Annotated in this window: 60 protein-coding genes and 1 pseudogene (1 of these 61 only partly in view); 44 read left to right on the forward strand and 17 right to left on the reverse strand. The window is 36.4% G+C overall.

What is annotated here, in order from left to right; all coding sequences use genetic code 11:
• Positions 1 to 144 precede the first annotated feature (144 nt).
• From D0T85_RS12545 to D0T85_RS12600, 12 genes are all read left to right on the forward strand, one after another.
• A complete protein-coding gene (locus D0T85_RS12545) occupies positions 145 to 387 on the forward strand; it encodes a hypothetical protein (RefSeq protein WP_203558473.1) in 243 nt (80 codons plus the stop codon).
• A 4-nt stretch (positions 388 to 391) separates the two neighbouring features.
• Positions 392 to 655, forward strand: coding sequence for a hypothetical protein (locus D0T85_RS12550; RefSeq protein WP_163213726.1), 264 nt, complete (start codon positions 392 to 394; stop codon positions 653 to 655).
• A gap of 222 nt (positions 656 to 877) precedes the next feature.
• Positions 878 to 1,480: a hypothetical protein gene (locus D0T85_RS12555; RefSeq protein ID WP_163213728.1), complete on the forward strand. Its 603-nt coding sequence runs from the start codon at positions 878 to 880 to the stop codon at positions 1,478 to 1,480.
• Between the two features lie 136 nt (positions 1,481 to 1,616).
• On the forward strand, positions 1,617 to 1,961 hold the full coding sequence (locus tag D0T85_RS12560; RefSeq protein ID WP_163213730.1) for a DUF1493 family protein: 345 nt from the start codon (positions 1,617 to 1,619) through the stop codon (positions 1,959 to 1,961).
• A gap of 44 nt (positions 1,962 to 2,005) precedes the next feature.
• On the forward strand, positions 2,006 to 2,512 hold the full coding sequence (locus D0T85_RS12565) for a hypothetical protein (RefSeq protein WP_163213732.1): 507 nt from the start codon (positions 2,006 to 2,008) through the stop codon (positions 2,510 to 2,512).
• A 21-nt stretch (positions 2,513 to 2,533) separates the two neighbouring features.
• Positions 2,534 to 2,776, forward strand: coding sequence for a hypothetical protein (locus D0T85_RS12570; protein WP_163213734.1), 243 nt, complete (start codon positions 2,534 to 2,536; stop codon positions 2,774 to 2,776).
• Positions 2,777 to 3,039: 263 nt separating this feature from the next.
• Positions 3,040 to 3,933 carry a hypothetical protein gene (locus D0T85_RS12575; protein WP_163213736.1) on the forward strand — a complete coding sequence of 298 codons (894 nt, stop codon included), beginning with the start codon at positions 3,040 to 3,042 and terminating at the stop codon, positions 3,931 to 3,933.
• Positions 3,934 to 4,065: 132 nt separating this feature from the next.
• Positions 4,066 to 4,833 (forward strand): hypothetical protein, encoded by a 768-nt coding sequence (locus tag D0T85_RS12580; protein ID WP_163213738.1) that lies wholly within the window; start codon positions 4,066 to 4,068, stop codon positions 4,831 to 4,833.
• The gene (locus tag D0T85_RS12585; protein WP_163213740.1) at positions 4,784 to 5,455 is read left to right on the forward strand and encodes a hypothetical protein; all 672 of its coding nucleotides are present in this window, start codon (positions 4,784 to 4,786) and stop codon (positions 5,453 to 5,455) included. The genes D0T85_RS12580 and D0T85_RS12585 overlap by 50 nt, the downstream gene beginning before the upstream one ends.
• Before the next feature lie 74 nt (positions 5,456 to 5,529).
• The gene (locus tag D0T85_RS12590) at positions 5,530 to 6,294 is read left to right on the forward strand and encodes a hypothetical protein (RefSeq protein WP_163213742.1); all 765 of its coding nucleotides are present in this window, start codon (positions 5,530 to 5,532) and stop codon (positions 6,292 to 6,294) included.
• Between the two features lie 32 nt (positions 6,295 to 6,326).
• A complete protein-coding gene (locus D0T85_RS12595) occupies positions 6,327 to 6,872 on the forward strand; it encodes a hypothetical protein (protein WP_163213744.1) in 546 nt (181 codons plus the stop codon).
• 602 nt (positions 6,873 to 7,474) lie between these two features.
• Complete coding sequence (locus D0T85_RS12600) at positions 7,475 to 7,915, forward strand: DUF5958 family protein (RefSeq protein WP_163213746.1); 441 nt, start codon at positions 7,475 to 7,477, stop codon at positions 7,913 to 7,915.
• Positions 7,916 to 7,966: 51 nt separating this feature from the next.
• On the opposite strand, the gene D0T85_RS12605 is transcribed toward D0T85_RS12600, so the two are convergent.
• Complete coding sequence (locus tag D0T85_RS12605) at positions 7,967 to 9,415, reverse strand: sodium:solute symporter (protein WP_163213748.1); 1,449 nt, start codon at positions 9,413 to 9,415, stop codon at positions 7,967 to 7,969.
• Positions 9,416 to 9,507: 92 nt separating this feature from the next.
• Here D0T85_RS12605 and D0T85_RS12610 point away from each other — a divergent pair, with 92 nt between their 5' ends.
• The 3 genes from D0T85_RS12610 (at position 9,508) to nagB (ending at position 12,617) form a co-directional block, all read left to right on the forward strand.
• On the forward strand, positions 9,508 to 10,431 hold the full coding sequence (locus D0T85_RS12610; RefSeq protein WP_163213750.1) for a TIGR01212 family radical SAM protein: 924 nt from the start codon (positions 9,508 to 9,510) through the stop codon (positions 10,429 to 10,431).
• 86 nt (positions 10,432 to 10,517) lie between these two features.
• Positions 10,518 to 11,702 carry an FprA family A-type flavoprotein gene (locus D0T85_RS12615; protein WP_163213752.1) on the forward strand — a complete coding sequence of 395 codons (1,185 nt, stop codon included), beginning with the start codon at positions 10,518 to 10,520 and terminating at the stop codon, positions 11,700 to 11,702.
• A 102-nt stretch (positions 11,703 to 11,804) separates the two neighbouring features.
• On the forward strand, positions 11,805 to 12,617 hold the full coding sequence (nagB, locus tag D0T85_RS12620; protein WP_163213754.1) for a glucosamine-6-phosphate deaminase: 813 nt from the start codon (positions 11,805 to 11,807) through the stop codon (positions 12,615 to 12,617).
• A 101-nt stretch (positions 12,618 to 12,718) separates the two neighbouring features.
• Here the strand turns inward: nagB and D0T85_RS12625 are convergent, their stop codons facing one another.
• Positions 12,719 to 14,551, reverse strand: a complete 1,833-nt coding sequence (locus tag D0T85_RS12625; protein ID WP_163213756.1) for a VWA domain-containing protein — start codon at positions 14,549 to 14,551, stop codon at positions 12,719 to 12,721.
• A 97-nt stretch (positions 14,552 to 14,648) separates the two neighbouring features.
• Between D0T85_RS12625 and D0T85_RS12630 the strand changes: the two genes are divergently transcribed.
• A complete protein-coding gene (locus D0T85_RS12630) occupies positions 14,649 to 15,224 on the forward strand; it encodes an RNA polymerase sigma factor (protein WP_163213758.1) in 576 nt (191 codons plus the stop codon).
• The gene (locus D0T85_RS12635; protein ID WP_163213760.1) at positions 15,221 to 16,165 is read left to right on the forward strand and encodes an energy transducer TonB; all 945 of its coding nucleotides are present in this window, start codon (positions 15,221 to 15,223) and stop codon (positions 16,163 to 16,165) included. Before D0T85_RS12630 ends, D0T85_RS12635 begins: the two co-directional genes overlap by 4 nt.
• Here D0T85_RS12635 and D0T85_RS12640 read toward each other — a convergent pair.
• The 6 genes from D0T85_RS12640 to D0T85_RS12665 all read right to left on the reverse strand — a co-directional run bounded on the left by D0T85_RS12640 (position 16,162) and on the right by D0T85_RS12665 (position 23,780).
• Positions 16,162 to 16,773: an L-threonylcarbamoyladenylate synthase gene (locus tag D0T85_RS12640; RefSeq protein WP_163214052.1), complete on the reverse strand. Its 612-nt coding sequence runs from the start codon at positions 16,771 to 16,773 to the stop codon at positions 16,162 to 16,164. The two genes, D0T85_RS12635 and D0T85_RS12640, sit on opposite strands and share 4 nt — an antisense overlap.
• Positions 16,774 to 17,093: 320 nt before the next feature.
• Entirely contained in the window at positions 17,094 to 19,607 is a 2,514-nt protein-coding gene (locus D0T85_RS12645; protein ID WP_163213762.1) for an AsmA-like C-terminal region-containing protein, read from the reverse strand.
• 134 nt (positions 19,608 to 19,741) lie between these two features.
• Positions 19,742 to 20,131, reverse strand: a complete 390-nt coding sequence (locus tag D0T85_RS12650) for an endonuclease domain-containing protein (RefSeq protein WP_163213764.1) — start codon at positions 20,129 to 20,131, stop codon at positions 19,742 to 19,744.
• 148 nt (positions 20,132 to 20,279) lie between these two features.
• Complete coding sequence (locus D0T85_RS12655) at positions 20,280 to 22,286, reverse strand: AAA family ATPase (RefSeq protein ID WP_163213766.1); 2,007 nt, start codon at positions 22,284 to 22,286, stop codon at positions 20,280 to 20,282.
• Between the two features lie 122 nt (positions 22,287 to 22,408).
• Positions 22,409 to 22,969: an ORF6N domain-containing protein gene (locus D0T85_RS12660; protein ID WP_163213768.1), complete on the reverse strand. Its 561-nt coding sequence runs from the start codon at positions 22,967 to 22,969 to the stop codon at positions 22,409 to 22,411.
• 31 nt (positions 22,970 to 23,000) lie between these two features.
• The gene (locus D0T85_RS12665; RefSeq protein WP_163213770.1) at positions 23,001 to 23,780 is read right to left on the reverse strand and encodes a Cof-type HAD-IIB family hydrolase; all 780 of its coding nucleotides are present in this window, start codon (positions 23,778 to 23,780) and stop codon (positions 23,001 to 23,003) included.
• Between the two features lie 400 nt (positions 23,781 to 24,180).
• Here D0T85_RS12665 and D0T85_RS12670 point away from each other — a divergent pair, with 400 nt between their 5' ends.
• The 20 genes and pseudogenes from D0T85_RS12670 (at position 24,181) to D0T85_RS12765 (ending at position 45,195) form a co-directional block, all read left to right on the forward strand.
• Positions 24,181 to 24,648: a DNA-binding protein gene (locus D0T85_RS12670; protein WP_163213772.1), complete on the forward strand. Its 468-nt coding sequence runs from the start codon at positions 24,181 to 24,183 to the stop codon at positions 24,646 to 24,648.
• Between the two features lie 562 nt (positions 24,649 to 25,210).
• Positions 25,211 to 25,723, forward strand: a complete 513-nt coding sequence (locus D0T85_RS12675) for a UpxY family transcription antiterminator (protein ID WP_163213774.1) — start codon at positions 25,211 to 25,213, stop codon at positions 25,721 to 25,723.
• 26 nt (positions 25,724 to 25,749) lie between these two features.
• Positions 25,750 to 26,208, forward strand: a complete 459-nt coding sequence (locus tag D0T85_RS12680; RefSeq protein ID WP_163213776.1) for a UpxZ family transcription anti-terminator antagonist — start codon at positions 25,750 to 25,752, stop codon at positions 26,206 to 26,208.
• 17 nt (positions 26,209 to 26,225) lie between these two features.
• Positions 26,226 to 27,017, forward strand: a pseudogene (gene rfbA, locus D0T85_RS12685) (glucose-1-phosphate thymidylyltransferase RfbA); the annotation flags it as partial.
• A gap of 39 nt (positions 27,018 to 27,056) precedes the next feature.
• Entirely contained in the window at positions 27,057 to 28,181 is a 1,125-nt protein-coding gene (locus D0T85_RS12690) for a DegT/DnrJ/EryC1/StrS aminotransferase family protein (RefSeq protein WP_163213778.1), read from the forward strand.
• Positions 28,182 to 28,183: 2 nt separating this feature from the next.
• Entirely contained in the window at positions 28,184 to 28,756 is a 573-nt protein-coding gene (locus D0T85_RS12695) for an acyltransferase (protein ID WP_163213780.1), read from the forward strand.
• 12 nt (positions 28,757 to 28,768) lie between these two features.
• A complete protein-coding gene (locus D0T85_RS12700; RefSeq protein WP_163213789.1) occupies positions 28,769 to 30,058 on the forward strand; it encodes a nucleotide sugar dehydrogenase in 1,290 nt (429 codons plus the stop codon).
• Positions 30,059 to 30,082: 24 nt separating this feature from the next.
• Positions 30,083 to 31,525 carry a lipopolysaccharide biosynthesis protein gene (locus D0T85_RS12705; protein WP_163213791.1) on the forward strand — a complete coding sequence of 481 codons (1,443 nt, stop codon included), beginning with the start codon at positions 30,083 to 30,085 and terminating at the stop codon, positions 31,523 to 31,525.
• 7 nt (positions 31,526 to 31,532) lie between these two features.
• Complete coding sequence (locus D0T85_RS12710; RefSeq protein WP_163213793.1) at positions 31,533 to 32,126, forward strand: acyltransferase; 594 nt, start codon at positions 31,533 to 31,535, stop codon at positions 32,124 to 32,126.
• A gap of 22 nt (positions 32,127 to 32,148) precedes the next feature.
• Complete coding sequence (locus D0T85_RS12715; protein WP_163213795.1) at positions 32,149 to 33,357, forward strand: O-antigen ligase; 1,209 nt, start codon at positions 32,149 to 32,151, stop codon at positions 33,355 to 33,357.
• Between the two features lie 64 nt (positions 33,358 to 33,421).
• Entirely contained in the window at positions 33,422 to 34,498 is a 1,077-nt protein-coding gene (locus D0T85_RS12720; protein ID WP_239060719.1) for a glycosyltransferase family 4 protein, read from the forward strand.
• Entirely contained in the window at positions 34,495 to 35,778 is a 1,284-nt protein-coding gene (locus tag D0T85_RS12725; RefSeq protein ID WP_163213799.1) for a glycosyltransferase, read from the forward strand. The genes D0T85_RS12720 and D0T85_RS12725 overlap by 4 nt, the downstream gene beginning before the upstream one ends.
• 16 nt (positions 35,779 to 35,794) lie before the next feature.
• Positions 35,795 to 36,868, forward strand: a complete 1,074-nt coding sequence (gene wecB, locus D0T85_RS12730; protein WP_163213801.1) for a non-hydrolyzing UDP-N-acetylglucosamine 2-epimerase — start codon at positions 35,795 to 35,797, stop codon at positions 36,866 to 36,868.
• 7 nt (positions 36,869 to 36,875) lie between these two features.
• Positions 36,876 to 37,841, forward strand: coding sequence for a Gfo/Idh/MocA family protein (locus D0T85_RS12735; RefSeq protein ID WP_163213803.1), 966 nt, complete (start codon positions 36,876 to 36,878; stop codon positions 37,839 to 37,841).
• Between the two features lie 6 nt (positions 37,842 to 37,847).
• Complete coding sequence (locus D0T85_RS12740) at positions 37,848 to 40,766, forward strand: FAD-binding and (Fe-S)-binding domain-containing protein (protein WP_163213805.1); 2,919 nt, start codon at positions 37,848 to 37,850, stop codon at positions 40,764 to 40,766.
• Positions 40,763 to 41,764, forward strand: a complete 1,002-nt coding sequence (locus D0T85_RS12745) for a glycosyltransferase family 2 protein (protein WP_163213807.1) — start codon at positions 40,763 to 40,765, stop codon at positions 41,762 to 41,764. Before D0T85_RS12740 ends, D0T85_RS12745 begins: the two co-directional genes overlap by 4 nt.
• Positions 41,761 to 42,351: a sugar transferase gene (locus D0T85_RS12750; RefSeq protein ID WP_163213809.1), complete on the forward strand. Its 591-nt coding sequence runs from the start codon at positions 41,761 to 41,763 to the stop codon at positions 42,349 to 42,351. Before D0T85_RS12745 ends, D0T85_RS12750 begins: the two co-directional genes overlap by 4 nt.
• A gap of 254 nt (positions 42,352 to 42,605) precedes the next feature.
• On the forward strand, positions 42,606 to 42,812 hold the full coding sequence (locus D0T85_RS12755; RefSeq protein WP_163213811.1) for a hypothetical protein: 207 nt from the start codon (positions 42,606 to 42,608) through the stop codon (positions 42,810 to 42,812).
• Entirely contained in the window at positions 42,809 to 44,056 is a 1,248-nt protein-coding gene (locus D0T85_RS12760; protein WP_163213813.1) for a hypothetical protein, read from the forward strand. Before D0T85_RS12755 ends, D0T85_RS12760 begins: the two co-directional genes overlap by 4 nt.
• Positions 44,053 to 45,195 carry a DegT/DnrJ/EryC1/StrS aminotransferase family protein gene (locus D0T85_RS12765; RefSeq protein ID WP_163213815.1) on the forward strand — a complete coding sequence of 381 codons (1,143 nt, stop codon included), beginning with the start codon at positions 44,053 to 44,055 and terminating at the stop codon, positions 45,193 to 45,195. The genes D0T85_RS12760 and D0T85_RS12765 overlap by 4 nt, the downstream gene beginning before the upstream one ends.
• 187 nt (positions 45,196 to 45,382) lie before the next feature.
• Here the strand turns inward: D0T85_RS12765 and D0T85_RS23205 are convergent, their stop codons facing one another.
• Positions 45,383 to 45,724 carry a hypothetical protein gene (locus tag D0T85_RS23205; RefSeq protein ID WP_370459959.1) on the reverse strand — a complete coding sequence of 114 codons (342 nt, stop codon included), beginning with the start codon at positions 45,722 to 45,724 and terminating at the stop codon, positions 45,383 to 45,385.
• A gap of 352 nt (positions 45,725 to 46,076) precedes the next feature.
• Here D0T85_RS23205 and D0T85_RS12775 point away from each other — a divergent pair, with 352 nt between their 5' ends.
• The 3 genes from D0T85_RS12775 (at position 46,077) to D0T85_RS12785 (ending at position 48,413) form a co-directional block, all read left to right on the forward strand.
• Positions 46,077 to 46,676, forward strand: a complete 600-nt coding sequence (locus D0T85_RS12775) for a porin family protein (RefSeq protein ID WP_163213819.1) — start codon at positions 46,077 to 46,079, stop codon at positions 46,674 to 46,676.
• A gap of 174 nt (positions 46,677 to 46,850) precedes the next feature.
• Entirely contained in the window at positions 46,851 to 46,988 is a 138-nt protein-coding gene (locus D0T85_RS12780) for a hypothetical protein (protein WP_163213822.1), read from the forward strand.
• Positions 46,989 to 47,012: 24 nt separating this feature from the next.
• Entirely contained in the window at positions 47,013 to 48,413 is a 1,401-nt protein-coding gene (locus tag D0T85_RS12785) for a C1 family peptidase (protein ID WP_163213824.1), read from the forward strand.
• A gap of 106 nt (positions 48,414 to 48,519) precedes the next feature.
• Here D0T85_RS12785 and nadD read toward each other — a convergent pair whose 3' ends face one another.
• The 3 genes from nadD to D0T85_RS12800 form a co-directional block, all read right to left on the reverse strand.
• Positions 48,520 to 49,119, reverse strand: a complete 600-nt coding sequence (gene nadD, locus D0T85_RS12790; RefSeq protein WP_163213826.1) for a nicotinate (nicotinamide) nucleotide adenylyltransferase — start codon at positions 49,117 to 49,119, stop codon at positions 48,520 to 48,522.
• A gap of 84 nt (positions 49,120 to 49,203) precedes the next feature.
• Positions 49,204 to 49,761 carry a guanylate kinase gene (gene gmk, locus D0T85_RS12795; RefSeq protein ID WP_163213828.1) on the reverse strand — a complete coding sequence of 186 codons (558 nt, stop codon included), beginning with the start codon at positions 49,759 to 49,761 and terminating at the stop codon, positions 49,204 to 49,206.
• 12 nt (positions 49,762 to 49,773) lie between these two features.
• Complete coding sequence (locus D0T85_RS12800) at positions 49,774 to 50,655, reverse strand: YicC/YloC family endoribonuclease (RefSeq protein ID WP_163213830.1); 882 nt, start codon at positions 50,653 to 50,655, stop codon at positions 49,774 to 49,776.
• 75 nt (positions 50,656 to 50,730) lie between these two features.
• Here D0T85_RS12800 and tsaB point away from each other — a divergent pair, with 75 nt between their 5' ends.
• The 4 genes from tsaB (at position 50,731) to rimM (ending at position 54,098) form a co-directional block, all read left to right on the forward strand.
• On the forward strand, positions 50,731 to 51,420 hold the full coding sequence (gene tsaB, locus D0T85_RS12805; protein WP_163213832.1) for a tRNA (adenosine(37)-N6)-threonylcarbamoyltransferase complex dimerization subunit type 1 TsaB: 690 nt from the start codon (positions 50,731 to 50,733) through the stop codon (positions 51,418 to 51,420).
• Between the two features lie 85 nt (positions 51,421 to 51,505).
• A complete protein-coding gene (locus D0T85_RS12810) occupies positions 51,506 to 52,117 on the forward strand; it encodes a DUF4290 domain-containing protein (protein WP_163213834.1) in 612 nt (203 codons plus the stop codon).
• A gap of 152 nt (positions 52,118 to 52,269) precedes the next feature.
• The gene (murA, locus tag D0T85_RS12815) at positions 52,270 to 53,574 is read left to right on the forward strand and encodes a UDP-N-acetylglucosamine 1-carboxyvinyltransferase (protein WP_163213836.1); all 1,305 of its coding nucleotides are present in this window, start codon (positions 52,270 to 52,272) and stop codon (positions 53,572 to 53,574) included.
• Entirely contained in the window at positions 53,571 to 54,098 is a 528-nt protein-coding gene (gene rimM / locus D0T85_RS12820; RefSeq protein WP_163213838.1) for a ribosome maturation factor RimM, read from the forward strand. Before murA ends, rimM begins: the two co-directional genes overlap by 4 nt.
• Here rimM and D0T85_RS12825 read toward each other — a convergent pair.
• The 5 genes from D0T85_RS12825 to D0T85_RS12845 all read right to left on the reverse strand — a co-directional run.
• A complete protein-coding gene (locus D0T85_RS12825; protein ID WP_163213840.1) occupies positions 54,095 to 54,412 on the reverse strand; it encodes a hypothetical protein in 318 nt (105 codons plus the stop codon). The genes rimM and D0T85_RS12825 overlap by 4 nt on opposite strands.
• Positions 54,413 to 54,448: 36 nt before the next feature.
• Positions 54,449 to 55,390 (reverse strand): alpha/beta hydrolase, encoded by a 942-nt coding sequence (locus D0T85_RS12830; RefSeq protein WP_163213842.1) that lies wholly within the window; start codon positions 55,388 to 55,390, stop codon positions 54,449 to 54,451.
• Between the two features lie 3 nt (positions 55,391 to 55,393).
• Positions 55,394 to 56,137 (reverse strand): shikimate dehydrogenase, encoded by a 744-nt coding sequence (locus tag D0T85_RS12835; RefSeq protein WP_163213844.1) that lies wholly within the window; start codon positions 56,135 to 56,137, stop codon positions 55,394 to 55,396.
• 90 nt (positions 56,138 to 56,227) lie between these two features.
• Complete coding sequence (gene ubiE, locus D0T85_RS12840; protein ID WP_163213846.1) at positions 56,228 to 56,971, reverse strand: bifunctional demethylmenaquinone methyltransferase/2-methoxy-6-polyprenyl-1,4-benzoquinol methylase UbiE; 744 nt, start codon at positions 56,969 to 56,971, stop codon at positions 56,228 to 56,230.
• 11 nt (positions 56,972 to 56,982) lie between these two features.
• On the reverse strand, positions 56,983 to 57,671 hold the 3' portion of the coding sequence (locus tag D0T85_RS12845) for a phosphoribosylaminoimidazolesuccinocarboxamide synthase (protein ID WP_163213848.1). Its footprint extends 247 nt past the window's final position; only the last 689 of its 936 coding nucleotides appear in the window; the start codon falls outside the window, past its right edge; its stop codon occupies positions 56,983 to 56,985.

A 57,671-nucleotide genomic window follows, 5' to 3' on the forward strand; every position in this document is an offset into this window, starting at 1 on the left:
TAAGTATAAGTATTGAAGATATCATATTAGATGGAATGAAATTTTCATTGTTATCCAAACAAGGAATATTAGAATTCGTTAGAAATTACCATTATCAATATGGATATGATTATTTATATGAATATGGACAACTCAAAAGATAGTATGAAAGAAAGGAATGGATTTTATGTTTTAGATTTTGTCTTTGATGTGGATGATGATAATTATGTTTGTATAGAACGTTATGCTTTTATTGGTATCTTCTCCACTAAAGAGAATGCAAATAATGCTATTGATGATTTAATTAATAAACCGGGATTTAAAGATCATCCGCGTGAATGTTTCTATATCCGCTTTTATGGATTGAATGAACTTAAAGAATGGATGACAGGATTTGTAAAATTATAGAATTATGGAAGAGTTGAAAAGTTATACATTAAAGCATAGGTATCTAGTGGATGAAATTTATATAGAAAGTAAATTTATTGGCGTTTTTTCATCATGGGAAGAAGCAGATAAAGCTATAGATATTTTTTTTGTTCTCCCTGGATTTAAAGACTATCCTCGTGATTGTTTTATCATAAAAGAATATATCGTCAATGATTATGATAAATGGAAAGATGGATTTAAAGAAGAACAATTAGATTTACTATATTGGCTTTGTGTCTTACCATAATATAGATTGACTATTTAACATCCTGACAGATAACAACCTGTCGGGATGTTTTTACAATTCATTAAAACCTACATTTCAATGACTCACTTCACCATCCCGGAACTCTGTCGCAGCGACACGGCCCGGAAATACAAAATAAACAACGAATGTTCCCTCGACCACATTCAAAAACTAACCAGTTTAGTTAAAGAAGAATATCACATACTAATAAAACAAAGTGTTATGAAAGTAAATTTATTTGCATATTCATTGCTTCTTTTACTAGTTCTTATCAGTTGTACATCCAAATCTTTAAAACAGGGAGAAAAGGAAACAACAATTAATAATGCCATTTCTGATTTTTTAGAAACAGAAAAAGATTTCTTGAGAGACAAAGTATTTGGAGTGTTTTATTATGATACAATAGGGCGTATTGCTTATGAAAAAGTAGATAGTATGCACTACCGGCCTTATAGAACAGTAACTTACGAGGATAAAGTTGCAGTTACTATTTATCCAACCTATTATCAATATCCACAATTACCAACCGATAGTTTTCCTGAGGCGGGTGCACCCACTCGTTATTATATAAAAGATAATAAACTGTTTTATTGGTATGATGAGGATTATCCTTTAACAAAAGAAATGGTAGATGTTTTAAAAAGTTATAATCTGATATACTATATTACTGAAACAATACCAGATTCATTAACTATAGTTGTGCCTTACAATGATAATGGGGTAGACTATTTTTTCTGTAGGAAGAATTTGTCTAAATTCACAAAAATTACCACAGACAAAGCAGTGGGATATTATGATATTCCACTGCTTAACTGTGATGATTAGCTCTGTTGGGATGCTACTAACCAAGCTTATGGAATGGTTTCCTTTATCTAGTGGCCAAACAACGCCTAATCGAGGGATTTTCTAAGAACTGGATATTTTTGAGTAGCGTATACGTATGATAAATAAAATGAGTAGAATGGGAACAGAATTATCTAAAATAACAGCGTTTATTATTAACTTTAATCCTTTGTATCAATCATATCAAATAGATTTGGAAACAAAAATTGAAGAAGATTTAGGTATAACTGGAGATGATGCATACGAACTAATTGTAACGTATGGGGAATATTTCAATATTGACGTTTCTCATTTCAATTTATCAGATTATTTTAAAGATGAGGGCTATGATATTATATCACCTATATTGGAGCTTTTCAAATTAAAGAAAACTAAAATAAAGAAAGTTCTTACAATAAGAGGTTTAATTAAAGGAATAAAACATGGCCGCTTAAATGATGAAATCATTTCTATGAAAGACTGACACTCTATGTTATAGAAAGGAGAGCTCGTTATAAACAATAAAAAATGAACAAAAAAGGATTATTCTATACTTTTAGAATTAAGGGTAGAAAAAGAAGTGAATCAGGAATATTTATTGATGAAGGAACTGATTGGATATTAATCAGATCTTTATTTTCTGATTATTTAATTGATGGATATAAAATAATAAATAAAAATTATATTGTATCAGTTAGTAGAAACGAAGAAGATATATTCACCGAAAAAGTTCTCAAAGCAAATAATAAGGACAACTATTCTGTGGAAAAAATTCCCTTAGAAACAAATAGTCTTTTTAATTATTTGAAAGAACAACAAATCGTTTTCGATATCTCTATTCATCTTGAAAATTCTACTTATGTAGGAAAAATTAAAAAAATACTAACCCATTCTTTTTATTTATACTTATTGAGTCCAAAAGGAGAATGGCTGGATGAAATTGATTTATTCAAAAAGAAATCAATACGACTAATATCCTTTAATACGGATTATATACAATCTTTATTAAATTATAATCGCACATTAAATAGTTAACATTGATAATTTAAAAATGACATGAAAGATAGTAATGGATTTTACATAGTTGATTATGTCTATGAAACCGAAGATGAAAATTACACAGATGTAGAATGCTATGCTTTTATTGGTATATTTTCATCAAAAGAGAAAGCTAACAATGCTATTGATCATTTGATGTCTCAAATTGGATTCAAAGATCATTCTAGAGAATGCTTTTATATTAGCTTTCTTGAGTTGGATAAAACATTAGAATGGAAAAGTGGATTTACACGCGAATAAATTATGAATAAATTAAATATATATACCATATAGTTGAGGAAATATATAAAGAAACAAAGTTTATTGCAATTTTCTCATCATGGGACAAGGCAAATGAAGCAATAGATGATTTCATTATATTGCCAGGTTTTAAAGATCATCCTCGTGATTGTTTTATCATAAAAGAACATATTGTTGATGACTATGATAAATGGAAAGATGGATTCCAAGAAGAACAATTAGATTTGCTCTATTGACTTTGTGGTCAGAAAATTTCATCCGATATGAAAGCACATTCAATTCAGAGGAGTATCATGAAAGCATCTCTATTAGATAAGTTATGTTGGAATAAATTAATGCGTATAAAAATATATTTCTTTTTCTGTAGTATTCTGTTTTTTTTATCATGCTCCAATACTCTCATGGAAGGATCAGGGGCGGTAATTGATAGAAATAATACACCAATATCAAATGCAGAAGTAACAATCCTCTGTTGGAAAGATTTGGGGTTAATCAGAGATGAAGTAAATTACTCCAAGAAGATATATTATACAGATTCCAAAGGGAAATTTAGTTTTAAATTTGATAAAGGTTATAAATTAAGTATTGGTATACGGGCATATAGTTACGATATTGAAGTTATGGAAATAAAATCGGATGAAAACATTAAAGATTTTAATATTGTTTTGAATAATAATTCCAAAAACAATACAATTTATTATCGTAACAGATCTTTAATAAGAGAATACAAGTGCCAAGAAAAGGATTGTCTAGAAATTATAGAAGAAGGATTAGATATCGTTGAAGGTAAGAATGGCAGTGATGCAGATATATGGATAACTCAAGGAAAAACAATATCTACTAAACCTGCAGGTGGAATAATACCGATATTAAAAGAAGGTCAAAAAAACTTGATAACTAACTACTTAGAAGCACCATCAGAGGGGTATGTTCAAGAGTATAAGATAACGGGAAAAGAAGTTGGTTATTTTATTAAAACGAACGAACACACATATGCGAAAGTTATATTATCGGCTTTGTATGAAAAGAATTTTAATGAAGGGAATTGTTTGGAGAAAGGATATGTTACTCAAATAATTTACCAACCAGATTCAACTCGCAGATTGTCTATCCCCCATTTTATTGATATGGAACAATTATTATTAATGATTTATTAATTGGGATAATTCGTTATCTTTGCCTAAGTTGCTTGTAATTAATGAAGTAGCAGCAGTAATTTATCCAAGTTTTAACCCCGGTTCATCAACAAGAAATTTAAAATAATTATGCTATACTTTAACAAAAAGCCAATGGGTAAATATTTAATGTTGATTATATTGAACATAACTATTTGTGACAAGGCTCATTCACAAGATGTATCTATACATCTTGAGTTAGTTTCACTTGCCACCAGTAATTTCAAAATGGGTTGTCAATCCGAAGGTGATTTTTATATTGAATCGTTGAATTTTGAATTTATTGTTGAAAATAAATCTAAAAAGAATATATTGATTGGGAGTAACACACGAGATTACTATAGAGGATATGAGGATTTAGATTATGATGGGATAATAGGCAAATTTTTGGTAGTTAATGGAAATGACACTATAATGCTATTTACTGATCCTCGTATTTTAGTATTGAGTAGAGAAGTGAATGACGCCAGTTATTGGGGTGCAATTCGTTCTGATGCAAGTTCTGTTTTTAACAACTTTCTTTGTAGATTTCCTACAGAAAAAATTTCATGTCTGGATGAAGTATATACTTATTTAAGTAAATGTACATTCTGGTATGTGCCTGTAATGGATGATTATGAAAAACTGATAAAAAAGAAATCACTTCAACCATTAAATAATCAAGAAATAACGTATCCTTGTGAACCTATAGAGATCAAAGTGAAGGAAGATCTAGTTCTCATATTTGGCGATTTTGAAAATGCTCCTCAGAGTTATGGCTTATATAGAGGGAGTAAAGACTCAATAGTTTATAAGAATAGTGTAGCGAAATATGAAATAACACATGCTATAAATGAAGAAAGAATTTTTAATCTTAATTTTAATTTCGATTATTACCTGTGATTTGTTTTCACAGGTAATAATAAAAAAAGAATCCTATGTGATATTATCTTTTGAAAGACAACAAAAAGGAATGGATAAAGAATATTATTATTGGATTGTGTTAATAGACTCATTAAAGGGAAATTTAAACTTTGAAGTTTTTCCTATTTGTTTGAGTACTAATTTAAATTATAATCTAAAAAGATGCGCTAATGCAGATTCAATTAGTTTTTGGGATAATTTTATAGATAATCCTAAAAGCTATATTGGGAAAATAGACTCAATACCAATACTAGACTCTTTCTTTAGCATAACAGAAAACAAGAAAATTAAATTAAAAACTATTTCAATCAAGTGGAAGAAAGAAAAAAATAGGAGAAATGAAACAGTGGATATTTATGCAACACCTGTAATAGGTGGCTTATGCAAAGCTTTTGGAGAGTATAGTTTTGGTGAATCTGGTTTTATTGAATTCTGTGGAAATACATTTTTACCAACCTCAGAAATTACTTTCATTGAAGATTTTTGGGAAACAATAAATGGCAGAATAATAAAATATGCAGATTACAGTATAGTTGATTTTACTAAATATACCCCTTCTATTTATCAAGATCGCAAAAGAGTCCAAGTGGTTGCTAAGTAAATAGATTATTTCACTTTTCAACAGCTACCTTCTATGAATGCTAATAATCCTCAACTAGAATCAATGTGAAAAAAATGAAGTGGATTATACTATCAATATTCTTAACTTTTAATAGTAAATGTAACATGAGTTATACAACTGATGATGTATTAAATGAATTGGATAGCATTTTTATTGCATCTGTCAATTCTTTAAACTTAAATAAAAAGAAATACGATTATACTTTCTTTCTAAATTTGGAGCACGGCTATTCATTTAATGCAGCAAGTAAAATTCACTTATATGGTGATAGTAGAAATTGGGCTGTCGTTTTTGAAACATTTACTTACCAAAATCGTGGAGGATACTTTGCAACAGAGTTAGTCTATATAGGTAATTGTATAACCCCAATAATAGAAACGTTTGCTGAAGAATCAACAACTTCAAATATGAAAGTTGTAATAATGGTTGAGAGTAGTGAACTGGAAAGAATAAGTGTGGAAAATTCGGAAACTGTTGATCCCAATGCCGAATACATTTTAGTTAATGGTGTTAAGGTTTCTTTGAAAAACTCAGATGTTCAAGGATATGAAGATCTAATTTGTTATATCCATGCAATGAATCCTTCTTTAACCTGGACAACTGAGAATGAAATAAGAACTCAGTTACCTTTAGATATACCTAAATTAATGGAGATTAATCAATTTCATTATATAAGCAACTATGATTCTATTCTTCCGAGCAAACAGGAGTTATATAAGCTAATCTCTGAGATATTAGTTCAAGGAAAACCGAGTTTATGGAATCCGGTACAAAAGCCAAATAATGATTCGAATAATTGGGAATCAGGTTTTCTATAAATTGAATTCATTTGGCTCATTAAAACAATAATATGAGAACTATATATGTTATATCTATAATGATTTTATGCACTTGCACAACTTCAAAAGAGACACAAAAAAAGCGTTCTTTTGATTCAGTTTTGATTCAGTTACCAGTTAATTCTTCTGTTTTAAAAAGTAACGATAAGGTGATATTGCATGCGATGTTTTATGCATTAAATGATAATTCTCAGTTTTTACGCATATATGAAACTATATGCACGCTTCCAACAGAAATAAGAGGGTTTTATGAACTGGATAAATTTATAATTATATATGAGGGTATTGAAGACAGCCTTTCTATGAAATATATAAATATTGAAAAAAGTGATTGGCAAAAATTTGCAAGCAGATACAAAGTATCGCCACCATGTATGGAATGTGAGAGTGAACCTAATAAAATGATTATAAATGAATACCATTATAGAATAATTGATGGTAGATTTGAGTTATTTATTCCTGATGAAAAGCATATGAGAGAATATGAAAAAAAACTCATATTAGAAGGAATTATTAAATTACCACCTTTACCTCCCAGAACTGGAAGCATTGAATAAACAATTGAATATTTCGTTTGAGCTTATACAATTCGTCATCTTTATTTAATTTTCTTACAATTAATAAATGAAAGCTTAGTATTAAAAAGCGATAATAAAGAATTCTTAGAAGATTCATTGCTATTTGGCTAAATAATGGTATTTTTGGCTAAACAATAGTTTATATGAATGTTTTTTTTGAACAGTTTTTTTGTCCATATAATCAATATTATTCTCTTGTTATTGAAGATAATGGGATAACAGCTTATGCTTTCTATGTAAAGGTAAGGACATAATTGGAGATGTCTGGTTATATAATGTGGGAATACAAAATGATATCAGTTGGGACTGTCGGAATAGCTTACCATTCCCCAATAAGCTTGATTATATATATGAAAATATTGAGCCAATATTAAACTCAAATGAAGTTTTAGTGAAATGGACAAAAGACTTTCAAGTATATATTTATATACGCGAAGTACTTATTGCAACAATTAGAACAGACAATAGGTTGGTCAACTTGTGTGAAAAAAGATGGGCCTCTAGCTATGAAATTGCTAACTAGCACAGATTGAATTTCGCTTGACACCAGTAAATAGGGAATACCTTTGTCGCTTGTGATTATGAATATTATAGATGAAATTTTATTAAACCAGTATGCACAAGGTGTAGTAACAGTAGAACCTGTTCTTGAACGGTTTAATTTGTTGTCATTAGATGCTAAAAAGCATTATTTGGCTATTTTTATTGGCTATTTTATTATACAGGCTAAACCTGTGGATAATGATATTGAGCAGGCTATATCTGATAGTAAACTCAAACCCACTTATACCCCTTGTGTGCTATTGAGAAAAGGAGTTGCTACTCATCATTTATTAAAGATAGCAAACTTACCTGAGTATGAATTAAATAAGGTTATGAGGCTTTTTCTTGCTCTATTTAGAATAGCATATCTTCGCCGTTATACAATAGAAAAGGGAAATCCTAATGACACATCTAAATGGTGGTATTGGGACTTGTCAAAACAAGAAAATATTGATATTATATTAAAACAACATCAATAAAAAAGCAACTTTCAATATAAGTCCATATTAAACGTCCGCAACAGCACCTACTTATCGGTTTGTTTTTACCGATACCAACCACAATCCCAGACCCGTTAGCAGTCCATTCAGCAACAGTATTTCGTTACCTACTGCATACTCAAACTGACTTTTCAACAACACCTCAACTCCAAAACATAGAAATGGCGGAAGAATACAAACTATAGGCACAAACTTATCTTGTGGTTTCAATTTAGTAAACAAACCAAAGAAGAACAACCCCAGTAGAGGTCCGTATGTGTACGAAGCAATCTTATAGATAGTATTCAGAATACCATCCTGTCCCCAATAATTAATCAGGATAACAACCAGAAAGAACACAACGCTCATAATAATATGAATTCTTCTGCGGATGCTGACAGCTTTCAATGCTTTTTCTTTTTTTATATCAAACAAATCTACACAAATGGTGGTTGTAATTGAAGTCAGAGCCGAGTCGGCGCTCGAAAAAGCAGCAGCAATAATCCCAATAGAAAAGAAAATCAGTACAGGAAGCCCCAGGTAATTGGTGGCCAGTGCGGGCAATATCTCGTCGGATCTATCCGGTAAAGCAATCTGGAACTGACTGGCAAAGATAAGTAGTAAGATGCCCAACGCCAGAAACAGTAAATTAACCGGAATATATATAAAACCAAACGTAATCAGATTCTTCTTTGCATCCTTCAACTTTTTGATAGATAGACTTTTCTGCATCATGTCCTGATCCAGTCCGTTCATAACAATGGCAATAAGTACCCCACTAAGAAACTGCTTGAAGAAATTCTGTGTGCTGCTCCATTCAAAATTAAAAATTCTGGAATGAGAGTTATCTCTTACAGCCTGAATGGCCTCAGTGAAATTAAGATCAAGTTTTGAAATAACTTGTACAGTAATGAAGATAAGTGCAAGAAGCAAACAACAGGTTTGGAGTGTATCGGTCCAGATGATGGATTTGATACCACTACGGAAAGTATAGAGCCAGATCAGTAAAATAGTTCCCAGCGCTACCAAGTAGAAAGGAATTCCCCAATCGGCAAATACCAGACGGTGCAGAATGAATATAACCAGAAACAACCTTGCTCCCGCACCAATGGTTTTAGAAAGAATAAAGAAACTCGCTCCCGTTTTATACGAAAAAGAACCGAATCGTTTCTCCAGATACCCGTAAATGGTGGTAAGGTTTAGCCTGTAGTACAGCGGAAGCAACACATAAGCAATAATAATATATCCCAGGCAAAATCCCAGAACCATTTGCATATACGTCATATCCTGTCCTCTCACCATACCCGGAACAGATACAAAGCTGACTCCCGAAATGGAAGAACCAATCATGCCAAAGGCTACAACATACCAGGGCGACTTCTTATTGCCAAGAAAAAAAGCATCATTATCACTGCCTTTTCGCCCAGCCAGATAAGAAATAAGAAACAATAAGCCGAAATAAACAGCAATGATTAAAAGGATAGTGAAACCTGTGTTCATAGTAGTGTTGTTTTAGTTGATGTAGGATGACCAAATATACGGTTTTATTTTAAAATAAAGCCGTATATTTGATGCTTTCAACCCCAAAAAGCATGAATCAGAACTTTCTTTATAACGAATTTCCTACATTCCTCAAGAAGTACTTTCCTTTCAAAGTACAAAAGATATCATTGAATGCAGGATTTACCTGTCCTAACCGGGATGGTACCAAAGGATTGGGAGGATGCACATATTGTAACAATCAAACTTTTAATCCAGCCTATTGCAAAACAGAAAAAAGTATTACCCAGCAGTTGGAAGAAGGCAAGGTGTTCTTTTCGCACAAATATCCGGAGATGAAGTATCTGGCATATTTTCAGGCATATACCAATACATACGGCGAGCTCGAAAACCTGAAAAGAAAATACGAAGAAGCATTAAATACCAGCGATGTAGTAGGGCTTGTTATTGGTACCCGTCCCGATTGTATGCCCGATTCTTTACTCGACTATCTGGAACAAATAAGTAAACAAACCTTTGTTTTGGTAGAGTACGGTATTGAAAGTACCAGCAATGAAACTTTGAAACGGATAAACCGTGGCCATACCTTTGCCGATACAACCAGCGCAGTACAAAGAACTGCCGCTCGCGGATTGCTAACCGGCGGACATGTTATTCTCGGTTTGCCGGGCGAAACGCATAGCGGAATGGTAGAACAGGCCGGAGTGCTATCTCAACTGCCTTTAACCACACTAAAAATACATCAGCTGCAATTAATACGCGGAACCAAAATGGCCCGGGAGTACGAAGAACATCCCGAACAGTTTCAACTCTTTGATATTGAAAAGTATATAGATGTGGTAATTGAATACATTGAACACTTAAGGCCCGATATTGTATTGGAAAGATTCATATCCCAGTCGCCCAAAGAGTTACTGATAGCGCCCGACTGGGGATTGAAAAATTATGAGTTCACTGCTCGTATACAAAAGAAAATGAAAGAAAAAGGAACATGGCAGGGAAAACGTTTCAGCTAGTTACAAGTTTGTTGTTACTATTTTTTCTTGTAACTTTGCGACTCGTGACTTGTAACTCGTAACTTGTAACTCGTAACTAAAAAAACATGAAAACTGTAGTGAAAGGAAACATACATTATGTGGGGGTAAATGATCGTCAGAAACATCTTTTCGAAAATATGTGGCCTCTCCCTAACGGTGTTTCTTACAACTCTTACCTTATTAATGATGATAAAATAGCACTGGTCGATACTGTAGATGCTTGCTATTTTGAAACATTCCTCTATAAAATTAAAAGAGTAATTGGTGATCGCCCTATCGATTACCTGATTATTAACCATATGGAACCCGATCACTCTGGTTCAATAAGCTTATTAAAACACTATTATCCCAATATAACCATTGTAGGCAATCGGCAGACTTTTGGAATGATAGAAGGCTATTATGGTGTAACCGGCGAACAGCTTGTGGTTAAAGATGGCGATACGCTGGAACTGGGGCGTCATAAACTCACATTCTACCTTACACCAATGGTACACTGGCCCGAAACAATGATGACTTTCGAAGAAACCGAAGGTGTATTATTCTCGGGTGATGCTTTTGGATGCTTTGGGGCATTGAATGGTGGATTTATCGACAGTAAAATCAACTTGGATATCTACTGGGACGAAATGGTACGCTATTACTCCAACATTGTTGGTAAATATGGTTCGCCTGTACAAAAAGCCCTCGAAAAGTTAGGTAGTTTGCCTATTCAGGCGATATGCTCAACACACGGACCTGTATGGGTAGAGAATATAGCTAAGGTGGTTGGCATATACGATAAGCTAAGCCGGTATGAAGCAGAACCCGGAGTTGTAATTGTGTACGGAAGCATGTACGGGCATACCGAACAACTGGCCGAGGTAATTGCAGAAGAACTATCTAATCAGGGAGTTAAGAATGTGGTGATGCACAATGTTAGCAAGAGCCACGCATCTTATATACTAGCAGATATCTTTAAGTATAAGGGATTAATTATGGGATGCCCAACTTATAACGGTCAACTTTATCCGGCAATAGAAGCTATAGTGAATAACATACTTCACAGGGATATGAAAAACCGTTGTCTGGGTTACTTCGGAAGCTTTACATGGGCTGGGACAGCAGTAAAGCGTTTAGCCGATTTTGCAGAGAAAAGTAAATTTGAGGTAGTAAACAATCCTGTAGAATTTAAGCACTCTATGAAGGAGGCCGATATTGCGAATGCAGAAGCACTGGCAAAAGAGATGGCAATAGTAGTTAGTAGATAGTAGTTAGTAGCTAGTAGACCATACGGCATCGCTACTATCTACTAACTACTATCTACTATCTACTAACTACTATCTAATTATTAACAATAAAAACAATCAATCATGAGATTAATTATTCAGCCGGATTATCAAACCATATCCAAGTGGGCGGCCAATTATGTTGCAGCAAAAATTAATAAAGCGCAACCTACAGCCAACAAACCTTTTGTTTTGGGATTGCCAACAGGTTCTTCACCATTGGGCATGTACAAAGAATTGATTGACCTGAACAAGAAAGGCATTGTTTCTTTTAAACATGTGGTAACTTTCAACATGGACGAGTATGTGGGCTTGCCACAGGAACACTCGGAAAGTTATTATTCATTTATGTGGAACAACTTCTTTAGTCATGTAGATGTAGATCGTGAAAATGTAAATATCCTGAATGGTAACGCTGCCGATCTGGAAGCTGAATGTGCACGCTACGAAGCAAAAATTGTTTCTTATGGTGGTATTGATTTATTCCTGGGAGGTATTGGTCCCGACGGACATATCGCATTCAACGAACCGGGCTCATCACTGGCATCGCGTACCCGTATTAAAACATTAACTACCGATACTATAATTGCTAACTCTCGTTTCTTTGATAACGATGTGAATAAGGTTCCTAAAACAGCATTGACTGTAGGTGTAGGTACTGTACTTGCTGCAAAAGAAGTACTTATCATTGTTAATGGTCATAACAAGGCACGTGCATTGTATCACGCTGTAGAAGGTTCAATCAACCAGATGTGGACTATCAGCGCATTGCAGTTACACGAAAAAGGAATCATTGTTTGCGATGATGCTGCTACTTACGAATTGAAGGTGGGTACTTACCGTTACTTCAAGGATATTGAGGCAGATAATCTGGATCCGCAAACTTTGCTTAAATAGTTAGACACGGATTACGCGAGATTACACGGATTTAATAACACGGATTATTTTTTATTAGTATATTAATTAAATCCGTGCAATCCGCGTAATCCGTGTCTAAATTATATCATTCCTTTCGCCATCTCCACCAACCGAATAAACTCCCTGCGGTATCCATTTTCATCATTATCCAATCCTGTTTTAGCCAGCTTTATCACCTTATCATAACTGGCATCCCCTTTAAACTCCGAGTCACGAAGCAGTTGTCCGAACATTGCCACTGATGCAGCAAAACGGAAATCGGCCGAAACATTATTGTTCTTGTTATCAATAACAGGTAATTCTATCTTTTTACTAGTGTCACCATCCGGTTGCTTATAGCGTAGTTTGATGGTTAATAACTCAGGAGACTTATTTAGTGTAGGTTTCTTTTCCAATTTCTTTTGATATTTCAATTCATCAATTGCGCCTATAAATTTACTATTCACACCAACAGGAATTACCTCATAAAAAGCAGTAACTGTGTGGCCGGCACCCATTTCGCCTGCATCTTTGCTATCATTGTTAAAATCTTCGTTGTTTAATAAGCGGCTTTCGTATCCAATTAAACGGTATGCCTGTACGTGTGCAGGATTAAACTCAATCTGTAACTTAACATCTTTTGCAACCGTATAAATAGTTCCGCCGAATTCCTGTACCAATACCTTATTGGCCTCCTGAAGGTTATCGATATAAGCATGATTACCATTTCCTTTTTCGGCTAAAATCTGCATGCGGTTATCTTTATGATTACCCATTCCATAACCCAGTACAGTTAAGAATACACCTGATCTCCGTTCCTGTTCAATAAGACTTTCCAGTCCGCCAACCGAAGAAACACCTACATTAAAATCGCCATCGCTACAAAGAAGAATGCGGTTGTTACCACCCTCAATAAAATTGTTACGTGCAATTTTATATGCAAGCTGAATACCTGCACCACCTGCTGTAGAACCTCCTGCGGTTAATTTATCCAATGCTTCGCGAATCTTTTGCTTATCACTTCCGGGAGTTGAAGGAAGTACCTCGCCTGCATTACCCGAGTAAACCACAATTGCTACACGGTCTTTTTCGCGGAGGTTATTTATTAAAAGCTTCAAAGATGATTTTACCAACTCTAACCGGGTTGGGCCATACATAGAACCCGATACATCAATAAGAAATACAAGGTTAGAGGCAGGTAGATTCTCATCCGCAATTTCTTTAGCCTTCAAACCGATTTTAACCAAACGGTGTTTCTCATTCCATGGGCAAGCACCGATTTCGGAAGTAATCTTAACTGGATCATTGCCTGTAGGTTTCTGATAGTTGTACGAAAAATAATTTATCAGTTCCTCTGTACGGATGGCATCGGCAAGAGGATTTTTTCCCTGATTAAGATGTCTGCGCATTATACTGTACGAAGCAGCATCCACATCGATAGAAAAAGTTGATAACGGATCTTTAATAGCCGACTTGAAACGGTTTTCGGATATACTACTGTACTCCTCGGTATTGGACATGTCGTATCTACTTGGTGCTGACGCTGAAATATATGCAATGGAGCCTGTTACAGAACGAGACCTCTGTATACCATGACCTATTATTACAATCTCATCCAACTCTTGACTTTCTTGTTGCATTTTTACATTTAAGGTGGTAGCATTCTTAACGTTGATATTTTGCGTAACATAACCTATATAAGAGAAACTAAGGGTTGCACCCTTGGAAACAGTGATAGTGTACTTACCATCTACATCTGTTAATACTCCGTTAGATGTTCCCATTTCTACTATATTGAGTCCCGGCATGGGATTACCATCACTAGCATCCGATACAATACCTGTTACTGTGATTTTTTGGGCCATTACACTGTTCATTGCCATCAATAATATGGCTACTGCAATCATACTTACTCTACACAAAATCGTTTTCATAATTTATTTTTTTTGGTTTATTGTTTAGCCCATAGATATGATTTTGTGCAGTATTCCATAAACCCAATCTATTTTTTTTTAATTTTGTTGGCTAAACATGTGGTTTCAACGAAAAAAGAACATATCAACCCTTACAGACGACGAATTATTGCAGAAGCATAAAGAGTCTGCAGACGCCGAATCCTTTAGCGAACTATTCAGCAGGTATGTACCGTTGATGTATGGTGTTTGTCTGGATTATCTGCGCGATGAAGACAAAGCACACGATGCCGTAATGCAGCTATTCGAAGACCTGTTACACAAAGTATCCCGATACGAGATTGGAGTGTTCCGCACATGGGTATATAGCGTAACCAAAAACCACTGTCTGCAAATACTGAATAAAGAAAAAAAGGAAATTCTGATAGATTTTGAACTTAACGTTATGGAATCTGAGGAAATATTGAATCTATTTAGCGAAGACAATGTTCAGGAAGAACAAATAGATGCTCTGAATCATTGTTTAGAGAAGCTGCCGGATAATCAGCGGGTAAGTATAAAACATTTTTTTATGGACGAAATGTCGTATGCCGATATTGTTGACGAAACCGGATACCCACTGAGCAAGGTTAAAAGCTATATTCAGAATGCAAAACGTAACTTAAAAAACTGTATCGATAAACAACTGACATGAAACTTTGGCGTTACATACAAGGAATCCGCAAAGGGAAAGATGCCCATCAGCTTGAAAAAGAGGCGATGAGTGATCCTTTTCTTGCACATGCGCTTCGTGGGTACGACAAGGTGAAAGGCAATCATGCCGAGAGAATAGAAGAACTACAGAAAGAAATACGTCGGCATGGTGCAAAACAGCCTAACTATATACTTGCAGCAGGTATTGCCGCAAGTGTATTGCTACTGATTGGTATTGGCAGTTATCTATTTATTGATAAGGTTGATTACTCGGAAGAAATACAACTGGCAGCACAGTACGAACTGAAACCGGATACCGCTGTTCCGGTAGCGCCGCTTCCGCCTGTTATGGAAATGGAGAATATTGCAATGGCCGAGTTAAAGTTTAACAATAAATCAACAGTACCAACCGCAGCCCCAACTGCAACTCAAGCACCGGAGGTTCTTAGTGTTGAGGATGAATTAAACAATTTGGAGGATCAATTTGCTGATATGGAAGATGTTGAAATGGAAGAAGTGGTAGTTGTAGGATATGGAAGAGTGGTAAAGAAATCTGTTACAGGTGCAGTGGGAAATGTTTCGGCTGATACAATGAATAAGGTACCCCGCAATGTTATGGACAAAGACGATAGCATACTTGTTACAGACCATGGAGCGCAAAAGAAAACATTGGCAGATGAAGAGCCCAAACCTGTAGACGGAAAAAAGAAATACAATAAATACATTAAAGAAAATTTGGTGCGTCCTACCGATGGTGCATGTAGTGATAGTAAAGGAAAAGTTATTCTCCGATTCAATGTAAACGCCCAGGGAAGACCTACACAGGTTGTTGTAGAAAAGAGTCTATGCCCTTCTGCCGATCAGGAGGCAATCCGGTTGCTTACCGAAGGACCCAACTGGACGGTTGGCGGTAAATCAACAACGTTGGTAGTGAAGTTCTAATAATCAAGCCAGCCTTTCCCTTGTCTGATAATCTCAGGTTCGTTGTCGATACAGTTTACAATGGTCGAGGGTTCATCTCCACCTATGCCACCGTCAATAATCAGGTCTGCTTCGGTTCCAAATCTTTCGTCAATCAATTCGGGGGTGGTTACGTATTCAATATCATCATCAGGATCGTAGGGGAGGGTAGCTGTCATCATTGGGGCATCGAGCAGGGTGGTTATCTCGCATACAATGTTGCTATCGGGCATACGTATGCCTACTTCTTTTCTGTTCTTGAATATCTTAGGCAGTCGGCTGCTTGCAGGCAGAATAAAAGTAAAGGGCCCCGGCAGATTCTTTTTTAATAACTTAAAGTTAGTATTCCCCAACTTTGCATAATCGGCAACCATACTCAGGTTAGCGCATACAATAGATAACAGGTGTTTACGGGGATCAATGTTTTTGATATTACAGATTTTCTCAATTGCCCGTTCCTTCAGGGCATGACAGCCTAGTGCATACATGGTATCGGTGGGATAAATAATTATTCCGCCGTTGTTCAGTACATCCACAATCTTTTGCAAATCTTGTGGGCTGTTGTTTTTGGGGTAAAGTTTTAACATAATTCTAATGTGTCAATAAGATAATGTGCCAATAGGATAATGTGGCAATGTGCCAATAGGATAATATGCCAATGTGCCAATTATTCTAATGTTTTAATATTCTAATGTGTCAATGGCCTCTTTTTCTCTGAACCCCGAAGTGGGTTCAACTTTTTCAGGGTTGAGTCTGTGTGGTGACTTGCCAGCCCCGGGCTGCGCTTCGCTAACCCGGGGTTATGCACATCTCACCCCTTTCGGGGCGATTGCTAAGATATGAATTAATTATTAAATTGTTAACATACTGCATAGCAATTGGCACATTATCCTATTGGCACATTAGAATATTATTTCTTCTTCTTAAATATATCCTTCAAAGCATCTTTAGCCTTTTCGGTAGCTTTTTCTTTTATCTCTTCTTTCAACGAATCTTTGTTTGCAACAATTGTTGAGTCTAAACCAAGTTTCTCGCCAAGCTTTTCGGTAACTTTTTCAACAGCCTGATCTTTTACAGCATCTACAGCCTGTTTGGCCATACTCTCTGTATCGACAGAGATTTTGGGCGAGGTAAATGAACCACCAATCTTAAGATCGACAGTAGATAACTGTGCAACCTTTCCGGCCGAGGCAGGTAATTGTATCTTACCAGTATAATCAATGGTTTGGTCGAGGCCTGTGGTACCGGATAGATTCATGTTATAATCCTTCCACTTGATGTCGAAAGGTTGAGTACCCAAACGTCCGTCTTTAATGCTGAAATCAATAGCCATATCTTTCACCGAAATGTTTTTGAATTCAGGCTTCTTCACAGCATCAGCTATTTTGTTTATTATCTCAACTTCGCTTAGGCTTAAACCTTTGGTCGACAGTTTACCTTCGCCTTGCATAGTCGATAATATAGGACTCATTTGGCTGTCTAATTGGGTATTGATCTTCATGCTGCCTGTAAACTTTCCTTTCAGATTCTCGAATACAGGAGCAAGTTGTTTCACCATATCCAACTCTTTGTATGTTTGAGCAAAGCTAAGGCTATCCATACGGAAGCTTGCGTTAAATACCGGCTTGTTAATATCGGTTGTTGAATAGTATCCGTTCATAACTACACCACCGCCCATTGTGTTTAAAGATAAGTTGCTCATGTCGGCTTTGCCGTTTTTAACAAGAAGTTTACCATTGATGTTCGAGAAGTTCATGGCACCAAAAAGAACTTTCTTCATGTTCAGGTTCATGTTGAAGTCGATGTTCTTCGGAATCTCAATCAGGCTCATCGGTACGGTGTCGGTTTCTGCTACTGTTTCTTCCGCATCGCTCATAAAATCATTGAGGTTGAAGTTGTTAGAGTTAATATTCAGATTACCTTTGATGGTACTATTCTTCAATACATAACCCATATAGTTTTCGAAACGGCAATCGGCAGTAATGTCGTTGCTGCCAATGTTAACAGTTGTTTCGCTCAATTGCAGGTATTGCGGTGTAAATGTAAACAACGACTGATGGATATCTACATCGGGCATATCCTGCATCTTCAGTTTCATGTCTGATAGTTTGATGGTTCCCGAAGCGTTGAATTTATCGTATTGTTCTTTCTCGATGTACGACATCCGTCCGGCTACAGACATGTTGGCGTTGATGGTTCCGTTCAATTCCATATCTTCGAGCGGATATACATCTTTAATCATACCTAGGTTGAGAACTCCGTTGGCACTTCCCTTGAAGTTTGCGTCGGATATGGGCGTTTTCACTTCGGCTGTCATGCCAAACGGATTACCACCCAACCGGAAGTTAAACGGATTGATGATTACTTCTGTACGATCGGCACTGCCACCGGGATTGCTTACCTTGGCCAGAATATTGATGTTGTCAACTCCTGCCGGCAATGATGGATAGCGGAACATAGCATTCTTTACTTCCATAACAGCGCTGAACTGTGGTAGTGTTTCTCCTTCCATAACCCCTTTTGCCTGGGCACTGAGAGTAACTGTACCATCGGTTTTTAGGCTGCTGAACTCTTTTGCATAAATAGCAGGGATAAGAGACAGGATTTCTTTGAATCCTACTTCGCTGGTGTTTAGGTTGAGGTTCATTTCCATGGCAGGGTCTTTAAGAGCCACCCAACCATCGATACCGGCTTTAATGGCATTGAGTGTAAACTCATTCTTTTCCAGCGTATATTTATTGTTGGCCATGTCGGCATCAATATTCATTTTGGCTGTAAATTTAGCTTTGTTAAGCAGAGGTATTCCACCCATTTTGTAGTTAAGTGAGCCAATGGCTGCATCTATCTTCATGGTGGTGCGGTCGGCACTCATATCGCCGGATATGGCTCCTTCTATATTCTGTACATCGGCCAACATATTGCCTTGGCGGTCGTCGTAGATAGCGTTAAGATTGTCTATAGACAGTTTTTTAAGCTGTATTTTAAAAGAAGAAGGTTCGTCGGTAGTCCCTTCTGTTGTTTCTTCGCTTTCTTTCATTATATCCCAGTTGGCTTTACCTGTTTCAAGCACAATGGCTTTTGCCCAGGTGTCTTTTATCCCTATTCGGGAGATTTCGTAGCCGCTATCGCCAAATAAGGAGAAAAGGTTGATAGTGGCGGTTAGTTCGCCGGCTTTAAGTAATGTATCGTTTTCGAATTCGTTAATACCTTTCAGCCAGAAGTCATTCAACGTTACCGATGCTTTTGGGAAGTGCTTGAACAAGCTGATGTCGAGGCTCTTGAAGTTGAACTCTGCATTCAGCATTTTGTTTCCTTCTGTTTTTACAATTTCTTCAATTTTTCCTTTAAATGCAAAAGGAAGTACAATCATGATTACCAGTATTACTGCTAATACAATTCCTGCAATTTTTAAAGATTTCTTCATAATGGTTGTTTTAAGTTATAGATATTTCATTTGCTTGTGTATTTGTCCAATCCCGCATGGAACTCCCCGCCCTTGAGGGGCGGGGTGGCCTTCAGGCCGGGGCGGGGAGTAAAAAACCATCCGCATGGTATAAATTACCTGTTTCTATCCGGATCACCTTTGTTTACTATCTTATCCCTATGCTCAAGTATCTCTCTAACAATACTTTCCGCGTCTAAAAATACAGTTTTATTTTCAAACCTTATTATCTTTATTCCAGCTTTTTGAAAAAGGTAGTTAGTACGGTTGTCATCATACTCTGAATTATAATAATGTTGTTCTCCATCCAATTCAATTCCTAAAAGTAATTCCGGACAATAAAAATCAAGTATATATGGACCTATTCCCTGTTGTCTTCTGAATTTTAATCCTTCAACTTGTTTGCCCTTTATTATCTGCCATAAGGCTGCTTCTGCAGGGGTTAAATTTTTGCGTAACTTTTTGCGGAAATGTTGTTGCTCGTCTCTATTTATAAATTCTCCCATATTGTCTTTAATGTTGTTTATGTGCCCTGCGAATGGTTTTTACTCCCCGCCCCGGCCTAAAGGCCACCCCGCCCCTCAAGGGTGGGGAGTTCCATGCGGCATCACTTACTGTGCAATGTCATTTATCCATGCGCAGGCATATAATATCTTATTTTGTCTTTTTCTTTTTCTTCAACTCCTCCGCCAGCCGCCAATGAATGGCAGCAAGTTCGTCTTTGCCATCCCTAAGCAGTGCATCGCCAAATAACTCGTGTGCTCCCGCATGATCGGGGTTGTACGAAGTTGCTTTATCAAAATCGGCAATGGCCCCTTCAATATCGTTTTTCTTTAGTCGTAATTTTCCTCTGTTGTAATATGGCTTAAATTCGGCTGGTCGTTGTTTAACAGCTGTATTAAAACACAAATCTGCTTCTTCAAGATTGCCATCATTCATCAATGTAACTCCTTTACGTATCCAGGCATCTGTCATATCCGGATACAGTTCCAAAGCCTTGTCGTAGTTGGCTAGTGCTGCCCTAACGTCGTGTGCATGGGTGATGGATTCGTTCCCCATTCTGTAATACTCGCGTGCAAACTTTTCGAGATTCTTCTGTTGGTTGTTCATCTTATCCTTTAAGCGTGTATTCTCATCGCGTAGCTTGTTGATAACTCCCAGTTTCCGGCGAATCAGCCGTTTAATGTGTGGTTTCTCAATATCGTAACGGGCGTGGATGGCAACAAAGAAATGATCCAGAAACTCATCAAAGTTCCCTTCGTCGAATGCAGCTACAGCTTCGGCATACTGTACATCTGCCTGAGCTTGCTTCAATGCGCGATCAATTGCCTGACGGTTGTTGAATCTTTCGGAAAAGTTCACAATTTCGGGGCGGACAAATATATCGCTGCGGCTGATGGCCCGTTTCAACTGAATTCCATCCAGTGATGTACAACGGCTCAATGCTACATAAGCCTGACCGCCAGCAAATACGCCTCCTGTAAAGTCTATTACTACACGGCTGAAAGTCAGCCCCTGACTTTTGTGTATGGTAATGGCCCATGCCAACCGGATGGGATATTGCACAAATACGCCCAGTTCTTCTTCCTCTATCTGTTTTTTCTTTTCGTTGTATTTATAACGTATGTTTCGCCAACTGTCTTTCTTCACATCGTACTCGCTGCCATCGTCGGTTACAACATACAATGTTCCTTCTTCATCTATTCCGCTAATAACTCCGATAGTGCCGTTTACCCATCGGCGATCGTAATCGTTCTTGATGAAAATAACCTGTGCTCCGGTTTTTACTACCAGGTCTTTGGGGGTTGGTAAACTGTTCTCTGGAAAATCTCCGGTAATTTCTCCCTCAAAGGTTATTGGGTCACCGGGTAGTTCGGCCAGTTTCTTTTCGTTCAGAAAGTCTACATTATCCCGGCGGGTTGCCAGAGTGATGTACATATCCTCTTCCGATTTATCTATATCGGTTCCGTAGCGGGTGTTGAGCAGTTGCAGATCCACTGCTCCGGCTGTGTTATTGCGTATACGGTCGAGAATACCTACAAAAACGGGGTCGGTTTGTCGGTAAACTTTCCGCAGTTCGATGGATACAAGATCGATCTCACTGAAAACCTTGGCCGAAAAGAAGTATGGGGTAGGGTAGAAGCGGCTGATAATTTCGCGTTCGTCGCTTTTAACAACGGGCTCAAGCTGAAACACATCGCCTACCAACAGTATTTGTTTGCCTCCAAAGGGTTGACGCAGATTACGCGAGTAAACCCGCAGTATACGGTCGATGGCATCAATTGTGTCGGCACGTACCATAGAAATCTCGTCGATGATAACAAGTTCCGTTTTTTCAATCAGTTTGCGGTGTTGTTTATTGTATTTCAGGAACTCGTGTATGCGACCCCGTTGCAGACTTAGGTTAGGGTCGTTGGGTAGTAACGGGTGAAAAGGGAGCTTGAAAAAACTATGCATGGTACTTCCTCCGGCATTAATGGCTGCTATTCCGGTAGGTGCAAGTACTACATGTTTTTTCTTTGTGTTCTGGCAGATGTACCGTAGAAAAGTAGATTTGCCTGTTCCGGCTTTCCCGGTCAGGAAGACGGACTGGCTGGTATACTGTATCAGATTCAGTGCATCCTGGAACTCTTTGTTGTTTTTATCGACTGTAAACTCCACTCTCAATTTGCTTTCTGATACAAATATAGGTGATAAAAATGAAAAGAGGACATGGAGTTAATTCTTTTTAGATTAGACACGGATTACGCAGAATTGCACGGATTTAAAAAAACATGGATATCTTATTTTCTAAACCCTTTTATTTCTGTGCGTGGTTTGTTTAGTCGTTTATTCTGTACTTGTAATTCTGCTAATGTTTCATTAATATTTTCAAGTTGCATTCGTGTATCTTCATGCATATCGTTGTAATCAGTAAAGACCTCTTCTATATATTCTTCTAATCTTTTGATTTCTTGTTTGATTAGCCCTATTTCATTATGAGGTGAAGTTGATGTCATTTGACGCACAGCTATGAAAGTACGCATAATCCCAATATTAATTTCAATGGCAGCTTCACTGTTTAGTACTGTAGAAAGCATGGCTACTCCTTGTTCAGTAAAGGCAAAAGGCATATAGCGTATACCTCCTCTTGAGTTTGAGGTCACAATCTGTGACCTCAAAGAATTAAACTCATCGTGAGTTAACTCAAACATAAAATCTTCGGGGAACCGTCGTATATTACGTCTTACTGATTGTTTTAATACTTTGGTTTCAGTACCATATATTTGGGCCAAATCAAAGTCAAGCATTACTTTGTAGCCTCTAATTTCGTATATTTTACTACGTATCAATTCTATCTCCATGAGTGCAAATTATATGAAAATTTTCACGTTTTCACTTTTCTATTATCCCGAAGTGCTCCAGCGCTTTCAGTATGCCATCATTATCAACTGTATCGGTAACATAATCTGCTACTTGTTTAACGTTGTCGTTAGCATTTCCCATGGCTACTCCTATTGCTGCATGTTTTAGCATACTGATGTCGTTACCGCCATCGCCAAAAGCCATTGTATCTTCCAAGGCAATGCCAAAGTGGTTGATAATGGCATCAATACCGTTGTTTTTACCACTTCCTACTGCTACAATATCTGTAAATGAGGTGTGCCAGCGCCCTGATTCGCAATGAGGTATTTGAGGCATTAACTTAACTTCCTGTGCCGGAGTTATAAAGGGCGACACCTGAAATATTTCTTTTCCAGGAATATCTTCTGGGTCTATTTGTGGTAAAGAGTGTACATTGAGCAGGGTCGAAAACTCGTCCGACATCCAATTAGGATTAACAATATACATTTTCTTTTCGGTAACAAAGGTGCTTGTTATTGTTTTCTTCCGGATGATGTTGGTCAATGTTTGTACATCCTCGGCCGGAATACTGTTTTTATAGATAACTTCATCTTTGCCGGCAAAACAGATTGATCCGTTCATGGTGATATATCCATCGAACTCCAGATTGCCAAGGTTGTTAATGATGGCCTTGGGGCGTCCGGTAGCAATGAATACTTTAATTCCTTTTTCTTTTACCTTAGCTATCGCATCAATTGTTGAGGCGGGGACTTTGTGTGTGTTGAAGGATACCAGGGTACCGTCAATATCAAAAAAGAGTGCTTTTATCATACTTGTTAAAATTTCATCTACATTAAATGTGGGAGTTTCTTTGTTCGGACGAAAGGTTGAGCGAATGAAACGTAATTATTAGGTTACCGTATTTGTTTGCATAGGATAGTGCATCTGTTTGCAAATATACGGAAATAAATATGGTTTTAGCAAAGGTTTCGTGTTAAATCAAAAACGAGGCCTTCTATATCCGTTGGTATCCATTGGTATCCGTTTGTGTCCATCTAGCTACTTTCAGTGCATTCGCCAATTTTGGAGTATTTATGTTTGCAGAGCGTTAACGCAAAAGCAATTTATTAATTCAAATTTTAACCCGAATGGAGCGAATGCATTTATCGAGGAAAGCACGGCCGGCCTACAAGATTCTTTCAGTCGCAAAGTTCACAAAAACAATTTAATTATGAGTATTCCTTATAAAGTAGTAAAACAATCATTCGGTTTCGATGAAACAAAAACCGAGAAGTATGTAGTAAAAGCAGTAACAGGCGAAATGCTAACTTTCGACAAAGTGTGTAACCAGGTATGCCAGATTTGTGGTGCCCACCGCGGAACAGTGAGTCAGGTAGTTGGAGGCTTGCTCGATGTAATGGTAAACAACCTCGATATGGGTCACAGTGTACAGTTGGGCGAATTCGGTATTCTGCGTCCCGGTTTGCGTACCAAAGCACAAGATAGTGAAGAGGCAGCCAATGCCCATGCCATTTACCGTAAGAAAGTAAACTTTGTGCCAGGCAAAATGTTGAAGAACTTCCTTAAAGATGTAGCAATTACCCGCGCATCAACCGGAGTAACTTCCACAAAAAAGAATGAAGACAGCGATTCTGGCGATGATGGTGGTAGCGGAGGATGGATAGATCCTACTGCATAACAGTATAATAGTTGTCCTTAAAGAGGCATAGATGAGAAGTAAAGGCTTCCATCTGTGCCTTTTTTTGTACCCTTATGGCAAAATTAGTGGTTACCACGGTAAGTGTCGGTGGTTACCATCATGCCTTTTGGTGGTTACCACGGGTGTTTATGGTGGTAACCATTGAGGGGTGTGGTGGTAACCACTGAATTGGATATTAACATATGAATATTGGGAGAATTTGGATATTGGGAGTGTCAAAAGACGTTCGTTTAATGAACTCATATTTTAAAATTTCAGGAGATATATCCAATTGTAGAGAGACGGTCTACTCAATTCTTTAGCATCTAGTGGGTTATGTGTACCTTTGAAAAAATAAATCGCTTTTCTTTGTGTATTCATATAAAGACATTAACTTTGCGGCATTAAACGAACGTTTTTTGATTGGCTTTGAGCTACTAACATCCGATTAGTTTAATATTAAGATTCTAATAAATTTACGTTTTGGTAGAGGTATTATGTCTCGTCCAAAACGCGAAGCGTTCCTGAAAGCAAATAAAGATTCGAGAATACAAGTTACTAAATGTCTGACGTACAAGAGTTTTGGTTTGTTGCAAGAACAAGAAAAGATCAGGAATTAACAATTCGCGAATCGTTAGAAAAATTTGGAATTGAACATTTTATTCCCACTCATACAGTAATAAGGCAATTAAAGTATCGAAAAAAACGGGTAGAAGTTCCTCTCATTCGTAACATGGTATTTATTAAAGCCACCAAAGAGAAGGCAATGGCATTGCCCAATGAATATGGCCTTCAGATCTTCTACATCCGCGATTATATCTCACATCAAACGCTTGTAGTTCCAAACAAACAGATGGAAGATTTTATGTTTGTAATGGATCTGGCGCCCGACAAAGTAACTTTTGATGATAGCGACCTGAAACCTGGAGTAAAAGTACAGGTTGTAAAAGGTAATCTGTGTGGAGTTGAGGGTGAATTTGCAGCTTTGGCAAATCATGCATATGTGATGATTCGGATACCTCAGGTACTCTCTGTAAGTGTGAAGATACCAAAGAGTTATTTGCGACTATTATAAATCTCTATTTCCAAAACAAATAATCTATGAATAAAGTCACAGAACTTTATCAATCAGCTTACCGTCTGTTGCATTTAGGTGAAGATGGTAGTCCTGTTTACAGCGATGAATTTTCAAGGTTGAATACCGAAGTACTTCAACAAGCCGAGAGCTTGTATATTACAAAAGGCGATACACCAGAAGAAGAAGGAGAACTTTGTTTGGCTTTGTTGATGGGATTCAATGCTAGCATTTATAATAATGGAGATAAGGAGGAAAAAAAGCAAGCATTATTAGACCGGATTTTTGTGATTCTTGATGTATTAAATAATTCGGTATTGAAATGTCGGTTACTACTGATTTGCTATGGCGAGGTATACGAGGATAGCTTATTGGATGATGCAAAAACTGTGATTATGAGCTGGGGAGGACGAGAGTTGACAGAGGATGAGAAGGGGGCGATGGGGGAGTATAATGAGATTTGTATTTCCAATCGTAAATCGTAAATCGTTTAATCGTAAACATGAAGGGTATTGTATTAGCTGGCGGATCGGGTACTCGTTTACATCCAATTACTAAGGCTGTGAGCAAGCAGCTACTTCCTGTTTACAACAAGCCTATGATTTATTATCCCATCTCTGTGCTTATGTTGGCTGGTATTCGGGATATCTTAATAATTTCTACTCCTATTGATCTACCTGGTTTCAGAAGATTGTTAGGCGATGGTTCCGATTTTGGAGTGAACTTCCAATATGCAGAACAACCTAGTCCGGATGGATTAGCACAAGCATTTATTATTGGCGAAGAGTTTATCGGAGATGATTCTGTATGTCTGATACTTGGAGATAATATATTTTACGGACAGGGATTTACTGCAATGTTAAGAGATGCTGTCCGCATAGTTGAAGAAGAAAAAAAGGCAACCGTGTTTGGATATTGGGTAAATGATCCGGAACGGTATGGTGTTGTTGAGTTCGATTCAGAAGGAAACGCACTAGCAATTGAAGAAAAACCCCAGAAACCCAGATCGAATTATGCCGTGACAGGGTTATACTTTTATCCGAATAAGGTTGTTGAGATTACTAAAGGGGTTAAACCTTCGGCAAGAGGGGAACTGGAGATAACTACAGTAAATCAACAGTTTCTTGATGATAAAGAATTGTGCGTTAAGTTGTTTGGCCGCGGGTTCGCGTGGTTGGATACAGGAACGTTTGATTCGTTGTCGGAGGCAAGCACGTTTATTGAGGTGATTGAGAAGAGGCAGGGGATGAAGGTGGCTTGTTTGGAGGAGATTGGGGGGAGAATGGGGTGGATTTGATAGGGGAAAATAGTCAAAAAAACATCAACATAAGTTATGAAAATTCAAATGGTCGACCTATATGGTCAATATCTGAAAATAAAAGATGAGATCAATTCGGGTATTCAAGAAGTGATCGAAACCACTTCTTTTATCAATGGTCCTAAAGTGAAAGAATTTGCTACACATTTAGCTGAATATTGTGATGCAAAATATGTAATACCTTGTGCAAATGGTACTGATGCATTGCAAATTGCTCTCATGGCCTTAGGACTAAAACCTGGAGATGAAGTGATAGTACCAGCATTTACTTATGTAGCTTCTGCTGAGGTAATAGGACTATTAGGATTAATACCAGTAATGGTTGATGTTGATTATGAGTCGTTTAATATAACAGAATCTAATATAATAAAAGCGTTAAGTACTAAAACTAAAGCTATTATACCTGTACATCTTTTTGGTCAGTCTTGTGATATGGAACCTATCATGCAGCTTGCAGAAAAATATAATCTTTATGTGATTGAAGATAATGCACAAGCCTTAGGCGCAGTCTATTCTTTTTCAAATGGCACAAAAAAACATACTGGAACTATTGGACATATAGGGTGCACTTCCTTTTTCCCATCAAAGAATTTAGGATGTTATGGTGATGGCGGAGCAGTATTAACAAATGATGAAAATCTGGCTAAATCCATACAGATGATAGCTAACCATGGACAACAAGTAAAGTATCATCATAAAGTTATAGGTTGTAACTCTCGCTTGGATACTATGCAGGCTGCTGTATTGGATGTAAAGTTAAAGCATTTGGATGAATATTGTCAGGCGCGTAAAATTGCAGCAGCTTATTATTCACAAAAATTGCAAGAGGTTAAAGGGTTAACTGTTCCGATGCAAATATCTAATAGTACACATGTATTTCATCAATATACATTAAAAGTGCATAATGGAGAACGAGATACATTGAAAGACTTCCTAGCACAAGTGGGTATACCCTCTATGATTTATTATCCTCTTCCATTACAACAACAAGAAGCTTTCAAAGATATTACCAGAACAGGTGAAGAATTGAAGAATGCTGAAACTTTGGCAAACTCAGTGCTTTCACTTCCTATACATACTGAAATAACTCAAGTCGAACAAGATTATATTATATCACGAATTAAAGATTTCTTTAAATAAGTATGCAAAAATACTTTGCTCACAAAACTGCAACTATTGATGAAGGAGCTCAAATAGGTGCAGGAACAAATATATGGCATTACAGCCATATAATGGCTGAATGTGTCATAGGCGATAAATGTAACATTGGCCAAAATGTAGTTATTTCTCCTCAAGTAATATTAGGGAACAATGTAAAAGTACAAAACAATGTGTCTGTATATACTGGTGTTACTTGTGGTGATGACGTGTTTCTGGGACCCTCCTGTGTATTTACAAATGTAACAAATCCTCGTAGTGCTATAAATCGAAAAGCAGAATATGCAAAAACCCATGTGGGCAAAGGTGCAACTATTGGCGCTAATGCAACTATTGTTTGTGGACATGATATTGGTGAATATGCTTTTATTGGTGCAGGAGCTGTTGTTACAAAAAACATTCCTGCTTATGCTCTAGTTGTAGGTAATCCTGCCCGGCAAATAGGGTGGATGAGTGAATATGGACATCGGTTGATATTCAACACAGAGGGAGAAGCTGTTTGTCCCGAAGGAAATGTAACCTATATTTTAAAAGATAACATTGTAACAAAAAAATAATAAAACACAGTCATGTATAATAAATTAGTAAACAAAGAAGCTAAGTTAGCATTAATCGGGCTAGGATATGTAGGCTTACCTATTGCATTGGAATTTGCAAAAAAAATATCTGTAATTGGTTTTGATATCAATGAATCTCGCTTAGCAAAAATGCGTGAAGGGATTGACCCATGTGGTGAACTAGAAAGTTCTGCATTTGAAAATGTAGATATAGAATTCACATCATCGATTGATAAACTTAAAGAAGCTTCTTTCTTTATTGTTGCTGTTCCTACTCCCATAGACAAATACAATCAGCCTGATCTTAAACCTCTTATTGGTGCATCCCGTTCAGTCGGACAAGCTTTAAAGGTCGGGGATTATGTTGTGTACGAATCAACTGTATATCCTGGTTGTACAGAAGAAGATTGTTTACCTGTGTTGGAAGACATTAGTGGTTTGAAAGCCGGTGTTGACTTTAAATATGGATATTCTCCAGAAAGAATAAATCCGGGAGAGAAAGTACATACACTTCCCAACACTATAAAAATTGTATCAGGAAATGATCCTGAAGCATTGGATGTTGTAGCAAAAGTATATGAGTTGGTTGTAAAACCAGGAGTTCATCGCGCACCTAATGTTAAGGTAGCCGAAGCTGCAAAAATTGTAGAAAATACTCAGCGGGATGTCAATATAGCTTTGATGAATGAATTATCTATCATTTTCAGCCGTATTGGAATTAATACTTTTGATGTGTTAGAGGCAGCTGGGACAAAATGGAACTTCCTGAAATTCTACCCAGGTTTAGTAGGAGGACATTGTATTGGTGTTGATCCTTATTATTTAGTGCATAAAGCCAATGAAATGAAGTATCATCCACAAATCATAAGCTCAGGACGATTCATTAATGATTCTATGGGTGGTTATGTGGCTAAGAAGTTAGTCAAGAGGCTTATTTCTTTAGGCAAAGGCATTCTTGGCTCACGTATTCTTGTGATGGGAATGACATTTAAAGAAAATGTCGCAGATATCCGTAATTCTAAAGTTATTGATATAATCAATGAATTAAAAGACTATGGGTGTGATGTTGACGTAGTCGACCCGTATGCAGATAGCGATGAGGTGCTTCACGAATATGGATTTAGATTGGTAGAAAGACCCCGTGATAATTATGATGCAGTGATTGTTGCTGTGGCACATGATGAATATGTGAATTTGGATGAGAAGTATTTTAAAGGATTGACATATGATAATGCAGTGCTAGTTGATATTAAGGGGATGTATAGAGGGAAGATTCATGGGTTGAAGTATTGGAGCTTGTAATCAGAATTTGATAGCAATAGAAAAATGGCATCTCGAAGTTCAAAAGTAATATCATTATCTTTAGCTCAAGGAATCGTTACATTAATAACAGTGGTCTCTGCAATGGTTTTTGCTAGATACTTATCTGTTGCTGATTATGCTACTTATTTACAGACGTTTTTGGCATACGATTTTCTTGTACCAGTCTTGACTTTGGGATTGCCTTCTGCATTATATTATTTTTTGCCTTCTGCTGGTAATGACTCAAAAGGTATTGTCATTGATAACATGGCATTACTTTTTTTTTCCAGCTTAATTTTTTCTTCATTTCTAATTCTTGGAGGAACTGAATTATTAGCAAAACGTTTTGATAACCCCAATTTGCTTCATACATTAAAATGGCTAAGTTTTTATCCATTATATACTTTTCCTGTTTTAATACTTTCTCCTATATTGGTAATAAAAGATAAGGTACAATTAAATGCAAAATATAACGTTTTTACAGGTATTGCATTAATGTGTAGTGTAATCTTCGCAACTATTTATGCAAAAGATTATCAAGCCCCTATTCTTACACGAATAATTGTACCTATACTTTTCTTTCCTATTGCATTATATTTTTCGTTTAGGTATGTATTAGGAAATTGGAGATTGCCTAATAGTTCTTCAATGTGGAGAATTCTTAAATTTTCAATACCTTTAGGATTGGCTTCTATATTAGGAACTCTAACATTACAGTTGTCTAATTTGATTGTTTCCATTTTGTGCACACCAGAAGAATATGCAATTTATGCTAATGGGGCTCGTGAAATACCAATGATTGGAATAATAACAGGTTCTATATCGGTTGTAATAATGGCAGATATGTCCAAGCAATGTAAGGAGAACAAAAAAGAAGATGCATTAGTGTTGTTTAAAAAGTCAATATCTATTGGTGCTTCATTTTTAATACCCTTGATGGTTTATCTTTTTGTCTTTGGAAAATCTTTTATAAAAGTATTATATACAGATAAGTATATTGATAGTTTGATCCCATTTACAATATTATTGTTACTGTTACCTATACGGAGTATAAATTTTGGCTCGATTTTTATAGCAATAGGAAAATCAAAATTGGTATTGTATCGTAGTGTTATTGAATTATTTTTAACCATGTTCTTCGTTTTTTTTTATGTAAAACATTGGGGCTATTCAGGGGCTGCCTTTGCTCTGGTTTTTACTATTTACTTGTGGACTATCCCATATAATTTGTTTACATTGGGGAAAGAATTTTCCGTGTCGCCTTTTCTTGTTATTCCATTTAAAAATTTTTTTAGGATATTTGCAATATCTTTATTATCCATTGTGTTCCCTTCTATTACTTTATTTTTTGAAATATCTCCTTTGCTTGAATTAATATTTACTTTTTTTTGTTTCATATTGATATATTTGTTTTTGGCTTATAAGTATATTCCGGATTTGACTTTTTTTAAGCACGCAAAGCGTTAAACGAAATATGATTGATTTGTTAAGAAAGATATTAAAATCCCCAATACTGTCCATTAAGTATTTTCTATATTATCTTTTTGGAAATACTGTTGGGAGAATAGCTTATTCCTCAAAATATTTAGTAGGGAAACATTTTCAAAAAATACATTCTTCTGGTTGGAAATGGGTGTATCACTCTTTTATTTGGCAAAAAATATTTGGAATTAATAGGCATGTGCCTTGGCCGACATCCAGAAATATTTTAATTGTTTCTCCACAGAATATCTTTTTTCATCCGGATGATTTAAATAATTTTCAGACAATAGGAAATTATTTTCAAGCATGTGAGAAAATAGAAATAGGGAAGGGAACTTATATTGCTCCAAATGTAGGACTAATTACACAAAATCATAATCTAAAAGAATTGGATAAAAGAGGAGTTGCAAAAGAAATTATTATAGGGGAACAGTGTTGGATAGGGATGAACTCTATGATTCTTCCTGGAATAGTTTTAGGAAAGAATACAATAGTTGGAGCTGGTTCAGTTGTGACAAAGAGCTTTTCTGAAGGAGGATGTGTTATTGCAGGGAATCCTGCAAAAATAATAAAACGAATAATGTAAAAGCATAGACTATTTTGCCTAAATGGAAGTGTTTTTAACTATATATTTATTATCGGGAATAATAAAAGCGTATTTGATTTTTTATAATATTAATCCATCTTATGATATAACTCTTTTGTCTGGAATTTTGGCTCTTTTAGTTTATTTTTCACAAGAGCTATATACTAATAATGGAATCATTCATGTGTCGAATAAACGCAATTATGTAATATTTTCGTTTATGCTTTTTTGGCTATGGATGTTTATAAGTTTAATTTATACCCAATCCCCTGAATATTCCATGGAAAAAACAATACTATTTGGCACCAATATAATACCAGTATTTCTAATTAGCGTAAAACGTGATTTTAATATTTCTCTTTTTTTAAAGAGTTTTTTTGTTGTAACATTGTCGTTAACAGTGCTTTATGTACCAATTTTATTTTTTTATCAAACAATAGGGGTTGAAAACTACGAATCTGTAAATGCATTATACTTGATTTTAGGAATTTCATTAGGTGTTTGTGCTGTTTTTCTGACAACTAAAGAGAAAGACCTATTTGGGAAAAAGGTTGATAGGATTAGTTCTATATTATCATTCTTTCTATTAATAATGTTAGGTGCTCGAGGGCCATTGTTATTTGCTGTGTTTTGTGTTTTATTTCCATGCCTATTTAAAAGGAAGATACACATTAAAACAAAATTAGAAAAAAAAACAATCACTAACATACTCTTTTTCTCTTTACCATTCTTGTTGCTAATAGTTATTCTGTTATGTAGATATGAATCATTTTTTGAAGTTTTTTTTGAACGTTCTTTTGGACGGTTGTCACAACTCATAGATGGTTTCTTTGGCAATTCTGATATGGGGGAGTCTGCTAATGCTAGGATCACTCATTTTGAAAGTTCCTTGAATATATTAAGAAACCCGTCGAATTTTTTATTTGGCTTAGGGATTGGTAGTTATGGTATAGTAACATCTGGAAGTGACGGTCGTCTTTATCCTCATAATTTTATTCTTGAAATTTGGACAGAATTAGGATTGATAGGAGTATTATTATTCTTTCTTTTTCTTTCAAAGACGCTCTATATATCTAAGAAGCAATCACATACTTATGTAACTAGTGCACTTGTTATTTATACGTTGTTAAATCTTTTAAAATCCAGTTCTTTAGTAGATATACGATTGTTTATAGCAATTTGGTGTATGTATTGGTGTAATACTAATTGTATGGCTAAGGAAAAAATGTAAATTCATGAATATTTTACATATATGTAATGATGCGCAAAAAAATTCATTGTATCAGGATTTTTTTATGCAATTAAGTCAATTAGGACATAAACAACAAGTTATTGTACCATGTTTTAAGCAAACGGAGAATATAATTTGTGGTGATGTCAGGTTCGAGTATTTCATTCGTGAAAGTAATTGGATGAAAAGATTTTTTTTTATGAGAAAAATAAAAAAGATCACTCACTTTGTGGAAGAAAATATAGAGTTAGAAAAAATAGACATAATACATGCCCATACACTTTTTAGTGATGGAGCAGTAGCATATATATTAAATGGAAAATATAAAATTCCATATATTACTGCAGTTAGAAATACAGATATAAACATTTTTTTTAAATATCTAATTCAATATAGAAAACTTGGTGTTGAGATTTTAAAATGTGCAAAAAAAATAATATTCCTATCTCCATATTATAAGACAAAGACCATTAAATGTATTTTATCAGGTAAGCTGTCGGGTCAAATATCTGCAAAGAGCTATGTTATCCCTAATGGAGTTAATGCCTTCTGGCTTTATGACAGAATGGTAAAAAAAAGAAAAGAAGACAAGGCTTTTTCTCTATTATTTATAGGTTCATTTGATAATAATAAGAATATTATCAAAGTTTGCAAAGCAATTGAGTCACTAAATAAAATAGGGCTAAATATAAAATTTACTGTGGTTGGACGTGGGTGGAAGGGTAGTGAAAGTTACACGAAAAGAATTGAACAGATAGAAGGTATTTCATCCTACCTTACCATAATCGATCATCAAGGAAAAGAAGAGCTAAAAAATATATTTGCTGATAATGATATTTTTATTATGATGTCAAAAAAAGAAACTTTTGGATTAGTATATGTCGAAGCTTTAACACAGGGACTTCCCATAATTTACTCTAAGGGGCAGGGAATAGACGGATATTTTAAAGAAGGGAGCGTTGGTTATCATGCAAATCCAAATAGTGTTGATGATATTGCATTGAAAATTAGACAAGTTGTTGAGAATTACAATGATATTATTGAAAATATTGCTTCATCTGATTTTTCTTCGTTTAATTGGCGTAATGTAGCTTTAGAATATGATAAGATTTATACTCAAATAAAAAATGAGCAGAGATGAAGATACTTATTTGTAGCAAACGATTTTATCCTCATAATGTAATAGGTGCAGTTCGACCCACAAATATTGCTAAAAATTTGCAAGCATTTGGCCATGAGGTTACCGTTATCACTTACAAGCCTGATGATCATGATTTTGAAGAACTTGATAACCTAACAATTCTTAGAGTCTCTCAAAGTACATTCATAGAAAAGTGGAAAAAAAGAATAGAAAGTACATCTATTAATTCGCTTAAAAGATCTTTTCTTTCTATTCAAATTGAACGTTTATTTGCTTATTTATATGAATATGACTGGTATTTGCAGGCGAAAAAAAAAATAAAAAAAATTTCGAATAAGGAATATGATGTTGCTATATCTTCATATGCTCCATTGTCTTCTTTGTATTTAGGGTATTGTGTGTATACAAAGGGAATCGCTAAATATTGGATTGCTGATTTTCGTGATAATATTCAAAGTGAAGGATCTCCTAAGATTCTAAATTGCTTATTGAATAAATTAGAAAAGAGAGTGTATAATAAAGCAAATGCACTCACCTTTGTTTCAAAAGGCCAACAATATATGTTTTGTAGATCAGTGGGGGTACCCTTGAATAGCGAAAAAAAAACACACGTAATTTACAATGGTTTTGAGGATGAACTAATAATTAATAAATCAAGCAAGTCTGATTGTATTTTGAGATTAGCTTATACAGGTAGGTTATATAATGGAAAAAGGGATGTTAGTCTATTGTTGAAGGCTCTATCTTCTTTGATAAGTGATGGTTGTATTGAACCATCTTATGTAAAATTCATTTATGCAGGAAATGATTCGGATGTTTTACAAAGACAGATGAAAGCATATAAGAATATTGAATCTTGTGTGGAGATTGTTGGCTATTTAGATAAGAAAGAGATAAAGAGTTTACAAGAGCGTTGTGATATTTTGGTTGCTTTAAGCTGGAATACAGAATTTGAACAGGGTATACTAACTGGCAAGTTTTTGGAATATTTGTGCTCATATAAACCTATAATTAGTATAACAAGTGGAGAACTTGCGCATTCAGAATTATCACAGATGATTAATGACATGGATTTGGGAATAGCTTGTGAATATATAAATAAAGATAATGATTTCCAACATTTGAAGAAGTATATATGTGAACAGTATCAACTAGTTCAAAAAGGTGAACCATTGTCTTTCTGCCCTGATTTGAACAAGATAAAACAATATCAATACTTTAATCAGATTAGGAAATTTGAAAAAATTTCTTTTGAGCTTATGGAAGGTGAATATTTATAAAGTTAAACGTTGAAACATGAAAATTGCAACTATAATTGGAGCACGTCCGCAGTTTGTGAAAGCAGCTGTTATTAGTCGCGTTTTTGCGACATCACGCTACATTGAAGAGATTATTATTCATACTGGGCAACACTTTGATGCTAATATGAGTGATGTTTTTTTTGAGGAGATGTCTATTCCTAAACCTCATTACAATTTGGATATAAATGGACTTGGACATGGGGCCATGACTGGCCAAATGTTGGAGAAAATCGAAGAAATATTAATTAAGGAGAATCCTGATTGGGTTTTAGTATATGGAGATACAAATTCTACAATTGCAGGAGCTTTAGCTGCTAAGAAATTACATATAAAAGTAGCCCACATAGAAGCAGGATTACGTTCATTCAATATGGATATGCCTGAAGAAATCAATCGCATATTAACAGATCGTATTAGTGACATATTATTCTGTCCTACGGATAAAGCAATTCAAAATTTAAAGAATGAAGGGTTTAATAATTTAGACTGTACTATAGTTCAAAGTGGGGACGTAATGCAAGATGCAGCACTCTTTTATGCGAATGAAGTTCGAGAAATACCAGAAAAAATTTCAGATAAATTTGTGTTATGTACAGTGCATAGAGCAGAAAACACAGATGATAAAGATAGATTAGCTGGAATTTTTTCGGCTTTGGAAAGTCTTTCTAAAGAAATAGAAATAATATTACCTATTCATCCTCGAACAAAAGCTAAACTAAATGAAATTGGCTACAATTTTCATAGTAGCAATATTCATTTTATTGATCCAATGGGGTATTTGAATATGGTCTATTTATTAAGTAATTGCTCATTGGTGATGACAGACAGTGGAGGATTGCAGAAAGAAGCTTATTTCTTCAAAAAGTATTGTATTACGATGCGTGATGAAACCGAATGGGTAGAATTAATAGAAAATGGGTTTAACTATCTTGTCGGAAGTGATACAGGGTGTATTTTAGACACATACAAACTTTTGATCAACAAAAAGGAAGCAAACTTTAAGTCTGGATTATATGGAAATGGAGATTCTGGGAATATAATACTAGATACACTATTAAATAGAAAATAGAAAAATAATGAAAAATTTTGCTTTAATCGGAGCCGCTGGTTACATTGCTCCTAGACATTTACGTGCCATAAAAGACACAAATAATAGATTGGTTGCAGCTTATGACACTTTTGATAGTGTTGGCATTATGGATAGTTTTTTTCCAGAATCTTCTTTTTTTGTAGAGCAGGAGTTGTTCGATCGTCATTGTACAAAACTAAAAGGAACAGATAAAAAAATAGATTATGTATCTATTTGTACACCGAACTATTTACATGATGCGCATATGCGCTATGGACTTCGTTTAGGAGCAGATGTGATATGCGAAAAACCATTAGTGCTGAATCCTTGGAATGTTGATGCTTTGCAAGAAGTAGAAAAGGAAACAGGGCACAATATTTACACAATATTGCAACTACGACTACATCAATCAATTATTGAACTTAAAGAAAAAGTAGATAAAGGGCCCAAAGATAAGATTTATGATGTTGATTTGACGTATATTACTTCCAGAGGTAATTGGTATTATACAAGTTGGAAAGGTGATGTGCACAAAAGTGGTGGAATTGCTACAAATATCGGGGTACATTTCTATGATATGCTATCGTGGGTATTTGGTGATGTAAAAAAGAATATTGTACATGTATACACACATGATAGAGCTGCAGGATATTTGGAATTTGAAAAAGCACGTATACGTTACTTTTTAAGCATTAATGCTGAAAATCTGCCAGAGAATGCGGTTGAGGGTGAAAAAAGAACTTTCCGTACAATAAAGATTGATGGAGAAGAATTTGAATTTAGCAAAGGCTTTACTGAATTACACACTGAAAGTTATAAAAACATTTTAGCTGGTAATGGATTTGGAATAGAAGATGCACGCACCGCTATAAATATAGTCTATGACATTCGTCACGCAGAGCCATTAGGATTGAAAGGGGATTACCATCCACTAGCAAAACTTTCTTTATCAAACCATCCTTTTGGTTGGTAAAATAATATGTTGCAAAAAAAAATCAAAAAACTTAAAATTGATGGAGAGATTCATGTTGACTCTCTCCATCGTATTTTGTATTCTACAGACGCGTCTGCTTACCGCGAAATGCCTCTAGGTGTAGCGTGTCCAAAGAATGTTTCGGACATACGAACCTTGATAGATTTTGCTAGTCACAACCATATATCTCTTATTCCTCGTGCTGCAGGTACTTCATTAGCTGGCCAAGTGGTCGGAAATGGATTAGTCGTTGACATATCCAGATATTTGAATAAAATAATCGAGATAAATGTAGACGAACATTGGATCAAAGTAGAACCAGGGGTTGTATTGGATGAATTGAATATGTTTTGCAAACCTTATGGCTTGTTTTTTGGGCCTGAGACATCTACTGCAAATCGATGTTGCATTGGTGGCATGGTAGGGAATAATTCATGTGGATCCCACTCTTTGATATATGGAAGTACACGTGATCATTTGTTAGAGGCCAAAGTCATGCTTTTTGATGGTACGGAAATTCTTTTAAAGGGTTTATCTGAGGAAGAAGTAAAGAAAAAGTGTGAATTACCAACGATTGAGGGGAGAATTTACAAGCAATTGATAAACTTACTCAGTAACAAACATAATCAGGAGGCAATTTATGCAAATTATCCTGATCCAGAAGTAAAGCGAAGGAACTCTGGATATGCAATTGATAAGTTGTTAAATTCGTCTTGTTTTCATACAGCAAAAGATGAACCTTTCAATTTATGTGATTTGTTGGCCGGTTCGGAAGGCACTTTAGCGTTTATCACTGAATTAAAACTCAATCTGGTGCCACTACCTCCTTCCGAAAAGGCTTTAGTTTGTATTCATTGCTCTACCTTAAATGAAGCATTTGAGGCCAATCTCGTTGCGCTGAAGCATAATCCAGTTGCTATTGAGTTGATGGACCATAATATTCTTGAACTCAGCAAGAAAAATCTTTCACAGAGCGCCAATCGCTTCTTTATTAAAGGAAATCCTGCAGCTATTTTGATGGTCGAGTTGGCCGAGGAAACAAGAGAACAACTAGACACTAAAGCAAGCAATATTGAAAAGGATATGCACACGCATTGTTATGGTTACCATTTTCCTCGTATTTATGGAAAAGATATCAATAAAGTGTGGTCATTAAGAAAAGCTGGTTTAGGGTTATTATCTGGTATGTCTGGTGATGCCAAACCTGTTTCTGTAATAGAAGATACAGCTGTTGCTCCTTATCGACTTCCTGCTTATATGAGCGACTTCAAAAAAATGCTTGACAAATACCATTTAGACTGCGTATATCATGCCCATATAAGTACTGGTGAGTTACATCTTCGGCCAATATTAAATTTGAAAGAAGAACATGACAGAAAATTGTTTAGAACAGTAGCAGAAGAAACAGCTATGTTGGTAAAAAAGCATCGCGGTTCTTTAAGTGGAGAGCATGGTGATGGCAGATTGCGTGGGGAGTTTTTACCTATTTTATATGGAAATGAAGTTTATGGATTATTTAAAAAAATAAAAAGAATATGGGATCCAGAAAAACTGTTTAATCCAGGTAAAATTGTTGACACACCTCCTATGGATGATTGTCTTCGATATGTAAACAAAAAACTAGATATACAAACGTATTTTGATTATGGTTCACAAAAAAAATGGCTAACTGCAATAGAACAATGTAATGGATCAGGAGATTGTCGTAAATCAGAATTGTTTGCAGGAACCATGTGCCCTACTTTCAGAGCTACTCGTAACGAAAAGAATGTGACTCGTGCTAGGGCAAATATATTACGAGAATTACTAATAACAGATCAAAATAAAGTCATCTTCAATCACCCTGATATCTTAGAAGTGTTAGATACTTGTATTTCATGCAAAGCTTGTAAGTCAGAATGTCCTTCTAATATAGATATGACTAGATTTAAAGCCGAGTACTACCAACATCATTATGAAATTTCCAGAGCACCAATGCGTTCTCTGTTAATAGCTAATATAACAAAGATACAACAAATAGGAAGTTTTTTTCCATGTGTATATAATTTTTTTATATCAAATCATTTTTTTTCTAACATTTTAAAAAGAACACTGAGATTTGCTTCACAGAGAGATCTACCTAGGCTGTCAAATATAACATTGCGAAAGTGGCACAAGTCATTCATTAAGAAAAACGGTGAAATTAAAGAGCCGATAGCAGTAGTCTATTTGTTTGCAGATGAATTCACTAATTATGTAGATGTTGAAATCGGAAAAACATTTATATTATTATTGTACAAATTAGGATATTCGGTAATAATACCTAAACATACAGAGAGTGGAAGAACAGAATTATCTAAAGGATTCTTAAAAAAAGCACGAAAAATTGCAGAAAAAAATATAGCATTATTATCTGAAGAATTAGAAAATGATTCTGTTTTTGTAGGCATTGAGCCTTCTTGTATATTATCATTTAGGGATGAATACTTGAGTTTAGTGAGTGATGATTTGAAAGAAAATGCAAAAAAAATATCAGAAAAATGTTTGTTATATGATGAGTTTATCGTTAGAGAAATTAATAGAGGTAATATTACAAAAAAACAATTTACGGATGTGGAAGCCTATATATTGTTGCATGGGCATTGTCACCAAAAAACATTGGCATCAATCGAACCTTCACAAATAATGCTTTCATTACCTCAGAATTATCATGTAAATATAGTGCCTTCTGGTTGTTGTGGTATGGCTGGTTCTTTTGGGTTTGAGAAAGAACACTATAGTTTATCTATGCATATTGGAGAAAACACATTATTTCCTACAATACGCAAAGCTGATAGTAAAACAATAATTTCGGCTCCAGGAACAAGTTGTAGACAACAAATCACAGATGGTACAGGTAGAAAGGCTTACCATCCAATTGAAATATTATTTAGCGCACTATTATGATATCAATAATTTGTCCTACTTTAAATGAGGAAAAATATATTCGTACTTGTATAGAATCAATCTTACAACAAGATTTTCCTCAAAGTGAAATGGAAGTGATATTTGTAGATGGCAACAGTGAAGATAATACGCGACAAATAATATCAGAATACATAAGTAAATATCCTTTTATCAAAATAGAAAACAATCCAGACAAAATAGTTCCTATTGCTATGAATATAGGGATCAAGGTTTCTCATGGTGATGTTATTATTAGGATCGATGCACACTCTGTTTATCCCTCTAATTATTTTTCTGTTTTAGTTAAAAAGTTAGTTGAATTAGATGCTGATAATGTTGGTGTACCTTGTAAAACAGATGTATTAAATAAAACACCAAAATCTATAGCAATAAAGGAAGTGTTAAGCAATAGATTTGGTGTAGGTAATTCCACTTTCAGATTAGGAGTCAATGACATACAGAAAGTGGATACTGTACCTTTTGGTTGTTGGCGAAGAAATGTTTTTGATAAGTATGGATATTATGATACTAGATTAATAAGAAATCAAGATATTGAATTAAACAAAAGGATACTACGGGGGAAGGGGAAAATATATTTAGTTCCTGATACATATTGTACTTATTATGCAAGAGAAGATTTTAGTGGAATATCAAGAAACAATTATAATAATGGTAAATGGAATGTTTTAACTGTATTTTATACAAGAACATTGAAATCTTTATCATTGCGACATTTTATCCCACTACTTTTTATTCTTTCAATTTTTATTCCTTTCATATTATCTCTATTCTATTCTCCTTTTATATATTTATCACTCCTTAGTGTTTTAATATATATAGTTTTGATAACACTAATTAGCCTAAATATAAGAATTACAAAAAACACTAACTTCTTTTATCTCTTTACTGCTTTTACTGTTTTACACATATCTTATGGCTGTGGTTCTTTTGTTGGGCTGATAAATATTGTGTTTAATGCTTATAAAACAAAGAAATGATATTCAAATTTATTTTTGATCGACTATTTTCCTTATTGGGGTTAATTCTCATTTTTCCTCTTTTGGCTATTATTGCACTGTTGATCCGTATAAAAATGCCTAATGGTCCTATCATATTCAAGCAAAAAAGAATTGGTCAGTATGGGAAACTATTTACTATGTATAAGTTCCGTTCAATGAACATATCTCATCATGGAAGTTCAATTTCAGTAAAAGGAGAAAAAAGAATTACCCCTTTAGGGGCAAAACTAAGAAAATATAAACTGGATGAATTACCTGAATTATGGAATGTCTTAATCGGAGACATGAGTTTTGTTGGTCCCCGTCCAGATGTCCCTGGTTACGCTGACAAATTAGAAGGTGATAGTAGAAGAATACTTCAGTTAAAGCCTGGGATAACAGGCCCAGCCAGTCTTAAATATAGAAATGAAGAAGAAATTTTAGCACAACAAGATGATCCTCAAAAATATAATGATGAGATTCTCTTCCCAGATAAGGTGAAAATTAATTTGTTTTATTTGGATAATTGGTCGTTTTATCTTGATATAAAAATCATTCTATATACCATACTGGGTAAAGAGTTTTAGATTATCTTTCGTTCAAACCTCCAATTCTCATGAAACACAAATTCTGGGCAAACTGCGCCGCATGGTCCGGCTTTTTCTGGATCGCTTTTATTATTGGCTTCTATATTTTTTTTGATTACACATTCGAGTGTCATCATTCAAAGGCTGAAACACTCTGTTTTGAATGTCGCTTATATCTCATTCTCCCTCATATTTGTTTCCTGTTAATGACCTCAGCTAGTTTGTTGATGTTTATGCTTTGCAAGAAAAAAGAAATGGAAATAGACATCAATATATACTCTAGGTTGAAGGATATTGAATTGATGAGTAGGATAGAGATTTTGGAACTGGAACGAAAAAAGAAAGAGATAGATGAAATTTTGAATAGATTGCAAAAAAACAGCCAAACAACAAGAGATAAAATATCAGAGTTGATTAGTGATGCTGTAAAAACAAATTCTACCAAAAAAATGAAAGAATGAGGCTATTCCGATCTTCAATAAGTCGTATTTTAGGATTAATAGTAAAACATCCCCATACCTCTTTTATAATTGGAATAGTAAGTGTAGTATTGACTCTTGTATTTGGTCACTATAGCTTACAAACACGCAATCTAAATGTAAGCGAACTTATGGTGGGATATGCCCCCTATCAGGTTAGCGATAAAGAAACCCTTGAAGATCGGAACTTGATATTGTTGAAAGGGGCAAATAATTATTTAAGAAAACAAAGATCAGCATATCGACTTTATCCATCCATTGCTAATGGAAATTATGTGAATGTATTGAATGATCTGGAAAAAAAGGATGTACACATTGCATTTGTTTCACAAGGAATTTACGCTCTTTTGAAAAATAGAAAGTTGCCAGATCATGAAAACGCACTTAATAATCACTGTTTTAATGCTGATAAATTTAAGGAAATCGGGTATAAGAAACATGGACTTAAAGAAGTGTATAAAGCAGGGATATTACATAATGATAAAATAAATCTGAATGATAGTATTCTTTTTGATTTGAAGTCTTATTTAAATCAGAAAGGGATTAAAACCATCATCTTAAACGAAGATTCATATTCTACCTCTTCATCTATCTTTCCAAAAGTTTTTTTGTTGGAAAGACAAATAAATCCAGAAAATGGTGATTTCAGATTCCTAAAAGAATCAAGGAAAGCTATGATTGATTCAGTTAAAAAGAATTCATCAACAATTGGTTTTTTGAGCAATGAAGATTTCGAAAGTCTGAAAGATAAAGATTCTTTGAAGTTTATTGAAATTCCAATCCCAGTTCCGTATGATGCAATATTGGTTAATTCGAAATGGTGGACAAGTATAGGGAGAAGTAATCAAAAAATAATAAAAGAAGCTCTGAACGAGCCTCCATTAGGTATTGTAAATGTAAAAGCACAAGAGTCCTCAATTGGTATGTATCATCAATATCTGTTTTCAGGAGTAATATTTGAAGATAGTATAAAAGATAGGGCACTTGTTCAACTCCCCGAGGACTTTTTAGATATTTATGAATTGCATAAACAAGTCGATTCTGTATATATTTGTAAGTTTGGTTTTGATAATATTGACTCTAATTTGTTTTCGTTCAAACCACCTGTCCTGATTGATTCTACTGTGTTAAAAAGAGAAGATAACAAATATTACATTCCAAAGAAAGGAAATATAAAAAGAGGAATGCATGTTTTGCCTAAAAACAAATTAATATCAACCCAATGAATAACCGTATCTACCTCTCCCTTGCCCACATGAGTGGCCACGAGCAGGAATTCATAAAAGAAGCCTTCGACACCAACTGGGTAGTCCCCTTGGGTCCCAACGTTGACGCTTTCGAAAAATCGCTAAGCGATTTTTTAACTCATAACTCACAACTCTCAACTCTCAACTGCGTTGCATTATCCTCCGGAACAGCTGCCATTCACCTTGGACTTGTTCTTATGGGTGTACAACCGGGTGACGAAGTAATCTGCCAAAGTTTTACCTTTGCTGCCTCGGCCAACCCTATCGCCTATCTGGAAGCGACCCCTGTTTTTGTTGATAGCGAAAGGGACACATGGAATATGGATCCGGTGCTTTTGGAAGAAGCCATAAAAGACCGCCTTCGCAAAACAGGAAAATTGCCAAAAGCAATTATTCCTGTGCACTTATATGGAATGCCTGCAAAGATGGATGAGATAATGGCCATAGCCAATCGCTATGATATACCTGTATTGGAAGATGCTGCAGAAGCCCTCGGTTCTACACTTAACAATCGCAATTGTGGCGTATTTGGTGAACTCGGAGTTCTTTCCTTTAACGGAAACAAGATGATTACCACATCCGGTGGAGGAGCGTTGATCTGCCGTACCGAAGAAGAAGCCAAACAAACCAAGTTCTATGCAACGCAGGCCAGAGACAACGCACCTCATTACCAACACTCGAAAGTTGGCTATAACTACCGGATGAGTAATATTTGCGCAGGCATCGGACGCGGACAAATGTTTGTTCTCGAAGAACATATCGCTCGCCGCAGAGAGATACATGATCTGTACACTGAATTATTGAAAGATGTTCCCGGAGTAAATGTAATGCAGAATCCTAGTGAGAATTATAAATCAAACTTCTGGCTTACCTGTATATTAGTTGATCCGGCAAAAGCAGGAAAAACACGCGAAGATATCCGTTTGGCAATGGATGCAGCGAACATAGAAACCCGTCCTCTGTGGAAGCCCTTACACCTTCAACCAGTGTTTGCCAATGCTCCGTTCTATGGAAATGGTACTAGTGAACATTTGTTTGATATTGGTTTGTGTTTGCCATCAGGTCCTACACTAACAAATGATGATATAAGGAAGGTGGTAGAGGTTATTAAAGGATGAAGCTACTGAAAGTCTGCAAAAACATCCTCAAATATCTGTTCGTCCCCTATTACATCTACCGTAAACGGGAATAATCGGACAATTAAGAACATGCAAAAAAGGGCTGTGGTTTACTTTTTAAATCGCAGCCCTTTTCTGTTTTATGAAGATACTGAATTTTAATTCTTAGTTATGGGAAGCGAAGGACTTATAGAAAAAATATTGCTGTCCGGTAAACTTTCCTTTGTGCTAAAAATTTAGGCTGAACCCCTCGTTTGGGATTCAGCCTTTTTTTGATTTCCTTTGTAGTTACTTTGAAGCGGATCGTACAATCCTGGAGCGGATTCTTACCCAATACCGCAAAATGATTTTCCTCCTCGGTACCTTTGTTGTGGAAGGTAAGGTGGAAAGTACCCAATCCGCCAATTTTTACTTTATTGCCTTTGGTAAGGTAAAATCGCATGCGGCGAATCAATATACCCAGAATGTTTAATAACCAAATATTAAAATGCCTCAGGGCGGTGCGTGAGCTTAAACAGGGCATGTACATGGTTGCTATTTCGGTGCGTGAGATCTGTTATTCAACAACGGTTTATTGAAAGTGAGGTAAAAGGAGGTAGAGTGAGGTAGAGGGGCTGTTAAGCTCTGATTTAACTATTCTTTTTTAACCGCAGAGTACGCAGAGTTTCGCAGAGTTTAAGATTCAATGCTGCATAGAAATTAAAAACTACCAACTACTTTACCTCCTTTCAACTTGCATCTACCTCCAGTTCACTTCGGTCCTCAATTTAGTCACTCCGGTATCTTTCTTCTATAACTGCTTCATATTACCTCATATCTTTGTTGCAGAAACAAAAAGAAATAGTTTTTCAATAGAAGTTTAATTTTTAAAAAAGAGAGTTATGAAAAAGGTAATATTAAGTGTAATGGTAGTTTTAGGACTTGGAGCAAGTCAGGTTAACGCTCAGAATATTAGTTATGGTGTAAAGGCCGACGCTACAATGTCCAACTATATTTTATCCGATATGGATAATATGAGTAGCAATATGGGAATTGGTTTTAGTGTTGGCGGATTTGCCAAATGGGATATAACAAAGAATTTCGCCATTCAGCCCGAACTGCTGATTAATTTCCGGACTTCCGAATTTAAGGATAAAGGAAAAGGTAAACGAGACTTTGATTACTGGGGCATGGAGATTCCTGTATATGCCATGGGACAATGGTACACCGCAAACAACAGTCGTTTCTATGCAGCTGTAGGCCCATATATAGGATACGGTTTTAGTGCACGTTACAAAGACCCTGAGTATAAACTGTATAAGAATGATGCTTTAAAACGTTTCGACTTTGGTTTTGGTACACAGGTTGGTTATGAATTTCCGAACAGAATTTCCATTAACGCATCTTATAAAATAGGTATCATTGATTCGCTCGATGAAGGTAAAGATGATGCAACTATGTTACCACAAAGAGTATCACTGGGTGTAGCTTACCGATTCTAAAACAAAACATATTTCCAGAATGGAAGGAGTTATCGCTTCGCTAGGAGTTAAAGGAGTTAAAGCTTTAGATGCTCTGAAGTATCTTAAAGCTATAACTCCTAAGGAGCAAAGCTCCTGATAACTCCCTTTAACTCCTTCCATTCTTGAAATATAAATCCTTCAAATCCATCTGTTATGTATTACATTCTACTTTCACTTTGGGCCGATGCTGCCGATGCAGAGAAAACCAAAAGTAAGAAAAAAGCAAAGACCCCCGGAGTTAAAAAACAAAGTAAATCAAAACTATCCACAGAGAAAGATGTACCTTTGTAGGGAAACATCTAAAACTACTGTGATATGAAACAAAGCAAAATCTGGATAGTGGTTGCTACTGTTGGGCTCTCATTATCTGTTTATGGACAACAATCAAAAGGAGGAATTACTCCCGGAATGCTCGATCAGATACGGCAATCGTACAACGAAACGCCTGCCGATAAAGCAATCCGCAATGCAATCAGCAACAACAATATAAATTCATTGGCAGTAAACGCCGATAGCAAAAACAACTTCGATACATACTTCTCGCATAAAGTGAATAGTAAAGGTATCACCAACCAAAAGTCGTCTGGTCGTTGTTGGCTTTTCACCGGATTAAATGTATTCCGGGCACAAATGATAGCCAAATACGATATGGGCGATTTTCGTTTTTCTACCAACTATTCTTTCTTTTGGGATCAGCTGGAAAAAGCAAATCTCTTTTTGCAGGGAATCATTGATACCCACGATAAACCTATGGACGACCGGACTGTAGAATGGCTTTTTAAAAATGCATTGAGCGATGGCGGGCAATTTACAGGTGTGTTTGATATCCTCACAAAATACGGAGTGGTTCCTGCCGAGGTTATGGTTGAAACCAACAGTAGCGAAAGCACCGCACGGATGTCTAACCTCATTGGTTTGAAACTAAAGGAGTTTGGATTGCAACTTCGCGAGCAAGCTGCAAAAGGAGATAAAGTAACTGCACTCGAAAAGAATAAAACCGAAATGCTGGGCACTATTTACCGGATGCTGGTTTTAAACCTGGGCGAACCTCCTGCAACATTTACATGGACACGTAAAAATTCAAAAGGCGAACCTGTTGAAACAAAAGAATATACGCCTATTTCTTTCTTCAAAGAATACATTGAGGGAGATATTGAGAACGATTATGTAATGCTAATGAATGATCCCTCGCGCGAATATTATAAGCTTTACGAAATAGATTTTGATCGCCACCGTTACGATGGTAAAAACTGGACGTATGTAAATCTGCCCATCGAAGAGATCAAAGAAATGGCTATCAGTTCAATAAAAGATAATACAATGATGTACTTCTCGTGCGATGTGGGTAAATTCTTCGATCGCGACAGAGGTGTGCTCGATGTAGATTATTACGACTATGATTCACTGTTTGGCACTACATTCGGGATGGATAAAAAGCAACGGATACAAACATTTGCCAGTGGTTCATCGCACGCAATGACATTAATGGCTGTTGATTTGGATGCAAACAACAAACCTAAAAAATGGATGGTAGAAAACAGTTGGGGACCTGGAGCTAACAACGGACACTTGATAATGACAGACAAATGGTTCGATGAATATATGTTCCGTTTGGTAGTGAACAAAAAGTATATAACCAATAAGGTAACAAAAATCCTCAAACAAAAAGCAGTTCGTTTGCCGGCATGGGATCCGATGTTTGCGAATGAAAAATAATTATATTTCACCACAGAGGACACAGAGTTACACAGAGTTTTAAACTTCCATGCGGCATCGTATTTAGAACTCTGTGTAACTCTGTGAACTCTGTGGTGAAATATAATTAATCTTTTTTCAGCAACCGATACACCTCAGGGTGCAAAAAGTACCTAACATCTTTCCCTTTCGCAATGGCCTCCCGTATAAAAGTAGAACTTATGTCCAGTAGCGGTGCATTGATTGCTTTGGTTTTTGGAGGAAAATAATCGTTATACAAAGCATATCCGGGACGGGGATAAACAAGAATATTGTGTTGTTCCATAAGCCGTCTAGCCTCTTTCCACCGATGAATAGAATTCCAGTTATCGGCCCCCATAATGAGATAAAATTCCCGGTCGGGATATTCTTCTTTGAGTTTATCCAGTGTATTGATAGTATAAGAAGGACGGGGAAGTGAAAATTCAAAGTCGGAAACCTTGAATTTGGGATAGTCTTTTACTGCAACCCTTACCAGTTCCAGCCGTTCATTATCCGATAAAAAATTGCTTGCATCCTTTATCGGGTTTTGTGGGCTTACCATAAACCATAACTCGTCTAGCTCGGTAAATTCGCACAGATAATTGGCAAGCGCCAAATGTCCAATATGAATCGGGTTGAAAGTACCACCAAGAATTCCCGTTTTTGTTAGTTGAGAGTTGAGAGTTGAGAGTTGAGAGTTTTCCATGTCACTATAATTAAGATTGAAAGTTGAAAGTTGAAAGTTTTGATTCCGCATGGTAACTCTCAACTTTCAACTCTCAACTCTCAACTATATAAATTCTTTTACTACCTTTAAAATCTCCGCTTTAGCTTTTTCGAGGTCATCGTTAACAATAATGGCATCGAACTGATTGGCAAAACCTAATTCAAACTCCGCTTTCCGGATTCGCTTTTCAATAACTTCGGGAGTATCCGTTCCGCGTCCGGTTAATCGTTTGCGCAATTCTTCAACCGAAGGCGGTTGTACAAATATAGCCAGCGCACGATTACCAAAGTGTTTTTTAATATTCACACCACCAATCACATCTACATCGAAAACCACATTTTTACCTTCCTGCAACAAGTCCTCTACCGGCGCTTTGAGAGTTCCATAAAAACAGTTTTCATAAACCTCTTCATGCTCCAGAAAATGCCCATCTTCGATACGCGTTTTAAATTCGTCGGGCGTGAGGAAATAATATTCCTTTCCATGTACTTCTTCACCACGAGGTGCACGGCTTGTTGCCGAGATTGAAAATGCCAGATTAAGATTCTGCGTAAGCAAATAATTAATTAAGGTAGATTTGCCCGAACCCGATGGTGCCGAAAATATAAGAACTTTTCCCATATCAAACTAAAATTACATTACATTCAAAACCTGTTCTTTAATCTGTTCCAGTTCATCCTTCATCTGAACTACAATCTTTTGCATTTCAGCATGATTCGATTTACTTCCCAGTGTATTGATTTCACGGCCCATTTCCTGTGCAATGAATCCAAGTTTCTTTCCTTGTCCCGGGTTGCCTTCCATTGTGCTGATGAAATATTTCAGGTGGTTGGTAAGGCGTTGTCTCTCTTCATTAATATCCAGTTTCTCGATATAATAAATAAGTTCCTGTTCAAGGCGGTTCTTATCATAATCAACCGAGATTGTTTTTTCCAGTGCTTCGCAAATACGTTCTCTTATCTTATCAACACGTTCTTTCTCATAAGGAGCTACGTCTTCCAAGAGTTGATATATGCTGGTTATTTTTTCGCGGAATTTATTCTCTAAAGCTTTTCCTTCCTGTTTCCTAAAATCGGTAAGCTGGTTCAAAGCCTCGGTAACACCGTTGTGTACAACTTTCCATTCTTCATCGCTAAGTTCCTGAATTTCTTGTTTACTCATTACATCAGGCATTCTTAAAAGGGTAGGAAACCAATGTTCTTCGGGTAAAGCAATTCCCAGGTTTGCAGATATTTCGTTGATTTGCTTATAGTACCCTTCCAGTAAGCTTTGATTTATTTTTGGAGCAGCATCGGCAGTATCTTTTTTCTCTACCCACAAGCTTAAATCTACTTTTCCTCTTTCAAGAATTTTCGATATTTCGTTACGCAATTCCATTTCTTTTTCCCTGTAAGCCGGCGCTATGCGGGTAAACAAATCCATTGCTTTACTATTCAGAGACTTTATTTCAATAATAACTTTTTTGTCAGGCAGTTCGGCTATAGCTTTACCATAACCAGTCATTGATACGATCATAAATAATTAGTTTTTGCAAAAGTATAAGTTTTTTCGTAATTATACGTATCTTTGCACAATTATAACCCCAAATATATGTCGTGCATTTTACATATTGAGACTTCAACCTCGGTCTGCTCGGTTGCTGTAAGTCAGGATGCTCATACTATTTTTGTCAAAGAAGATTTTAACGGTCCATCACACAACGTATTGTTAGGTGTGTTTATTGATGAGGCCCTGTCTTTTGTCGACAGTTGCGGTATTCCTCTCGATGCGGTTGCCGTTAGTTGCGGTCCTGGCTCGTACACCGGATTACGTATTGGTGTATCTATGGCTAAAGGTATTTGTTACGGGCGCGATTTGCCACTTATCGGCCTTCCTACGCTGGAAGTTCTTAGTGTACCAGTGTTGCTTTATCATGAGTTACCGGACGATGCCCTTCTTTGTCCGATGATTGATGCCCGCAGAATGGAAGTTTATGCTGCCCTTTACAATAAAGCACTCAATGTAGAACGTGCAATCTCGGCCGATATAATAGACGAAACCTCTTACCTGGAATACCTGGAAAAGCACCCGGTTTACTTCTTCGGAAACGGAGCAGCCAAATGTAAAGAACAGATTACACACCCCAATGCTCACTTTATTGATGATATCCATCCGTTAGCCCAAATGATGTTTCCCTTGGCCGAGAAAGCTATGGCTAATAAAGATTTCAAAGACGTTGCATATTTCGAACCCTTTTATTTAAAAGAATTTATAGCTACTGTACCAAAACAAAAGTTATGAGTTATGAGTTATGAGTTTTGAGTGGTCTTAATAACTCAAAACTCATTACTCATAACTCATAACTCAAAACTCATAACTAAAAAATATGTTATATAATACACAACAAAAAAGATTGCCATTACCCGAATACGGCAGAAGCATCCAGAACATGGTTGATTTTGCATTAACCATCGAGGATAGAGCAGAGCGTCAAAGATGCGCCAATACAATTATTAATATCATGGGTAATATGTTCCCTCACCTGAGAGACGTGCCCGATTTTAAGCATAAACTTTGGGACCATTTAGCTATTATGTCCGATTTTAAACTGGAAATTGATTATCCTTACGAAATCGTTCAGAAAGAGAACATGAATAAACGCCCCGATGTACTTCCTTACTCAAACACCCGCATCCGCTACCGTCACTACGGACGCACATTGGAAGTGCTGATAAAGAAAGCATGCGAGTATCCCGAAGGCGATGAAAAGAACAACCTGATTGCCCTGATTGCCAACCACATGCGCAAAGATTATATGGCATGGAACAAAGATACGGTAGAAGATAAAAAAATATTTGATGACCTTATGGAGTACTCCGGCGGCAAACTTGTACTTACCGATGATATTCTTTATCTGATGGAAGCACGTCAGGCAGTGAATCGTCGGCCACGACAAAATAATAATCACGGGCATGCTTATAATAATAAAAGGAGGTAAAGTTAAGAATTAAGTAGTAAGAATTAAGTAGTAAGAATACGATGCCGCATGTAAGAATTAAGTAGTAAGAATACGATGCCGCATGGATTCTTACTACTTACTACTTAATTCTTACTACTTTCTTACAATTCTCCACTCAAATACTTTAAACAATGGCTTCATTTATTATCGAAGGTGGGCACAAACTAAGTGGTGATATCTATCCGCAAGGTGCGAAGAACGAAGTTCTTCAGATAATTTGTGCCACATTACTTACAGCAGAAGAAGTAACAGTTAAAAACATACCCGATATATTGGATGTAAATAACCTCATTCAACTCATGCGTGATATGGGGGTAACCGTAACAAAGGATGAAGTAGACACATATACTTTCAAAGCAGCATCCATTGATATGGAGTTTCTGGAAAGTGATGAGTTCCTCAAAAAATGTTCCAGTCTGCGCGGATCGGTAATGTTACTTGGCCCTATGGTGGCTCGCTTCAAAAAAGCATTGATCTCTAAACCCGGAGGCGATAAGATAGGTCGTCGCCGCCTTGATACGCATTTTGTAGGTATCCAAAACCTTGGTGCACAGTTTAATTACAACAGAGATAGAGGAGTTTTTGAGATTACAGCCAATCAGCTTACCGGAGCATCTATGTTGTTAGATGAAGCCTCGGTAACCGGAACCGCAAACATTGTAATGGCAGCTGTACTTGCCAAAGGCACAACAACCATCTATAATGCAGCCTGCGAGCCTTACTTGCAACAGCTTTGTAAGATGTTGAATGCCATGGGAGCTAAAATCAGCGGTATAGCTTCTAATCTGCTTACCATTGAAGGTGTAGAAAGTTTGCATGGCACCCATCACACAGTTCTGCCCGATATGATTGAAGTTGGTAGCTTTATTGGTATGGCAGCTATGACTGGTAGTGAGTTGACTATTAAAAATGTATCATACGATAACCTCGGCATTATTCCCGAAAGCTTCCGTCGCTTAGGTATTAAGATGGAGCAAAGGGGTGATGATATTTATATTCCTGCACAAGCATCTTACGAGATAGACTCCTTTATGGATGGTTCAATAATGACCATTGCCGATGCTCCCTGGCCCGGACTAACCCCCGACCTGCTTAGCGTAATTCTTGTTGTTGCCACTCAGGCAAAAGGCAGTGTGTTGATACACCAGAAAATGTTTGAAAGCCGACTGTTCTTTGTTGATAAACTGATTGATATGGGAGCACAGATTATATTGTGCGATCCGCACCGGGCAGTGGTAATTGGGCACGACCATAAGTTTACTTTGCGAGGAGGCACAATGAGTTCGCCCGACATTCGCGCTGGTATTGCTTTGTTAATTGCCGCTATGAGCGCAGAAGGTGTTAGTTGTATTAACAATATCGAACAGATAGACCGTGGCTACCAAAACATTGAGGGCCGTTTAAATGCTATCGGCGCCAGAATTACCAGATTATGATCAGAGAAGAAGAAGTATATAAAATAGGAATGTTCAATAAGCCCCATGGTATTCATGGGGAGCTTTCGTTTACTTTTACCGATGATATATTCGACCGGGTAGATAACGACTATCTGGTGTGTTTACTCGATGGCATCTTTGTACCTTTCTTTATTGAGGAGTACCGTTTTCGCTCCGACACTACCGCATTAATAAAGCTAGAGGGCATTGAAACTGCCGAGAAGGCTCGGATGTTTACTAACATCGACGTTTATTTTCCGGTTAAATTTGTAGATGAGCAAACTGCAGATGAAGATCTTACCTGGAACTTCTTTAAGGGTTTTCATGTTACAGACATTCAGGCTGGCAATTTAGGGAAACTTACAGATGTTGATGAATCTACCCAGAATGTACTTTTTGTAGTGGATTATCAGGGAAAGGAATTATTAATTCCTGCGCAAGAAGAGTTTATTGTAGAGATAGACAAGATGCATCGAACACTTACAGTTGATTTACCGGAGGGATTGCTGTCTTTGGATGATTAACGTTTATCTTTCCATCGACGGCTATAACCACCGCCTCCAAATGCTCTTCCACCATTCCAGCCTCTCGAGCTATATCCGTTGTAGCTCCTGCTGTAGGGTCTTTTGATTCTTTTCTTCTCGTATCCGCAATTGCGACACACATAAATAATCTCTTCGACTTGTGCTCCGTCTATTGTAACCAGTCGGTTACTTTTGCATTTCCATTTGTATTTATTGCAATGGGAACAACGATTACCTTCTCTTGTCACATAAGCGTCTAATATCAGAAAAATAATAGCAGGTATAAAAGGTATTATCAGAATCAAAAGAAACATATTATTTACGATTTTACGATTGAAGTATCATAATTTTCAATTTAATATGTATTTATCGACGAACGATTTAACTCTTGTAGTATATTCCTGTGGATTGTCTCGATACGAAACAGCATGTGCTGCACCTGGTACAACCCATAGCTCTTTGGGATTGGATTTGGCTTCGTACAAGGGATACACCATTCGGGTAGGAACATAGCCGTCGGCATCACCATGGATAAAGAACATGGGGAGTTGGCATTTTTTCACTTGTTCTATTGCTGAGGCTTCTTTAAAATCCCATCCATACTTTACATCACAGAGCCAACTGGCTGTGTACATTAAAGGAAATGCAGGAATGCCGAACTGCTCTTTTAACTCTTTCGAAAATTGATCCCAAACGCTTGTGTAACCACAATCTTCAACAAAACATTTTACGTAAGGTGGTAGTTCCTCGCCCGATACCATCATGGTTGTTGCTGCTCCCATAGATATTCCATGAACAACCATTTGGGTATTGTCATACAGATCATTGGCTATATCCATCCATTCGAGTACATCTAAACGGTCTTTCCATCCCATTTGTATAGCTGTACCATCGCTAAAACCATGATATTGAAGATCGGGCAGGAGGATGTTATACCCTAAATCGTGGTTATACATGTAGCCAATCATTAACATCCGGATGGCACTATCGGTATATCCGTGTACAATTACAGCTGTTTTATCTGTAGCTTGCGGGGCGGCAATATAGTAGGCATTCAGGTGCCTGCCATCTTTATTCAATATCGACATTCCTTTTAGTGCCGAAACAGCATTAAGGCTATCAACCCACTGCTCAAGAAACGGATAAGTGGAGAACATATCTTTATAGGCACTTGCTTCATCTTTTGGAAAATCGGGTTTCAGCGAAAAGCTTAACATGTAAAAGCTACCACCTATTATGATTGTTGTTAATAACAGTAAGGTTATTATTATTCCGGTAATTCTTTTTTTCATGATTTATTCCTCATTCCATATTTCCCACGCAGCAAACGCCTGTAGCAGAAGCATTTCTAAACCATTTTTTGTTGCTGCACCTTGTTCTATGCCTTTTTTCATAAACAGGGTTACATTGGGGTTATACAGCAAATCGTACAGTAAATGGTTGGGTGTAACCAGATGGTAGGGTATGTTGGGACATACATCCACATCGGGAAACATTCCCAGAGGGGTGCAGTTTACAATGATGGAATATTCCTCCATAATTTCGGGAGTGAGCATTTCGTACGTAAGCATGTCTTTCTGTTCGGTACGCGAAACATACTTGCTTTCTATTTCCAGGTTCTTTAATCCGTGAAATACAGCTTTGGCAGCTCCACCGGTTCCCAGAATCAATGCTTTTTTATGATGCGGTTGCAACATAGTTTCAATAGATTGCATAAATCCAATGATGTCCGAGTTGTAACCAACAAGCTTTACCTTATTCTTTTTACGAATAACCTTTATTACGTTTACCGCCCCAATGGCACGGGTATCTTTGTCGAGATCATCGAGAAAAGAAATGATCTTTTCTTTATAAGGTATGGTAACATTCAAGCCTTTCAAAGTAGGGTTTCTTGCAATAACTTCGGGAAACTCGTCCAGCGAAGGAAGTTCGAAGTTAATATATTCCGCATCAATACCCTCCGACTTGAATTTCTCATTAAAGTATCCAATTGAAAACGAATGACGTAGCGGGTAGCCTACTAAACCGTATTTTTCCATAACTATTTAAGTTTTTAAGTTTTTAGGTTTTAAGTTTTTGAGTTTGCAGCATTGAACCTTAAAAACTCAAAAACTTAAAAACTTAAAGCCTTAATTCATTTTTTTTGCTGTATAAAGTGTGCAAATACCGAATGTCAGTCTTTTGAAGCGTACTTCCCTGAATCCGGCTTTAGAAATAATTTCTCTCATTACCTCGCCTTGTGGAAAGGCTTTTATTGTTTCGGGTAAATATTTATATGCACTGTTATCCTTTGATATCATTTTACCCAAAAACGGAATAATAACTTTAGAGTAGATGGAGAAAAGCTGCTTCATCGGAAACTTGTCGGGTGTGGTTAGTTCGAGTATTACCAACTGTCCCTGTTCGTTTAGTACCCGGTTCATTTCTCTGAGGCTTTTATCCAGATCGGCAAAGTTCCTTATTCCAAATGCAACTGTTATTGCATCAAAAGTATTGTCGTTAAAAGAGAAAGAAGAACTATCCTCTCTCGAAAACTTGATTTTCGAAGATAGCCCTTCTTTTTCTACTTTCTCTTTTCCCACATTCATCATCCCCATAGAGATGTCGGTGCCCATAACCAACTGCGGATTCAGTTTCTTACAGGCAAGTATGGCAAAGTCGCCCGTACCTGTTGCCACATCCATAATTTGTTGCGGCTTGAACGGTTTAAGCCAGTTGATAGCTTTCCGCCGCCAGAACCTATCAATGCCAAACGACATGGTATGGTTAAGCGTATCGTAGGCCGGAGCAATATTGTCGAACATCTTTTCAACCTGTTCTACCTTGCTACCGTCGTCGCCATAGGGTTTGATTTGTTCTTGTGGGTAGTTCATTCTGAATGTTTTTACATAAGGAAATTAACCACATTGTCTTCTATGCGAACAGGACTGTAGCTTCCTTTTATAAATTTCTGTCCAACGATTTGCTCGTACAGTTCAATATAGCGTTCGGAAACAGATTCAACATATTCGTCGGTCATTTCGGGTATCTGCTGACCTTCTTTACCCATAAAACCATTATCCATCAACCATTGACGAACAAACTCTTTCGATAGCTGTTTCTGTGGTTCTCCTTTTTCGAATCTCTCCTGATAACCATCGGCATAGAAATAGCGTGAAGAGTCTGGAGTATGAATTTCATCTATCAGATATATTCTACCGTCTCTCTTTCCGAATTCATATTTGGTATCTACCAAAATAAGTCCTCTTTCGGTGGCCATTTCGCTACCACGTTGAAAAAGAGCATAGGTGTATTTTTCCAGTAACTCGTAATCTTCCTTGCTAACAATGCCCTGTGCGATGATTTCTTCTTTCGAAATGTTTTCGTCGTGACCTTCGTCGGCTTTAGTTGTTGGGGTGATTATCGGAGTTGGAAATTTTTCGTTCTCGCGCATGCCATCAGGAATAACAACACCACAAATGTTGCGGTTGCCAGCCTGATATTCGCGCCATGCACTTCCGGTTAGATATCCGCGGATGATCATTTCAACACGGAAACCTTCGCATTTAAGACCAACAGTAGCCATGGGATCGG

It is taken from the genome of Bacteroides sp. 519 (assembly GCF_010500955.1).
Lineage (GTDB): Bacteria > Bacteroidota > Bacteroidia > Bacteroidales > Bacteroidaceae > Bacteroides.

Bases quoted from the DNA above. Each gene is read 5' to 3' on its own strand.
- D0T85_RS12755 (WP_163213811.1), top strand. From the start codon at position 42,606: ATGGAAATAGACATCAATATATACTCTAGGTTGAAGGATATTGAATTG.
- D0T85_RS12670 (WP_163213772.1), top strand. From the start codon at position 24,181: ATGAGTATTCCTTATAAAGTAGTAAAACAATCATTCGGTTTCGATGAA.
- D0T85_RS12625 (WP_163213756.1), bottom strand. From the start codon at position 14,551: ATGAAAACGATTTTGTGTAGAGTAAGTATGATTGCAGTAGCCATATTA.
- nadD (WP_163213826.1), bottom strand. From the start codon at position 49,119: ATGGAAAACTCTCAACTCTCAACTCTCAACTCTCAACTAACAAAAACG.
- D0T85_RS12830 (WP_163213842.1), bottom strand. From the start codon at position 55,390: ATGAAAAAAAGAATTACCGGAATAATAATAACCTTACTGTTATTAACA.
- D0T85_RS12780 (WP_163213822.1), top strand. From the start codon at position 46,851: ATGTATTACATTCTACTTTCACTTTGGGCCGATGCTGCCGATGCAGAG.
- D0T85_RS12580 (WP_163213738.1), top strand. From the start codon at position 4,066: ATGGGTAAATATTTAATGTTGATTATATTGAACATAACTATTTGTGAC.
- D0T85_RS12585 (WP_163213740.1), top strand. From the start codon at position 4,784: ATGAAGAAAGAATTTTTAATCTTAATTTTAATTTCGATTATTACCTGT.
- D0T85_RS12835 (WP_163213844.1), bottom strand. From the start codon at position 56,137: ATGGAAAAATACGGTTTAGTAGGCTACCCGCTACGTCATTCGTTTTCA.
- D0T85_RS12720 (WP_239060719.1), top strand. From the start codon at position 33,422: ATGCAATTAAGTCAATTAGGACATAAACAACAAGTTATTGTACCATGT.
- D0T85_RS12760 (WP_163213813.1), top strand. From the start codon at position 42,809: ATGAGGCTATTCCGATCTTCAATAAGTCGTATTTTAGGATTAATAGTA.
- D0T85_RS12660 (WP_163213768.1), bottom strand. From the start codon at position 22,969: ATGGAGATAGAATTGATACGTAGTAAAATATACGAAATTAGAGGCTAC.
- gmk (WP_163213828.1), bottom strand. From the start codon at position 49,761: ATGGGAAAAGTTCTTATATTTTCGGCACCATCGGGTTCGGGCAAATCT.
- D0T85_RS12565 (WP_163213732.1), top strand. From the start codon at position 2,006: ATGAACAAAAAAGGATTATTCTATACTTTTAGAATTAAGGGTAGAAAA.
- rimM (WP_163213838.1), top strand. From the start codon at position 53,571: ATGATCAGAGAAGAAGAAGTATATAAAATAGGAATGTTCAATAAGCCC.
- D0T85_RS12785 (WP_163213824.1), top strand. From the start codon at position 47,013: ATGAAACAAAGCAAAATCTGGATAGTGGTTGCTACTGTTGGGCTCTCA.
- D0T85_RS12600 (WP_163213746.1), top strand. From the start codon at position 7,475: ATGAATATTATAGATGAAATTTTATTAAACCAGTATGCACAAGGTGTA.
- D0T85_RS12610 (WP_163213750.1), top strand. From the start codon at position 9,508: ATGAATCAGAACTTTCTTTATAACGAATTTCCTACATTCCTCAAGAAG.
- D0T85_RS12775 (WP_163213819.1), top strand. From the start codon at position 46,077: ATGAAAAAGGTAATATTAAGTGTAATGGTAGTTTTAGGACTTGGAGCA.
- D0T85_RS12675 (WP_163213774.1), top strand. From the start codon at position 25,211: ATGTCTGACGTACAAGAGTTTTGGTTTGTTGCAAGAACAAGAAAAGAT.
- D0T85_RS12650 (WP_163213764.1), bottom strand. From the start codon at position 20,131: ATGGGAGAATTTATAAATAGAGACGAGCAACAACATTTCCGCAAAAAG.
- D0T85_RS12705 (WP_163213791.1), top strand. From the start codon at position 30,083: ATGGCATCTCGAAGTTCAAAAGTAATATCATTATCTTTAGCTCAAGGA.
- D0T85_RS12645 (WP_163213762.1), bottom strand. From the start codon at position 19,607: ATGAAGAAATCTTTAAAAATTGCAGGAATTGTATTAGCAGTAATACTG.
- D0T85_RS23205 (WP_370459959.1), bottom strand. From the start codon at position 45,724: ATGTACATGCCCTGTTTAAGCTCACGCACCGCCCTGAGGCATTTTAAT.
- D0T85_RS12615 (WP_163213752.1), top strand. From the start codon at position 10,518: ATGAAAACTGTAGTGAAAGGAAACATACATTATGTGGGGGTAAATGAT.
- D0T85_RS12740 (WP_163213805.1), top strand. From the start codon at position 37,848: ATGTTGCAAAAAAAAATCAAAAAACTTAAAATTGATGGAGAGATTCAT.
- D0T85_RS12825 (WP_163213840.1), bottom strand. From the start codon at position 54,412: ATGTTTCTTTTGATTCTGATAATACCTTTTATACCTGCTATTATTTTT.
- D0T85_RS12635 (WP_163213760.1), top strand. From the start codon at position 15,221: ATGAAACTTTGGCGTTACATACAAGGAATCCGCAAAGGGAAAGATGCC.
- D0T85_RS12710 (WP_163213793.1), top strand. From the start codon at position 31,533: ATGATTGATTTGTTAAGAAAGATATTAAAATCCCCAATACTGTCCATT.
- ubiE (WP_163213846.1), bottom strand. From the start codon at position 56,971: ATGAACTACCCACAAGAACAAATCAAACCCTATGGCGACGACGGTAGC.
- D0T85_RS12630 (WP_163213758.1), top strand. From the start codon at position 14,649: ATGTGGTTTCAACGAAAAAAGAACATATCAACCCTTACAGACGACGAA.
- murA (WP_163213836.1), top strand. From the start codon at position 52,270: ATGGCTTCATTTATTATCGAAGGTGGGCACAAACTAAGTGGTGATATC.
- D0T85_RS12765 (WP_163213815.1), top strand. From the start codon at position 44,053: ATGAATAACCGTATCTACCTCTCCCTTGCCCACATGAGTGGCCACGAG.
- D0T85_RS12810 (WP_163213834.1), top strand. From the start codon at position 51,506: ATGTTATATAATACACAACAAAAAAGATTGCCATTACCCGAATACGGC.
- D0T85_RS12545 (WP_203558473.1), top strand. From the start codon at position 145: ATGAAAGAAAGGAATGGATTTTATGTTTTAGATTTTGTCTTTGATGTG.
- D0T85_RS12725 (WP_163213799.1), top strand. From the start codon at position 34,495: ATGAAGATACTTATTTGTAGCAAACGATTTTATCCTCATAATGTAATA.
- D0T85_RS12680 (WP_163213776.1), top strand. From the start codon at position 25,750: ATGAATAAAGTCACAGAACTTTATCAATCAGCTTACCGTCTGTTGCAT.
- wecB (WP_163213801.1), top strand. From the start codon at position 35,795: ATGAAAATTGCAACTATAATTGGAGCACGTCCGCAGTTTGTGAAAGCA.
- D0T85_RS12800 (WP_163213830.1), bottom strand. From the start codon at position 50,655: ATGATCGTATCAATGACTGGTTATGGTAAAGCTATAGCCGAACTGCCT.
- D0T85_RS12605 (WP_163213748.1), bottom strand. From the start codon at position 9,415: ATGAACACAGGTTTCACTATCCTTTTAATCATTGCTGTTTATTTCGGC.
- nagB (WP_163213754.1), top strand. From the start codon at position 11,805: ATGAGATTAATTATTCAGCCGGATTATCAAACCATATCCAAGTGGGCG.
- D0T85_RS12665 (WP_163213770.1), bottom strand. From the start codon at position 23,780: ATGATAAAAGCACTCTTTTTTGATATTGACGGTACCCTGGTATCCTTC.
- D0T85_RS12550 (WP_163213726.1), top strand. From the start codon at position 392: ATGGAAGAGTTGAAAAGTTATACATTAAAGCATAGGTATCTAGTGGAT.
- D0T85_RS12690 (WP_163213778.1), top strand. From the start codon at position 27,057: ATGAAAATTCAAATGGTCGACCTATATGGTCAATATCTGAAAATAAAA.
- D0T85_RS12570 (WP_163213734.1), top strand. From the start codon at position 2,534: ATGAAAGATAGTAATGGATTTTACATAGTTGATTATGTCTATGAAACC.
- D0T85_RS12555 (WP_163213728.1), top strand. From the start codon at position 878: ATGAAAGTAAATTTATTTGCATATTCATTGCTTCTTTTACTAGTTCTT.
- D0T85_RS12750 (WP_163213809.1), top strand. From the start codon at position 41,761: ATGATATTCAAATTTATTTTTGATCGACTATTTTCCTTATTGGGGTTA.
- D0T85_RS12590 (WP_163213742.1), top strand. From the start codon at position 5,530: ATGAAGTGGATTATACTATCAATATTCTTAACTTTTAATAGTAAATGT.
- D0T85_RS12595 (WP_163213744.1), top strand. From the start codon at position 6,327: ATGAGAACTATATATGTTATATCTATAATGATTTTATGCACTTGCACA.
- D0T85_RS12575 (WP_163213736.1), top strand. From the start codon at position 3,040: ATGAAAGCACATTCAATTCAGAGGAGTATCATGAAAGCATCTCTATTA.
- D0T85_RS12700 (WP_163213789.1), top strand. From the start codon at position 28,769: ATGTATAATAAATTAGTAAACAAAGAAGCTAAGTTAGCATTAATCGGG.
- D0T85_RS12695 (WP_163213780.1), top strand. From the start codon at position 28,184: ATGCAAAAATACTTTGCTCACAAAACTGCAACTATTGATGAAGGAGCT.
- D0T85_RS12735 (WP_163213803.1), top strand. From the start codon at position 36,876: ATGAAAAATTTTGCTTTAATCGGAGCCGCTGGTTACATTGCTCCTAGA.
- D0T85_RS12715 (WP_163213795.1), top strand. From the start codon at position 32,149: ATGGAAGTGTTTTTAACTATATATTTATTATCGGGAATAATAAAAGCG.
- tsaB (WP_163213832.1), top strand. From the start codon at position 50,731: ATGTCGTGCATTTTACATATTGAGACTTCAACCTCGGTCTGCTCGGTT.
- D0T85_RS12745 (WP_163213807.1), top strand. From the start codon at position 40,763: ATGATATCAATAATTTGTCCTACTTTAAATGAGGAAAAATATATTCGT.
- D0T85_RS12560 (WP_163213730.1), top strand. From the start codon at position 1,617: ATGGGAACAGAATTATCTAAAATAACAGCGTTTATTATTAACTTTAAT.